This window comes from Anaerococcus marasmi, assembly GCF_900290195.1.
Taxonomy (GTDB): domain Bacteria; phylum Bacillota; class Clostridia; order Tissierellales; family Peptoniphilaceae; genus Anaerococcus; species Anaerococcus marasmi.
In genome coordinates, this window is the sequence record NZ_OLMF01000004.1 from 1,275,293 (window position 1) to 1,332,963 (window position 57,671).

Annotated in this window: 54 protein-coding genes (2 of these 54 running past the window's edge); 15 read left to right on the forward strand and 39 right to left on the reverse strand. The window is 35.9% G+C overall.

Annotated elements, in window-relative coordinates; all coding sequences use genetic code 11:
* The 15 genes from C7D97_RS06690 to C7D97_RS06760 form a co-directional block, all read right to left on the reverse strand.
* Positions 1-742, reverse strand: the 5' portion of a protein-coding gene (locus tag C7D97_RS06690; protein WP_105301301.1) for a glycoside hydrolase family 125 protein. The gene continues 539 nt to the left of window position 1, outside the view; the window shows 742 of its 1,281 coding nt (coding positions 1-742); the start codon lies at positions 740-742; its stop codon lies beyond the left edge, outside the window.
* Entirely contained in the window at positions 742-3,363 is a 2,622-nt protein-coding gene (locus tag C7D97_RS06695; RefSeq protein WP_105301302.1) for an alpha-mannosidase, read from the reverse strand. The genes C7D97_RS06690 and C7D97_RS06695 overlap by 1 nt, the downstream gene beginning before the upstream one ends.
* Entirely contained in the window at positions 3,360-4,655 is a 1,296-nt protein-coding gene (locus C7D97_RS06700) for a beta-N-acetylglucosaminidase domain-containing protein (RefSeq protein WP_105301303.1), read from the reverse strand. The genes C7D97_RS06695 and C7D97_RS06700 overlap by 4 nt, the downstream gene beginning before the upstream one ends.
* A 152-nt stretch (positions 4,656-4,807) precedes the next feature.
* Positions 4,808-6,241 (reverse strand): ABC transporter substrate-binding protein, encoded by a 1,434-nt coding sequence (locus tag C7D97_RS06705; RefSeq protein WP_105301304.1) that lies wholly within the window; start codon positions 6,239-6,241, stop codon positions 4,808-4,810.
* A gap of 19 nt (positions 6,242-6,260) precedes the next feature.
* Complete coding sequence (locus tag C7D97_RS06710) at positions 6,261-7,814, reverse strand: ABC transporter substrate-binding protein (protein WP_105301305.1); 1,554 nt, start codon at positions 7,812-7,814, stop codon at positions 6,261-6,263.
* 21 nt (positions 7,815-7,835) lie between these two features.
* Complete coding sequence (locus tag C7D97_RS06715; protein WP_105301306.1) at positions 7,836-8,759, reverse strand: carbohydrate ABC transporter permease; 924 nt, start codon at positions 8,757-8,759, stop codon at positions 7,836-7,838.
* Positions 8,760-8,767: 8 nt separating this feature from the next.
* A complete protein-coding gene (locus tag C7D97_RS06720) occupies positions 8,768-9,769 on the reverse strand; it encodes an ABC transporter permease (RefSeq protein WP_240308894.1) in 1,002 nt (333 codons plus the stop codon).
* Between the two features lie 11 nt (positions 9,770-9,780).
* A complete protein-coding gene (locus tag C7D97_RS06725) occupies positions 9,781-10,422 on the reverse strand; it encodes a hypothetical protein (RefSeq protein ID WP_105301307.1) in 642 nt (213 codons plus the stop codon).
* On the reverse strand, positions 10,422-11,513 hold the full coding sequence (locus C7D97_RS06730; protein ID WP_105301308.1) for an ABC transporter ATP-binding protein: 1,092 nt from the start codon (positions 11,511-11,513) through the stop codon (positions 10,422-10,424). Before C7D97_RS06730 ends, C7D97_RS06725 begins: the two co-directional genes overlap by 1 nt.
* Positions 11,514-11,697: 184 nt before the next feature.
* Complete coding sequence (locus C7D97_RS06735) at positions 11,698-12,642, reverse strand: type I phosphomannose isomerase catalytic subunit (protein ID WP_105301309.1); 945 nt, start codon at positions 12,640-12,642, stop codon at positions 11,698-11,700.
* Positions 12,643-12,952: 310 nt separating this feature from the next.
* Positions 12,953-14,281, reverse strand: coding sequence for a C1 family peptidase (locus C7D97_RS06740; protein WP_105301310.1), 1,329 nt, complete (start codon positions 14,279-14,281; stop codon positions 12,953-12,955).
* Positions 14,282-14,337: 56 nt separating this feature from the next.
* Positions 14,338-15,204, reverse strand: coding sequence for a D-alanyl-D-alanine carboxypeptidase family protein (locus C7D97_RS06745; protein WP_105301311.1), 867 nt, complete (start codon positions 15,202-15,204; stop codon positions 14,338-14,340).
* A 109-nt stretch (positions 15,205-15,313) separates the two neighbouring features.
* The gene (locus C7D97_RS06750) at positions 15,314-15,712 is read right to left on the reverse strand and encodes an FMN-binding protein (RefSeq protein WP_105301312.1); all 399 of its coding nucleotides are present in this window, start codon (positions 15,710-15,712) and stop codon (positions 15,314-15,316) included.
* 146 nt (positions 15,713-15,858) lie between these two features.
* Complete coding sequence (radA, locus tag C7D97_RS06755; protein ID WP_105301313.1) at positions 15,859-17,229, reverse strand: DNA repair protein RadA; 1,371 nt, start codon at positions 17,227-17,229, stop codon at positions 15,859-15,861.
* Positions 17,229-18,527 carry a glutamate--cysteine ligase gene (locus tag C7D97_RS06760; protein WP_105301314.1) on the reverse strand — a complete coding sequence of 433 codons (1,299 nt, stop codon included), beginning with the start codon at positions 18,525-18,527 and terminating at the stop codon, positions 17,229-17,231. The genes radA and C7D97_RS06760 overlap by 1 nt, the downstream gene beginning before the upstream one ends.
* Before the next feature lie 75 nt (positions 18,528-18,602).
* On the opposite strand from C7D97_RS06760, the gene C7D97_RS06765 reads away from it, so the two are divergent.
* Positions 18,603-19,052 carry a methylated-DNA--[protein]-cysteine S-methyltransferase gene (locus tag C7D97_RS06765; protein ID WP_105301865.1) on the forward strand — a complete coding sequence of 150 codons (450 nt, stop codon included), beginning with the start codon at positions 18,603-18,605 and terminating at the stop codon, positions 19,050-19,052.
* Between the two features lie 40 nt (positions 19,053-19,092).
* On the opposite strand, the gene C7D97_RS06770 is transcribed toward C7D97_RS06765, so the two are convergent.
* From C7D97_RS06770 to C7D97_RS06830, 13 genes are all read right to left on the reverse strand, one after another.
* Positions 19,093-20,178 (reverse strand): ABC transporter ATP-binding protein, encoded by a 1,086-nt coding sequence (locus tag C7D97_RS06770; RefSeq protein WP_105301315.1) that lies wholly within the window; start codon positions 20,176-20,178, stop codon positions 19,093-19,095.
* Positions 20,179-20,187: 9 nt separating this feature from the next.
* Positions 20,188-21,081, reverse strand: a complete 894-nt coding sequence (locus C7D97_RS06775; protein WP_105301316.1) for a sugar ABC transporter permease — start codon at positions 21,079-21,081, stop codon at positions 20,188-20,190.
* A 1-nt stretch (position 21,082) separates the two neighbouring features.
* The gene (locus tag C7D97_RS06780) at positions 21,083-23,113 is read right to left on the reverse strand and encodes a carbohydrate ABC transporter permease (protein ID WP_105301317.1); all 2,031 of its coding nucleotides are present in this window, start codon (positions 23,111-23,113) and stop codon (positions 21,083-21,085) included.
* 3 nt (positions 23,114-23,116) lie between these two features.
* A complete protein-coding gene (locus C7D97_RS06785) occupies positions 23,117-23,533 on the reverse strand; it encodes a hypothetical protein (protein WP_105301866.1) in 417 nt (138 codons plus the stop codon).
* A gap of 99 nt (positions 23,534-23,632) precedes the next feature.
* Complete coding sequence (locus C7D97_RS06790) at positions 23,633-24,958, reverse strand: sugar ABC transporter substrate-binding protein (protein WP_105301318.1); 1,326 nt, start codon at positions 24,956-24,958, stop codon at positions 23,633-23,635.
* Between the two features lie 544 nt (positions 24,959-25,502).
* Positions 25,503-26,828 (reverse strand): sugar ABC transporter substrate-binding protein, encoded by a 1,326-nt coding sequence (locus C7D97_RS06795; RefSeq protein ID WP_105301319.1) that lies wholly within the window; start codon positions 26,826-26,828, stop codon positions 25,503-25,505.
* Positions 26,829-27,019: 191 nt separating this feature from the next.
* On the reverse strand, positions 27,020-29,464 hold the full coding sequence (locus C7D97_RS06800; protein WP_105301320.1) for an ATP-dependent Clp protease ATP-binding subunit: 2,445 nt from the start codon (positions 29,462-29,464) through the stop codon (positions 27,020-27,022).
* A complete protein-coding gene (locus tag C7D97_RS06805) occupies positions 29,464-30,432 on the reverse strand; it encodes an ATP--guanido phosphotransferase (protein WP_105301321.1) in 969 nt (322 codons plus the stop codon). The genes C7D97_RS06800 and C7D97_RS06805 overlap by 1 nt, the downstream gene beginning before the upstream one ends.
* Positions 30,429-31,010, reverse strand: coding sequence for a transcriptional regulator (locus tag C7D97_RS06810; protein WP_105301322.1), 582 nt, complete (start codon positions 31,008-31,010; stop codon positions 30,429-30,431). The genes C7D97_RS06805 and C7D97_RS06810 overlap by 4 nt, the downstream gene beginning before the upstream one ends.
* The gene (locus tag C7D97_RS06815) at positions 31,000-31,479 is read right to left on the reverse strand and encodes a CtsR family transcriptional regulator (protein ID WP_105301323.1); all 480 of its coding nucleotides are present in this window, start codon (positions 31,477-31,479) and stop codon (positions 31,000-31,002) included. Before C7D97_RS06815 ends, C7D97_RS06810 begins: the two co-directional genes overlap by 11 nt.
* Positions 31,480-31,689: 210 nt before the next feature.
* A complete protein-coding gene (locus C7D97_RS06820; RefSeq protein WP_105301324.1) occupies positions 31,690-32,406 on the reverse strand; it encodes a zinc metallopeptidase in 717 nt (238 codons plus the stop codon).
* 264 nt (positions 32,407-32,670) lie between these two features.
* Positions 32,671-33,324 carry a potassium channel family protein gene (locus C7D97_RS06825; RefSeq protein ID WP_105301325.1) on the reverse strand — a complete coding sequence of 218 codons (654 nt, stop codon included), beginning with the start codon at positions 33,322-33,324 and terminating at the stop codon, positions 32,671-32,673.
* An 8-nt stretch (positions 33,325-33,332) separates the two neighbouring features.
* Complete coding sequence (locus C7D97_RS06830; RefSeq protein WP_105301326.1) at positions 33,333-34,682, reverse strand: TrkH family potassium uptake protein; 1,350 nt, start codon at positions 34,680-34,682, stop codon at positions 33,333-33,335.
* 141 nt (positions 34,683-34,823) lie between these two features.
* Between C7D97_RS06830 and C7D97_RS06835 the strand changes: the two genes are divergently transcribed.
* The 6 genes from C7D97_RS06835 (at position 34,824) to C7D97_RS06860 (ending at position 41,389) form a co-directional block, all read left to right on the forward strand.
* On the forward strand, positions 34,824-35,372 hold the full coding sequence (locus C7D97_RS06835; protein ID WP_105301327.1) for a LemA family protein: 549 nt from the start codon (positions 34,824-34,826) through the stop codon (positions 35,370-35,372).
* Between the two features lie 7 nt (positions 35,373-35,379).
* On the forward strand, positions 35,380-37,083 hold the full coding sequence (locus tag C7D97_RS06840; RefSeq protein WP_105301328.1) for a DUF2207 family protein: 1,704 nt from the start codon (positions 35,380-35,382) through the stop codon (positions 37,081-37,083).
* A gap of 690 nt (positions 37,084-37,773) precedes the next feature.
* Entirely contained in the window at positions 37,774-38,997 is a 1,224-nt protein-coding gene (locus C7D97_RS06845; protein ID WP_105300322.1) for an IS110 family RNA-guided transposase, read from the forward strand.
* 181 nt (positions 38,998-39,178) lie between these two features.
* Positions 39,179-39,562, forward strand: coding sequence for an aspartate 1-decarboxylase (gene panD / locus C7D97_RS06850; RefSeq protein WP_105301329.1), 384 nt, complete (start codon positions 39,179-39,181; stop codon positions 39,560-39,562).
* A 52-nt stretch (positions 39,563-39,614) separates the two neighbouring features.
* Positions 39,615-40,454 carry a pantoate--beta-alanine ligase gene (panC, locus tag C7D97_RS06855; protein ID WP_105301330.1) on the forward strand — a complete coding sequence of 280 codons (840 nt, stop codon included), beginning with the start codon at positions 39,615-39,617 and terminating at the stop codon, positions 40,452-40,454.
* A 5-nt stretch (positions 40,455-40,459) separates the two neighbouring features.
* On the forward strand, positions 40,460-41,389 hold the full coding sequence (locus tag C7D97_RS06860) for a bile acid:sodium symporter family protein (RefSeq protein ID WP_105301331.1): 930 nt from the start codon (positions 40,460-40,462) through the stop codon (positions 41,387-41,389).
* A 51-nt stretch (positions 41,390-41,440) separates the two neighbouring features.
* On the opposite strand, the gene C7D97_RS06865 is transcribed toward C7D97_RS06860, so the two are convergent.
* The gene (locus tag C7D97_RS06865; protein ID WP_105301332.1) at positions 41,441-42,850 is read right to left on the reverse strand and encodes a sucrose-specific PTS transporter subunit IIBC; all 1,410 of its coding nucleotides are present in this window, start codon (positions 42,848-42,850) and stop codon (positions 41,441-41,443) included.
* 128 nt (positions 42,851-42,978) lie between these two features.
* Between C7D97_RS06865 and C7D97_RS06870 the strand changes: the two genes are divergently transcribed.
* The 4 genes from C7D97_RS06870 to C7D97_RS06885 all read left to right on the forward strand — a co-directional run bounded on the left by C7D97_RS06870 (position 42,979) and on the right by C7D97_RS06885 (position 48,394).
* Positions 42,979-43,947 carry a LacI family DNA-binding transcriptional regulator gene (locus C7D97_RS06870; protein WP_105301333.1) on the forward strand — a complete coding sequence of 323 codons (969 nt, stop codon included), beginning with the start codon at positions 42,979-42,981 and terminating at the stop codon, positions 43,945-43,947.
* 61 nt (positions 43,948-44,008) lie between these two features.
* The gene (locus C7D97_RS06875; protein ID WP_105301334.1) at positions 44,009-44,512 is read left to right on the forward strand and encodes an LURP-one-related/scramblase family protein; all 504 of its coding nucleotides are present in this window, start codon (positions 44,009-44,011) and stop codon (positions 44,510-44,512) included.
* A gap of 9 nt (positions 44,513-44,521) precedes the next feature.
* Positions 44,522-45,544, forward strand: a complete 1,023-nt coding sequence (locus tag C7D97_RS06880) for a M42 family metallopeptidase (protein WP_105301335.1) — start codon at positions 44,522-44,524, stop codon at positions 45,542-45,544.
* Between the two features lie 177 nt (positions 45,545-45,721).
* Positions 45,722-48,394, forward strand: coding sequence for a cation-translocating P-type ATPase (locus C7D97_RS06885; RefSeq protein ID WP_105301336.1), 2,673 nt, complete (start codon positions 45,722-45,724; stop codon positions 48,392-48,394).
* A gap of 178 nt (positions 48,395-48,572) precedes the next feature.
* On the opposite strand, the gene C7D97_RS06890 is transcribed toward C7D97_RS06885, so the two are convergent.
* The 3 genes from C7D97_RS06890 to C7D97_RS10815 all read right to left on the reverse strand — a co-directional run bounded on the left by C7D97_RS06890 (position 48,573) and on the right by C7D97_RS10815 (position 50,083).
* Complete coding sequence (locus C7D97_RS06890; RefSeq protein ID WP_105301337.1) at positions 48,573-49,079, reverse strand: hypothetical protein; 507 nt, start codon at positions 49,077-49,079, stop codon at positions 48,573-48,575.
* Between the two features lie 111 nt (positions 49,080-49,190).
* Complete coding sequence (locus C7D97_RS06895; protein ID WP_105301338.1) at positions 49,191-49,484, reverse strand: hypothetical protein; 294 nt, start codon at positions 49,482-49,484, stop codon at positions 49,191-49,193.
* A 257-nt stretch (positions 49,485-49,741) separates the two neighbouring features.
* Positions 49,742-50,083 carry an ATP-binding protein gene (locus C7D97_RS10815; RefSeq protein WP_105301340.1) on the reverse strand — a complete coding sequence of 114 codons (342 nt, stop codon included), beginning with the start codon at positions 50,081-50,083 and terminating at the stop codon, positions 49,742-49,744.
* Between the two features lie 111 nt (positions 50,084-50,194).
* Between C7D97_RS10815 and C7D97_RS06910 the strand changes: the two genes are divergently transcribed.
* Positions 50,195-51,136 (forward strand): IS30 family transposase, encoded by a 942-nt coding sequence (locus C7D97_RS06910; RefSeq protein WP_105300740.1) that lies wholly within the window; start codon positions 50,195-50,197, stop codon positions 51,134-51,136.
* On the opposite strand, the gene C7D97_RS06915 is transcribed toward C7D97_RS06910, so the two are convergent.
* The 6 genes from C7D97_RS06915 to C7D97_RS06940 all read right to left on the reverse strand — a co-directional run bounded on the left by C7D97_RS06915 (position 51,119) and on the right by C7D97_RS06940 (position 55,791).
* A complete protein-coding gene (locus C7D97_RS06915; RefSeq protein WP_105301341.1) occupies positions 51,119-51,841 on the reverse strand; it encodes a histidine kinase dimerization/phospho-acceptor domain-containing protein in 723 nt (240 codons plus the stop codon). The genes C7D97_RS06910 and C7D97_RS06915 overlap by 18 nt on opposite strands.
* Positions 51,826-52,479 carry a response regulator transcription factor gene (locus C7D97_RS06920; protein ID WP_105301342.1) on the reverse strand — a complete coding sequence of 218 codons (654 nt, stop codon included), beginning with the start codon at positions 52,477-52,479 and terminating at the stop codon, positions 51,826-51,828. Before C7D97_RS06920 ends, C7D97_RS06915 begins: the two co-directional genes overlap by 16 nt.
* A gap of 212 nt (positions 52,480-52,691) precedes the next feature.
* The gene (locus C7D97_RS06925) at positions 52,692-53,642 is read right to left on the reverse strand and encodes a magnesium transporter CorA family protein (protein WP_105301867.1); all 951 of its coding nucleotides are present in this window, start codon (positions 53,640-53,642) and stop codon (positions 52,692-52,694) included.
* Positions 53,643-53,731: 89 nt separating this feature from the next.
* Positions 53,732-54,655, reverse strand: coding sequence for a 2-dehydropantoate 2-reductase (locus tag C7D97_RS06930; protein ID WP_105301343.1), 924 nt, complete (start codon positions 54,653-54,655; stop codon positions 53,732-53,734).
* Positions 54,656-54,698: 43 nt separating this feature from the next.
* Positions 54,699-55,259 (reverse strand): chromate transporter, encoded by a 561-nt coding sequence (locus C7D97_RS06935; protein ID WP_105301344.1) that lies wholly within the window; start codon positions 55,257-55,259, stop codon positions 54,699-54,701.
* Complete coding sequence (locus tag C7D97_RS06940; RefSeq protein ID WP_105301345.1) at positions 55,252-55,791, reverse strand: chromate transporter; 540 nt, start codon at positions 55,789-55,791, stop codon at positions 55,252-55,254. Before C7D97_RS06940 ends, C7D97_RS06935 begins: the two co-directional genes overlap by 8 nt.
* 94 nt (positions 55,792-55,885) lie before the next feature.
* On the opposite strand from C7D97_RS06940, the gene C7D97_RS06945 reads away from it, so the two are divergent.
* The 3 genes from C7D97_RS06945 to C7D97_RS06950 are packed head-to-tail and all read left to right on the forward strand — an operon-like array spanning position 55,886 to position 57,105.
* Positions 55,886-56,251: a hypothetical protein gene (locus C7D97_RS06945; RefSeq protein WP_105301346.1), complete on the forward strand. Its 366-nt coding sequence runs from the start codon at positions 55,886-55,888 to the stop codon at positions 56,249-56,251.
* Between the two features lie 45 nt (positions 56,252-56,296).
* The gene (locus tag C7D97_RS10840) at positions 56,297-56,434 is read left to right on the forward strand and encodes a sunset domain-containing protein (RefSeq protein WP_476692330.1); all 138 of its coding nucleotides are present in this window, start codon (positions 56,297-56,299) and stop codon (positions 56,432-56,434) included.
* 14 nt (positions 56,435-56,448) lie between these two features.
* Complete coding sequence (locus C7D97_RS06950) at positions 56,449-57,105, forward strand: HAD family hydrolase (RefSeq protein ID WP_105301347.1); 657 nt, start codon at positions 56,449-56,451, stop codon at positions 57,103-57,105.
* 25 nt (positions 57,106-57,130) lie between these two features.
* Here C7D97_RS06950 and C7D97_RS06955 read toward each other — a convergent pair whose 3' ends face one another.
* Positions 57,131-57,671: the 3' portion of an MATE family efflux transporter gene (locus C7D97_RS06955; RefSeq protein ID WP_105301348.1), read on the reverse strand. The gene runs 824 nt beyond the window's last position; the window shows 541 of its 1,365 coding nt (coding positions 825-1,365); its start codon lies off the right edge, out of view — the gene reads right to left on this strand; it ends in the stop codon at positions 57,131-57,133.

Below are 57,671 nucleotides of genomic sequence, written 5' to 3' on the forward strand. Positions count from 1 at the left end.
GCCTAATTTCTGCATGTCTTAGGGCTTTGGCAAGTCTTTTCAAAGCTACAGTAGCAAAGGCATTGGCAGGAATAAGGTATTGGTATAGGCAGGAGTCATCACTAGGCCTAAAACCTGTCCAACTCATTCCTGTAAAGCCTGTCTCAGTTCCTCTCTTGCCATTTCTTAGGGAATCTGAAGGAGCCCAAGGGTCAGGTCTTTCGAATTCATAGGACGAATTTTCATGATTTTGCTCAAGCTTAATAAGATCAAGGATTTTTTCTAAAACTTCTAAAAATTTTTCGTCGAAAATCGTCTTATCACGAGTTTTCTCATAGTACATATAAGCTACTTCCATGACATAACAAAGCGAATCTAGCTCGTACTTTCTCTCCCAAACCCAAGGAGAATCAAAGTCTGTTATGTCCTTATCGCTCCAACTCCTTCCGCTAGCACTTTGGTTAAATGCATTGGCGTAGAGATCCTTGTCTAGACAAAATATTTGTCTCTTTAGAACTTTCCTAATAAGTTCATCCGCCTCTTTGCTATCTACATAAAAGAGGGGTCTGATTTGTCCACTAGAATCTCTTAGCCACATGGCCTCTATGTCTCCAGTTATTACGAAGACATCTCCCCTTTCGGTTTCTTTCATAGTCGTTGTGAAAGTGTTGTTGATTGCCTTTTCGAAAATTTTCTTTATATCTGGGCTAAGATCATCACTTTCCTTAACCTTACTGGTCAACTCTTTTACAATTTCTTTCATTAAAGCTCCAATCTAAATGTTTTAATTTCAAAAGGAGGAATTTCTCCAAAAGGTCCGTCTTTTATCTTCTTTCTCGCCAAAATGTCATATTCATCCGCGGAAATATCAATAGCTTTAGAATAAGGACTAGGATTAAATATTCTAAGGAAGGCTTCTCCCTCTTCATTTCTAAAAATCGTAGAAAATAGATTATCTCCCAAATCTATTTTAGGGATTGTCAAAGATATATCTTTATCATTCTTATCCGAAAGATTTAGGCTAAAGAAGTCTACTCTAGCCTTAAGGATATCTCTCCTATTTCTATCAATATCTTCCTTAAAACTATCAAAATAAAAGTCAAACTCCATATCCCTTAGCTCGTCTTTTATAAGCTGGGCATCTGGAGTAGAAAAATATCCCCAATCTCCAAGCTCTCCGACTGACCTAAAAAGTGTTATGAAAAGACCCTCATCTTCTACCATTTCATATTCCGCAGGACCAAGGGCTGATACTCCAAAACCTCTCTTATCATTATCCATAACTTGAACATATCTGTTGAAATTTTGTGAATAATCTGGGTTCTTCCATGTTTCTGGAGCATAGGCATCTCTTTTGACACATTCAAAGATAGACTCAGCAAACACCTTATCAGTTTTTAAATCATGACCGAAAAGCACTCTCATCCTGTGATCTTTGCTTACATTTTTAAGCCTTATCTTAATTTCTATAGGAGCTTTCTTATCGAAGATTTTTATCTCCTTTTCGATTATCATATCGACATAGGTCTTACTCCTATTAGCCTTTCTTCTTGTGATATCATTAAGGCGAATTTGCTCATCCTTTAGCTTATCCTCCGCTCCTTCTGGCAGGGAGAATTTTTCCTTAAGCCTAATGATAGTCTTATCATTTTCCCTGATGATTTTTTTATCTATCAATTTTCCTCCAACAATCCTTAGCTTGTCAGAAGACTGTCTATAAATATATTCATTTCCTATATCGCCTGTATCTTCTATGGTGAGGACGTCTTTGTAAGTTATTTGATTTGTCTTATCGTAAATATCAAGGCTTGCCTTATCTTTAATTTCTATCCTATAATAAGCATTTTCGACTATGTTTTCTTCTATTTCTTTAGATTCAAAGGAAGATTGTCCCTCTACTAACCTTAGAATTTTCTTCTCAAAAGAGTCAAGTTCTAGGCTGAAACGGATTTTGATTTTATTGGCAAAGTAAGGTTTTCTAAACTTATCATTAGGAAGTTCATAGGAAAATCCAGTCCCCAAATATGTGATTTCAGCGGGAATTTCCTCGCCTTTTTCGTCAACTAGCTTGTAGCTTTTTATCTCTTTTTCAGATAAGCTATCGTAAACTTCTGGGAAATCTATGCCGAAAAACTTCCTATCAACTTCTATTTCTCTTTCAACTTCCTTAAGTTTCCTGTAAGGAAGGGTATTTATGACACAGATACTATTTTTCTTGATATTTTGGGTGTTTTCTCTGATTTTTTCCCTAGCTAAATCTTCGAGATAGTCGACTCCTTCACTTACACTCTTAAAGCGTCTGAGATTGCCATCGTGAACCGAATCTACAGAGCAAGCGCATATGCTGTCGTGGGGATGATTTTTGATTAGATTTTTATAGAAATAATCGATCTTTTCCCTAGGATAGTCTTTACTTTCGACAAAAAGAGTAAACAGTGGTTGGATGATCTCTTCAAGTCTCATCTCCAAAGTCTTGTTGTATTTTTTTAGATAATATCTAGAAGATGAAGTAGAATTCAAAGTCCACCAACCATCAGTCGTTTGACTTCTAAGCTCGCCTTTTATGGTGTCGATATCTTTAACTTCTTTTTTTACACTTTCAAAATAAAGGTCTAAGTTTGAGTGAACAAATTCATAATCTTCATAAAGCTCGTTTGCCTTTTTTATGATTTGCCCAATGTTTTTTTGAACTGGAGAGTGGTCGCAACCGTTCATCAAGAGCAATTGATTAGTTGAGGCGTACCTTTCCATATCTTCAATCTTCTGATCCATATAAGCTTTAAGCTCACGCTCATCTTCAGGAATGTCTAGTCCATTGCTATACCAGTTAGCAAAAAGAATCCCCAAGACCTCGTCACCATTAGGAGCCTTCCAATAAATCTCTGAGTTTTTGGAAGTGAAATCGTCTATAACCACATTGTCAAAGCCTGTAGCCTTGACACCTCTTCCAAAGTAGGCGACTTTAATTCCAGCTTTTTGAAGAATTTGGCTAGCTTGACCAATATTGCCAAATGTATCTGGGAAATAGCCAATCATCGAAGGCTTTCCCCACTTTTCTATGCTTTCTATTCCTAGACTTAAATTTTTGATATTAGATTCGCCGCTTGTGAGAAAGGCATCTTGCAAGATATACCAAGGACCTAGCTTTAGCTTACCGGCCTCGATTAATTCCTCGATTATCTTTCTATTTTCTGGCTTCACTTCAAGATAGTCTTCTATAGGAAGATAATGGCCATCAAGCCAATAATACTTAAAATCAGGATCCTCGAAGGCTTCTATCACCCCATCCATTAGATCGATTAGGCGCATATGGTGCTTTTCATAAGGCATGTACCATTCTCTATCCCAGTGGGTATGGCTTACTACGTGGATGGTCTTTTTCATTTTTCTACATCCTCCATGAGTTCTTCGTAGATTTTCTCCAAGACTCTAGAAGTTTTGACCTTCCTATCTTCTATAGTATCTAGTCTAAATTCTTTATAGATTTTTACCTTACAATCGCTACATTTATCATAGAAGCTTGAAGCTTTCTTAAAATCTTTGTCTATTGCTGCCTTAACAGCTTCTGATAGATATGATAGGCAGGTGAAAAATGGCTTTACCTCATCGTACAATTTATCATTGCTGTAGTTTTTAAAGTATGAATCTATAGCTCCTATCTTCTTATCAAGCAAGCTTTTTACTTCTTCGAAGTCCTTATCCCTATAAGCTAGGGCAATTTCCCCATCTTCCTTATATTTCTTATCATCAAATCTATCATAAACTCCTGAGGCAAAGAAGGAATCAGCTATTACGAAAAGATCTGACGCTACTTTTTCGTCAATGTAGGCTAGGGCTCTTTTGAAAGATTCAACAGGGACAAACCCTTCTGGATCTTTGGCAAATTCTCCTATTTGATAGACAGATATCTTGCTTAACTCTGCCTGATTCATTGGGTTTGATAGGATTGACTTATAGTTTGTCTCACTTGAATCATAAAACTCAAATATTTCCATAAATATTCTATCTCTTAAATAATCATTGACCGGCCAGTTAAGCCATATATTAGCTTCCTTTTGGGAAAGCTCTGTAAATTTTTCTTGAGAAGCCTTTGTAATAGGTACAACTACGTCATAGCCTGTCCACAAGATTTCTAATCTATCAAGACCGGAAAAGAGCTTAAAGTATTCTTCCCCCTTCTCATCAATCCAGGCACTATTATACCAAGGATGGACAAATAAAAGTTTGCCATTTTCATAAGTATCCAATTTCTTTAAGATATCCTTCACTAATCTTAAATGAAATTCTCTTTGCTCGTAGGCTAAGTCTCTGTCTATATCGTCCATGCAAAGGGCAAAGGAAGTCACACCAGCTTCATGAAGGCTATCGTACTTTTTAAATAACTTATCGATTTCTTCTTCATATAGATTAAAATCTATCAAATTTTGTCCTGGATGAATGGCCCAAACAAAATCGACTCCCTCGTTTTTTGAAAGACTGGCAAGCTTACTTATCTCAGCTAATTTATCCTCTGGATAAGGTTCTCTCCATTTTACATTATGGTAAGGGTCATCCTTTGGTGCATAGACATATTGGTTCATATCTATATCGGATAGAAATTTAATCATAGACATTCTTTCTTCAAAGCTCCAAGGAATCCCGTAGAATCCTTCTATAACACCTCTTTTTTCTAGCATATTAACTCCTAAATCTTTTCATATTCTCTAAAAATACTTCCAATAAATGAAATAATTTTCACTATAATTTGCAAAAGTAAAGACCTATGCCTAAACATAAGTCTTTATTATTTCTACTTCCTATCCCAATTGTCTAATTGAGCTTGGACTTCTTATATCAACTTATCAATTCCAGCAGTATTAAGCTTATCTAAGAATTCTTGATAATAGTCCTCGTCGAAGGCACCTGTTTTGAGATTTTTCTCGTATTCGAAAATTGTCTGTTCAACATTTCCTGCCTCGCTTTCAACGCTTTTCCTATCAAAGTTGAAACCTAGTATAGGAGAAGGCTCTAAATTCTCTAAAAACTTATCTAGTTTTTTCTTAGCTTCTGGCGTGTCAGAATCTTCAGATGTAGTAAGTGGTGTCATATTTTCTGAGGCAAGGAATGTAAAGGCTGGTACGTCATATTTAGTATCTTCGTATTTTTCAACCTTTCCATCTACTAAATCGTAGTGCTTACCTTCTATTCCATAGGTTAGATATCTCATAAGCTCCTTATCGCTATACATTCTGTTTAGAAAATCCATAGCCAATTCTTTGTGCTCAGATTGGGAGTTGATAGCGGCAAGAGAACCAGTAGCTTTTTGATTTGTTACTATTGTTTTGTTACCTGCTGGGGAGGATATGACTTCGCACTTGAAGGAGTTAGACCAAATCCCATCTGAATCTGGCCCTCCTTCAGCCTTGGTTACTAGCCACCTATCTCCTTCCTCACCATCTCCCGCATTCATCTGAGGAGCTGATGGGTTAATGTAACCCTTGTCCATGTAGTCTTTTAGAACGTCTAATTGTTTCTTAAGCTCTGGGTCAGCCCAGCTGTTGTAGGCAATGAGCTTTCCATTTTCTTCTTTTACTGCAACTCCTGGTGTCGCTTCAGACTGTGGAGTTGGTGTTTGGAGGAGGAAATCACTTACTATGTTGAAAGGGTAATCGACGCTTGCTTCATTTTCCTTTACCTCTTTAAGATAAGGTTCAAGGTCTTTTATAGTCTTTACACTATCTATATCGATCTTGTATTTGTCTACATAAGCTTTATTCCAAACAAAATAGTTGCCTGGAACGACATTTTTGGCAGCTGCTGGAGCTCCGTATAATCTTCCTTCGATAGAAGCTCCCTTTAATACATCTTCTGAAAGAGAATCTTTTATAGCTTGACCTTTTTCATCTATAAGTTCTGTTATGTCGGCAAAAGCTCCCTTTTCTACTAAGTTTTTGTAAGGACCTGACCAGTTAGCTGTAAAGGCTATATCCCAGTCATCTCCTGCATTTGACGCGAGTTGAAGTCTTTGTTCATATTCGCCCCAATCGAAGAATTGTAGGTTTATATGATAACCTGCATCTAGGCTATCTAGATATTTATTAATAGCTTCTACAACCTCTCCTGTATCTTCTTGGGGAGTTCCCACATCATAATATGTTATGGTAGGAATTTCTTCTGAATCTTTTTTGACTTCTTCTTTCTTATCTGAAGCCTGACAACTAGAAAGACTTAGGCTAAGTCCAACTAGGAGTGTGCTTATGCCAATTTTTTTTAGTAAGTTCATCTCTCCTGCTTTCTTCTAATTACTTATCAGCGCCTTCCCAATTATCTAATTGTGCTTGTACTTCTTCTATTACCTTTTCGATTCCTGCTGTATTTAGTTTGTCTAGGAATTCTTGATAGTAGCTTTCGTCAAAGGCACCTGTCTTAAGGTTGATGGTGTATTCGCTTTGTGTTTGTTGAACATTTGCTATTTCTGTTGCGATTTTTGATTCGTCTAGGGTAAATCCTAATACTGGAGATGCTACTAGTTTGTCTTCAAATTCTTTTGCTTCCTTATCGAATTCTTCATCGCCAATTCCAGGAGCTCCATCTAGTGGAGTTCTGTTGAATGCACATAGGAAGGTAAATGATGGTACATCGTAATCATTATCTATTCCATCGGAATCCTTATTGTGTTTTACAACTTTTCCGTCTTTGTATTCGAAGTTTTTGCCTTCAACACCGTAAGATAGCATATCTTGTAGGTTTTTATCTGTGAACATTCTGTTGATAAAGTCCATAGCAAGTTCTGCCTTATCAGTTTGTGAGTTAATAGAAATCATCTTTCCTGTAGCCTTATCGTTAGATATAAGAACCTTATCTCCAATGATATTTGATACTACTTCGTTACGTGGTGCAACTGACCATATAGCTGCAGAACCTGGCTCTCCTTCACCTTCAGTAAGTAGAACTTCATTTTCTGGCATTACTGTTCCTGGCTCAACTTGTGGAGCTGATGGTGAGATGTAGCCTTTGTCCATATAGTCTTTCATCTTCATGATTTGTTCTTTATAAAGATCATCTGCATATAGGTTGTAAGCTTTGAGCTTGCCATCTTCTTCTCTTACAGCAACTCCATCTGTAACTTGATATACAGGTTCTGGCATAGCGAACAAGAAGTCCTTAGATACACCAAATGGATATTGTACGCCTTCTTTTTCTTTTATTTCTTCAAAGATAGGCTCTAATTGGTCTATATTTTGGATATTCTTGTAGTCGATATTGTATTTATCAACCATGCTCTTTGTCCATACGAATTGGTTAGCTGCAACAACTCCTGGATATGCTGCAGGGATTCCGTAAACTTTACCATCTACACTAACACCTTTTAGCATATCAGGATTGATTAAATCAACAAATTCCTTGCCTTCCATTAGGTCTGTTAGATCCATCAAGGCATTTTGTGATACTAGGGTTTTGTAAGGTCCTGCCCAGCTTGCAGTAAAGGCTAGGTCCCAATCTTCTCCTGTTGATGAAGCAAGTTGGAGTCTTTGTTCATAATCTCCCCAATCATAGAAGACTAGATTTAGGTGGTAACCCGCTTCTTTTTCATCTAGGTATTCGTTAATCTTACTTACTGTCTCTTCAGTTCCTGCTTGTGGAGTTCCTATGTTAAGATAAGTTAGGGTAGGAACTTCATCATCTTTAGCATTCTTGTCTTTCTTATCGTCTTTGTTTTCTTTGTTTTCTGCGTTTTCGCTAGTTTCGGTTTTGTTTTTCTCTTCTACATTTCCGTCATTGTTTCCGCAAGCTGAAATGCCTAGAGCAAGCATTAGAGCCATTGATGTGTAAGCAAATTTTTTAACTAAATTCATTTTTCCCTCCTTATTAATGAATTATTCCTTAACTGCTCCCAATGTTAGGCCACTTATGAAGTATCTTTGGAAGAATGGATATGTTATTGCAATTGGCGCAGTTGTTATAACTACTATAGCCATTCTCAAAGTCTCCTGTGGCAAAGTTTTCATCGCCTGATTCGCTACACCTCCTATTTGGCTACCTCTTGATGCGAGGAAAGCCGTTGAATTTTGTATTCTAATTAAGAGATATTGGACAGGTATTTTATCTAAGTCATCTATGTATAGCATAGCGTTATACCAATCGTTCCAATACCCTAATGTTAAGAATAGTCCAATTGTTGCAAGTACCGGCAAGGATAGGGGAAGCACTACTTTGAAAAATATTTGAAATTCATTAGCTCCATCAATCGTTGCAGCCTCTATCAAGGCTTTTGGTATACTTGTTTGAAAAAACGTCCTCATTATTATGATATTAAAGGTTCCTAGAAGTAAGGGTAAGATAAGCGCCCACACCGAATTTCTAAGACCTAAAAATTGTGTCATTACTAGATAACTTGCTACAAGTCCTCCGGAAAACAACATTGGTATAGTTGAGACTTTTGTGAAAAATCCCTTAAATTCAAAGTCATCTCTGGATAGGGCGTAGGCATACAGAGTAGTAAGGATTAGGGCAAGTATTACACCAACCACTGTTATAAATATCGATACCTTGTAGGCTTGAACTATTGATGAACCCGAGCTAAAAATTAGCTTATAGGCATCGAAGCTAATTTTTTCCGGAAACAAACTATAACCATTTGTAGCAAGCGTTGACTCATCCGTAATTGATATAATAAATACAAAGAGGAAAGGCAAAATCGCTGATATAGTAAGTAGTATCAGATATAAATTTAATCCTATGTTAGCTCCCTTACTTACTTCTAAGGGATCAAAATGCTTTTTCTTATTTACTTTTTGCATATATCCTCCTAGAAAAGTGATCTTTGTGGATCGTATTTTTTGACAATCTTATTGGCACCGATGATTAGGACTGCTCCAACTGCTGATTGGAGAAGGGATACGGCTGATGATAGGCCTATGTCTCCGTTTTTCATAAGAGCCCTAAATACATAAGTATCGATTACATTTGTCACTGAATACAAAGGTCCTGAATCTCTTGGTACTTGGTAGAACAAACCGAAATCTGCCCTAAATATATTAGCAAGACTCATTATAAATAAAACAGTTACAACAGGTTTTAGCATTGGTATGGTGATGTATTTTATCTGCTCCCACTTGCTTGCCCCATCCATTACAGCTGCCTCGTAATAGGTCTTATCTATTCCTGATAGGGCCGATAGATAAACTACAGTGTTATAACCTAGGCCCTTCCAAGCATTAATGATTACCAAAAATACAGGCCACCAAGTCTTGGTTGTGTACCAATTCTTACTTCTTCCACCGAATTTCATAATAAGTGCATTTATCAAGCCCTTATCTGGTGATAGAAAGGCAAATACCGCATAAGAAATTACAACCCAAGACAAGAAATATGGCAGAAAGAGCGAAGTTTGATAGAACTTCGCAGCTTTCCTGTTTAAAAGCTCATGTAGGGCTATGGCGGTAAACATAGCAAGAACTATATTCACAACTATAAAGCAGGCATTGTACAAGATCGTATTTCTTATGATAGTCCAAGCGTCATTACTTTGAAAGAAGAATTTGAAGTTATCAAATCCAATCCATTCGCTATGAAAGAGATTATAGAAGAAATTCTTAGAAAAGACCTTGTAGTCCTTAAAGGGAATGATCACCCCAAACATAGGCAAATAGCTCATTATAGCAAACCAGATAAAGCCTGGCAGGCAAAAGGCCATAAGAGGTAGATTTTTCTTAAATCTTTGGCTAAATGGTTTTTTGGCTTTTTTCTTTCTTCTTTTTAATTCCTTTTGGTCAATTACTTTTACTTGACCCTGATTTTTATTTTCCATTTTAACCTTCCTTATAAGTTCTTGACTTTAGTCTCATTTATGAAAGTTCCCAAAAATCCCATTATAATTACAAAGACATAAGTCCAAAGGATATTTGTAATAAGTAAACTTTCTATAACTTCCCAGACAAAGCCGATAATAATTGCATATATTGGGAATCTAAATGTTAGTAAGCTTGAATTCTTGATAGTCTTTATAAATCCAATTTCTTCTCTAAAAGCCCTTTGTAATATTGTATAGAAAATTATATTTCTAAATATTAAGCTTAAAAATATCCTAAATACAAAGAGGATTAACGCATCACTTTCTAAAATTCTTAAGGCATCAGAGAAATAAAAGTAGAGACTAAATATCAAAGCATAAGTCAAATACTTTTTGATGAAACTTTCTCCAAAAACATCTTTAAAATAAGGCCTATAATAGGACTTGTAATCAACAAAAACTGACTTTACAGCTACAAACTCCCTTTCCAAAGCAATGGCCAAAAGACCAATTAAGGGAGTAAACAATAAAATATATCTTATTAGACTTCCCTCGATTAGGAGATTTACCAAAATTAAGGGTAAAATTATCAAGCTTGTATATACTATAGACAAAAGAACGAAGAGTATAAGCTCCCCGACCTTGCCCAAAGATTTTGATAGAGCTTGCATTATACAATTCTCATTGATGTATCTTTATCGAATAAATGGATTTCATCTAAGTTGATATCTAGATTTATATCGTCGTCTTTATCGATTCCTTTAAATTTACCTTGGACCTTTACTGCTATCTGACTTGCAGCTTCTTCCGCTCTAGCATAAAGAATCGATTCATCACCAAGCATTTCTATATTTTCTATCCTTGCCTTGATTGATCTTGCGCTTTCGCCTTCAGTATTCACAGAAAAAGACTCTGGTCTTATACCAACAATTATTTCCTTTCCTTCGTATGCTTTTAAAGCTTCTTTTTGTTCATCAGTTACTGGAATATCGTCATTACCAACTTGAATCTTGGAATTTATTACCTTACCATTGAAAAAGTTCATTGGAGGAGATCCAATAAAGTTTGCTACGAAAATATTAGCTGGAGTATCGTAGATTTCTTCCGGAGTTCCAACTTGTTGCATGTAGCCATCTTTCATTACTACAATCCTTGAAGCCATTGACATAGCCTCAGTCTGATCATGGGTTACGTAGATAGTTGTAGTATCAAGCTGGTCATGGATTTTGGATATTTCTGTTCTCATCTGAACCCTAAGCTTAGCATCTAAGTTAGATAGAGGCTCATCCATAAGGAAGATATCAGCTTCCCTTACTATAGCACGTCCTAGGGCAACTCTTTGTCTTTGACCTCCGGATAAGGCTGCTGGTTTTCTATCCAAAAGATTAGTCAACTCGAGCATTTCTGCTGCTCTTTCTACTTTTTTCTTAATCTCATTCTTATCTACCTTTTGAAGCTTAAGACCAAAGGCCATGTTATCAAAAACTGTCATGTGTGGATAGAGGGCGTAGTTTTGAAATACCATGGCGATATTTCTATTCTTAGGGCTAACCTCATTCATAAGCTCGCCGTCGATGTATAAATTCCCCTCAGATATTTCCTCAAGACCTGCTATCATTCTAAGTGTTGTAGACTTTCCACAACCAGATGGTCCGACAAAAACAATAAATTCTTTATCTTCAATTTCTAAATTGAAATCAAATACTGCTTGAACTCCATTAGGATAAATTTTATCTATGTGCTCTAATTTTAAATTTGCCATTATTACTCCTTACATATGATTTATGAAAAGGATTTACTATTATGTAAATTCGCTTATCGCTAATATTATTTTATAATATTTGCATAAAAAAAGCAAGGAAATAGGTAAATAAACACATTTTCAGTATATTTATCCACTCCTTGCACCTTTTGAAAATATTTTCATTTTATGTCATGCAAATGTTTTATTCGCTTACTGTTGAGGCTTCTACAAGACTTAAATCTCCCTTAAAGTCAAATTTCTTCACATCATTTGTTAGGATAAAAAAGTCTCCCTTCTCGATCTCATAGGACTTATCCTCTATAATAATCTCGCCACTTCCATCAACTACACTATAAAGAAGATAAGGTTTTTCCCTTTCAAATTCACTTATTCCTTCTATCTTATATTCATTAACTTCAAAGTATCTATTACGAGTCAGGATTCTCCCCTTAAGGCCGTCCCTTTCGAATTCTTCGATTTTTTCCTTGTTTTTGTTTATTTTAATAGCCTTTTTGGACTCTTCTAAGTGGAGGTCTCTAAGTTTCCCGTCATCATCTTTTCTATCATAGTCATAGAGCCTGTAGGTTATATCGCTTGCTTGTTGGATTTCTAGGATTAGTGAGCCCTTCTTTATGGCATGGACTGTGCCTGCCTCTACGAAAAAGAAATCGCCCTTCCTCGCTGGAACTTCCCTTAAAAGCTCATCCCACTTTCTCTCATCAATGAGTCTTATAGCTTCCTTTTTATCATCTACCTTAAGGCCGTAGATAATTGAGGCAGGCTCTTCATTTAGGATGTACCAACATTCTGTCTTTCCCCTAGAATCTTCAAGCTCTTTTGCCATAACGTCATCTGGGTGAACTTGGATTGATAGGTCAGTATTGGCATCTATAATCTTAACAAGAAGTGGAAAGGTCGCCTCTTTTGGATTTCCGAAAAGGTCTTTGTGCTTTTGGTAGACTTCTTCTAGGCTTTTTCCCTTAAACTCTCCATTAGTGATAACAGAGCTCATATCTCCCATATCAGAGATAGCCCAGTACTCACCTGTCTTATCTGATGGAATATCGTAAGAATAGATTTCTCTAAGTCTCTTTCCTCCCCAGATTTTCTCTCTGAATTTTCCTTCTAGGAATAAAATTTTCTCCATAAAATCTCCTCTTTCGTTTTCTTTCTCTTATCTTATAATAAATTTTAGGAAAAGTGAAATCTAAGCTCAAAAAAGGACCAAATGCCCTCTCAGACTGTTGAATAAGGTACAAAATCCAAAAGGAAGCGTTCCATTCGGAAGAAATTTCAAGAAATTCAAATCGAAATAAACGCCCGTAAATCGCATTGTTCGGGCCTTAGCGAGTTTGCGATTTACAGTATTATGAGATTTAGAATTCCTAAATTTCTGTAGTTGGATAAGCGTTTTTGGATTTTGTCTACGCTCTGAAAGGAGCGAAAGGCCCTCTTATTTATCTTGCAAGAGATCCCATTGGGTCCCATGGTTTTAGGTGGATTGGGTCTTTGTCCCAGGCTTTTCTCTGATCTTCTGTTAGATATTTCTTATCTACTGCGATTTGATACATATATTCATCAAACCAAGCATTGCTCATTACTAGATAGCCCTTGTTTCCTGCCCTATCTCCCCAAGAGTTTTCTATCTTCCATCTTACTGGTTTTCCGTCTTCGTCTAGGTCAACTCCTGTAAATACCATGGCGTGAGTCATCAAGCTTTCTGAGTAGTCAAGTCTTTCTTCCTTAGTCATCTCAAAGTCTAAGTCGAAGATTTCTTTGATATTAAAGGCCTTGGTATCGAGGATTCCTTCTTCTCTGATGAAGCTTTGGCCTACATCGCAGCCCATCCATACAGGAAAACCGTCTTTAAGTTGCTTGATAGCCGCTTTCTTTAATTCATCTATAGGAAGATTTAGGTATTTAACTTCCTTTCCTTCTACGACATTACCCAGATAATCTACCGTAAAAGTTTCGTTAAATGGCTTATCTTCGGTAGGTGCATTGATTAGAGAAATGTAGTCATCTATATCCATCTTCACATATTTGTCGAAAAACTCCTTAGGAGTAAGGTCTTTCTCCTTTATATAATTATCGTCCTTATCTCTCGCCTCAAAGTCGATTTTCTTTGGAGGAGTTCCTAAAACTACACTTAGGGCCTTGTAAATATGTTCGTTAAAGCCCTCCTTCATAGCTTCTAAGTCTTCTAGGCTCTTTCCTTCTCTGTGGGCATTTCTTAAATCTTTAGCAAAAGATCTTAGCATTTTTGTAAGATATGCATCCATCTCTCTTGTAGCAGATGAGGATTTCACTTCAGGCATGGCATATTTTGGAACAACTCCGTATTTCTTAACCAAATTTACAAACATATCCCATTGTCCCCCATCTCCCAGAGGATCAGCAAGGATGTGTTTCACAAGTCTTCCTTGAAGATCACAGTCTACAGTTTTAATAATAGATTCTAGGAAATAATTGCTCTTTTCTAGCTTATCAAAAAATAGAGGATAGGCTTGGGAAAGCTCGAAAGTTTCGAGATTGTAATCCTTGATAATCCTATATCTCATGGTGTTTAGGGCAGAGAACATCCAGCAACGACCAGATTGCTTTTGGTCTGTTATCTCTCCTTGCTTAAGTTCAATCGAAAAGGAGTGGCGCATGTCCTTGATCACATCAGGATCAATTGCAGCTTCTGTAATTCCATTTCTTGTAACTGCACTTTGGGCAATCACATTTGCCCTGTCAGCATAAAATTTTTCGTCTAAGTCTTTAAATTTATCTTTGTTAATCATTTTTTCACCTCAATATTATTTTACCGAAAAAGATATGAATTGATAGTTATTATTAATTAGATCCTGTCTAGATATTCTAAGGTTTCTCTGATATGGGCATCTGGAAGGTCATCAATATCGGAAAAAGAAACTCCCATTACTACTATTATATATTCCTTGCCATCTTTTTCGGCAAGAGTCGCCCAGCAAAGGCCTGCATCGTCCGTAGTTCCACTCTTTCCTCCGATAATCTCAAAACCATTTTCTTCATAATCCTTAAGGTGAGAAAAAATAGTGCTTTCTATGTAGACTCCATCTGGATGTTCATTTGTCGCTTGCGATAGGTAGTCTCTCTTAGTAAAAATCGCCCTGAAATTACCATCTTCTAGGCCATATTTGATAAGCATAGCACAATCTTTAGCCGACTGAAAGTTTCTCTTATCATCCATACCATCGGCATTGGCGTAGGTAGTATTTTCTAGATTAAGCTCTCCTGCCTTCTCGTTCATAAGGTCTACAAAAGAATCTATGCTTCCTGCCACATTAATCGCAAGGGAATCTGCTGCTTCTGCTCCAGATGCGAGTATTGTCCCATACATAAGGTCTCGGTAGGTCGTTGTTTCATTGGCAAGAAAACCTGCCATAGATGCATTTTCACTTACAGCTCTCATATAGGAATCATAATCGATTGGAGCAAGCTCTCCCAGGTCAGAAACATGGTCGAGGCTTACAAGAAGGGTCATGATTTTGGTAAGAGAAGCCATAGGAAGAGGCTTATTTTCATTTTTTCCGTAGACTTTTTTATCATCTGTAAGATTATATATATAAACAGCCTTGCTTTTAGAATCTTCTATATCAAATTTCGAATTCTTTTTTGAAAAATGTAAGCATCCAATAAGAAAAACTAGACCAAGACCTATCAAAATCCCATATTTTTTCTTCACTTATCTCTCCTTATTCGATTTAATCAGCTTTTAAATATTAGAAAAGCCCCAAAGGCTAATCTTATTTTTAAAGACTAGACTTTAGGACTTGATTTTCTTTGTGCTTATATTATTTTGCAGCTTTGATTGCTTCGTCTACTGCTGTTTTTAGAGCTTCGCTTGATACTGTTGCTCCAGATACGTTATCTACACCTTCAGTTCCGTTGTTCTTTTTGATTTCTTCAACTAATTGTGGAATTGCGTCTGCTCCAATTCCTTCTGTTTCTGTGTGGTCAACTTGGATGTCTTTGATTGTGTCTCCATCCATAGTTACTTTAACTTTGATGTCTCCACCGTAACCTGCTGCTGTAGCTTCACCAACTTTTTCACCTGTTTCAGTTGTTGCAGCTTCTTCTGTAGTTGCTTCCTTAGAAGCATCCTCTGGTTTAGCATCGTTAGCATTGTTTCCACAAGCTGTAAGAGCAAGTGCTAGTGCTGCGATTGCTGCGTATGATTTTATGTTTTTCATATAATTCTCCTTTTATTTTTCCTTTGTCCTCTGATTATACTACACACGTTTTCAATTTGCAAATTCCTAAACTTTCCTAGAATTTTCTTTAAATTTTTAAGATAAATTTATAACATTTTAAAGTTCTATCTTAATTAGCTAAAGGGTTAAGCTTTTACTAGAACTTGGTCAATGACTTGTTTGATATTTGCTAATTGATAAATCTTTAAGTCCTTGAAGTCTTTGCTATCGATTGAGTTTTTGGCTACGAAGGCTTCCTTATAGCCTAATCTTTCAATTTCTTTTAGCCTTTGTTTGATTTGAGGAACCTTCTTAAGCTCTCCTGTAAGTCCTACTTCTGCTATGAAGACGCTCTTGTCAGAAACTGGTACCTTCATCAAGGATGAAGCAATGGATACCATTATAGCTAGATTTACTGAAGGCTCGCTTAGCTTGATGCCTCCAGTTGTCTTTATAATTACATTGTAGTCATAAAGATTTAGGCCTGCTCTTTCTTGAAGAATTGAGATTAAGGTGTTTAGGTCATCTCTTCTTAGGGAATCTCCTATCCTTTGTGGGTAGGGCATGAAGGATTTTGATACTAGAGATTCTATCTCAACTTCTAGTAGCCTAGAGCCTTCTTTTGTTACAGAAATAGCTGATCCTTCTATATCTTCGCTTCTTTCTGTGATAAAATACTCACTAGGATTTGTGATTTCATTTAGACCGTCTTCATCCATAGAAAATAGGCCGATTTCTCCAGTTCTACCGAACCTGTTTTTAGTCGAAGTTAAAATCCTTAGGTCTTCCTCGCTTTCTCCATCAAGGACTAAGACCGTATCTACCAAGTGCTCCAATGTCCTAAGACCTGCCATCTCGCCTTTTTTGGTCATATGGCCTATCATTATAACAGCCCTTTTTCTTTCGCTATCTTTTGCAATGTCAACCGCCTTGTTGGCGACCTCTATAGTTTGGGTTGGGCTTCCTTGTTTGTTATCAAGTTCTGCCAGGCTAAAGGTTTGGATAGAGTCTAGAAAAACTATGTCGGCATCCACATTTTTTATTTCCTTTATAGCAAGGTCCATTGAGTTTGTCGAAAGAATCCAGATATTTTCAGAAAGGTCAGACATAATCCTGTCTGCACGTGACTTGATTTGGCTCTCGCTCTCTTCTCCTGAAATATATATTACCTTAAGGCCCTTATCTGCGTAGGACTTTGAAAGTTGAAGGAGGAGGGTGGATTTTCCTGCGCCTGGTCTTGCTGTAAGAATCGAAACTGAATCTCTCACAAGCCCTCCTCCCACAGCCCTATCAAACTCGCTATAGGTTGATTTTATCCTTTCAGACTCATCTATAGCGATCGACTTAAGCTTTTTGGCATTTTTATCTTCTACTACTATGTTTTGCTTAGTAGCTTTTTTATCAACAATAACCTCATGCATGCTCCCCCACTTACCGCATTCTGGGCATTGACCAGCCCAAACTCCTTGGGTATGGCCGCAGGATGCACATTCATAGGCTTTTTTTGCTTTCGCCATTACATCTTCCTTAGAGATTCATTGGCAGAAAAGAATCTTATGGCTTCTGTCGGATCTTTCTTGTATAGGCTTTCATAGATATCTCTAGGGCTCTTTTCTTCTTCAAGGATTTCCCTTAAAGGATTTAGATAATGAGCCTCATCCTCTAGAGATCTTTCTGCCATATCTACAAATTCTAAGGCCCATTTATAGATTTCCTTATCCTTGTAGGTCGCATGAAGGCCGTATCTTTCAGTCCTACTTCTAAGATTTGTAAGTGACCTATAATCCATATCGGCAAAAATCTCATAGAGTCTATCAAGATTTTCTTCATCATAGAAGAGTCCCTTGATTAAGGCTAAAGCTGCAAAGTTATATGGATAAGGCACTTCATCTGGCATCCTAATTTCTATATATTTCTTAGCTCTTACATCTGGAAATACGATAGATAGGGCATGGAAAATCATCTCATCGCTTGAGTCTTTATCCATCACTTCTGAAAACTTAAGCCTTCCCTTGTAATGATCTTCCCCATCTTCATGGACGAATATTATGTCTGTATTTAGGATTTGTTCTGCATATTTTTCATAAGAGAAGTCATCATCAAAGGCAAATGGATAGACTCCAGTTCTTTGCCTATCACAATTATCCCAAATCATCTGACGGAGATTTCTCTTATCGTAAACTTCTCCTTCGAAAATATAGGCATTATCGAAGATCGAATAGAGGAAAGGAGAAAGGGCGCTTGCCACAAAGTATTTTTTCCTGAAATCTTCTTCATTTGCGTAGTCTATGGCGCATTGAAGGCTTGCCGTTCCCTTCATCATATTGTGGGCGTAGGCTCCCCCATTAATTCTAAAATATTCGTACATATAGTCATATCTTTTCTTTGGGATGATTTTGATATCTTCTATCTTGCTTTTTGGATGATAGCCAACACTCGCTAAAACTTGCCCTTTCTTTTCAAAAACTGGGACAAGCTCTCCCATAGCTTTTTTATAATCCTCGTATAAGTCATCAATATTTTTACGAGACTTAAGAGCGATTTCAAATTGGCTGGCTGGCTCTACAGAAATATCAAAGCCTTCCTTGCTCAAGCCCAAAATCTTTCCATCTTCTTCATGTTTTTCGTAGGAATCTTTAGAGATCTCCTCCATTGACTCTTCTATACCATCTTCTCCATAATAAGACACAGTCTCAAGGCTTGTGCCATCAACTACAAAATGTTCTGACTCAAAGCCTATAGCAAAGTCCTTTGGATCTTTTTCTCCACTTTTTATATAATTAACGATTTTTTGTATTTTTTCTTTATAATTCATATTAAACCTTCTTCATTTAGCTTTCTATCATTATACGCCTCTAGCTACTTTATCCCAAAGACATATAATTATCTTATGAAATACGCATTTTACAAAAGTAGGATTGGGATTTTGAAATTCTCCTACGATAAAAAAATCGAATCTATAAGTTTAGTGGAAAAAGCGAATAATTTATCCGAAAGGACACCAGCTACTGATAAGGTATTTGGACAAATCGAGGAATACCTTAGGGGAGAGAGGAAGGAATTTACAATTTATGATCTCCTAGAGATTATGGGGACTGACTTTCAAAAAGAAGTAATAAAAGAGCTTAGAAACATACCCTACGGAGAAAAAACGACCTACAAGAAAGTCGCAGAGAATATAAATAGAAAAAAGGCGACAAGAGCTGTAGCTAATGCAATAGGAAAAAATCCCTTCTTTATAATTTATCCCTGCCATAGGGTACAAAGGTCTGACGGTAAGCTTGGAGGCTTTGCCTATGGAGTAGAAGTAAAAAGATTTCTCCTAAAGCTTGAAAGTTAGACAAGGAAAAAACCCTCAGTCCGAGGGCTCTTTCTTGATTCTAGTTGATTCTTTCTGTTGTCTCACCATCAAAGAAGTGTAGGGCTTCTGGGTCTAGGGTAAAGTCGTGATCTTCTCCTATAGCATAGTCTAAGTATCCAGGTTGGCTTATGGTTAGTCCAGTTCCATCCTTAAGTTTTGTATAAAGGAGTTGCTCCTTACCCAAAGACTCTATAACTTCTATGTTAGCACTTACAGAGTTGTAGTCTCTTTTTTCTGCTATAAATCTTTCAGATCTTATTCCAAGATGAATAACTTTTCCTTCGTAAGTCTTGATTTTATCAAGGTCTTCATCACTAGGTCTTACCTTGATCTCTCCTGAGTCATTTACAAAAAGACCATCTTTGATCTTTCCCTTTATTATATTCATTGTAGGAGAGCCTATAAATCCTGCTACGAAGAGGTTGTTTGGTTTTTGATAGAACTCATTTGGAGCTCCAACTTGTTGGATAACTCCCTTATCTAGGAGGACTATCTTTGTAGCCATAGTCATAGCCTCAGTTTGGTCGTGAGTTACGTAGATACTTGTAGTATCTAATTGATTGTGGATTCTTACAATCTCTACTCTCATGTGCTCACGAAGCTTAGCATCAAGGTTAGATAATGGCTCATCCATGAGGAAGACTTCTGGGTTTCTTGCAATAGCTCTTCCTAGAGCAACCCTTTGCCTTTGACCTCCGGATATGTCAGATGGTCTTGAGTAAAGATAATCTTCTAATTGGAGAATCTTTGCTACATCTTGTATCCTTTGATCGATTACTTCTTTTCTTTCCTTTTTCATATTTAATGAAAAAGCCATATTATCATAAACTGTCATGTGTGGATAGAGGGCATATGATTGGAAAACCATAGCAATGTCCCTATCTTTTGGCTCGACTGTATTCATGATCTTGTCGTTAAAACGTAGGGTTCCTTCTGTAATTGAGTTAAGTCCTGCAATCATCCTAAGAAGAGTTGACTTACCGCAACCAGACGGACCTAATATTACACAAAAATCATTGTCATCTATTTCTAGATTTATATTTCTAATCGTGAAGTTCTCACGACCTTCGTATTTCTTTCCTATATTATCTAAAATTACTTTCATTTTTAACTCCTATCCCTTAACTGCACCTGATGAAAGCCCGCTTACTAATTCATCTTGTAAAGCTAAGAACAATAACATTACAGGAACAGCAGATAAGAATCCTCCTGCAGCAAAGGCTGGCTGATTCATATTTCTAACATCTGATATTAGTGTAAACAGTCCTGTCGCAAGTGTGTACTCTCCTGGATTTGTCAGTAATATTTTTGGCATCATATAATCTAAGAATGGTCCAATAAAACATTGGAGAGCAATTATTGCAAGCATCGGACGGGCAAGTGGCATTATTATTAGTCTATAAACTTGCATATTTGAACAACCGTCAATCTTTGCAGCCTCGTCAAGCTCTGGAGAGATTGTATCAAGATAACCCTTTAGGATAAAGGTATTTGTAGCGATTGCTCCACCTGAATATATGAGAACTAGCATGGCCGATCTTGAAAATACTGGAATGATTCCACTTACTATGGAGTGAATCGCATAGTAGGCAGTAATACCTGCGAAGGCCGGAATTATCTGAACTAACATTATTGTTATAAGACTTGCTCTTTTTCCCTTAAATCTAAATCTTGAGTAGGCATAACCTGTAAAAGATACGAAGATTAGGGTAAGCAATGTTGTCGCTATTGCTATCTTTAGGGTGTTTAGTACCCATTTTAGAAACTGGGTTTCCTTAAACAAATATCTGAAGTTATCAAGGGAGAAGACGTAGTCTCCTGACATTGATATATATTGACCTTGGTTTCCATTAAAGGATGATATAACCATTATTGCCAATGGAACTAAGATGAAAGCTGCCCAGATTAACAAGATTATATAGGTAATTGTTAGTAGGGTCTTTCCGCCAGCAGATAAGGGTTGAAGATCTGATAGATATAAATCACTATTTTTCTTTTTCTTAAACATATTAATACTCCTTAAAAGCTGAAGAGTTCTTATATCCAAAGTATGAAATAACTATTAGAATTATGGATATAAATACTGTTATCGCAGCACCTATAGCTTGATACTGACTCTCCATCGTTAGCTTGTAGATGTAGGAGATCAAAATATCTGAAGATCCCGCAAGGTTACCATAAACTTCTGGGTTGAATGGTCCACCTTGGTTGTACAAGTAAATGATTGAGAAGTTGTTAAAGTTAAAGGTGTATTGGTTAATAAGCATTGGAGCTATTTGGAAAAGAACTAAAGGAATTGTAATCTTAAAGGTTCTTTGAATTCCTGTTGCTCCGTCAATACTTGCCGCTTCATATAAGTCTTTTGGTATAGCTTGGAGTACTCCTGTAGTAAGTAAGAAGATATAAGAATGTCCTAGCCATCCTTGAAGCAAGATTAGGGTAGCCCTGGTCTGGAAGGTGTTGTTTTTTATATCCAAACTTATGTTAAACAAAGAGTTTAGTGCTTCTGCTATTACCCCACCACGACTTGTCATTATTGAAAAGAACATGATTGTGATAAAGGCAGGTATAGCCCAAGGCAAAAGATAAACCGTTCTAAAGAACTTCTTTCCCTTAATTCTCTCATTGTTTACTAGTAAAGCAAATATAAAGCCTAATACAATTGCAAGTGTTGATGCAAGCAAGGTCCAAACCACAGTCCATCCGAAGATGTGCCAGAAGGCTTGTCCTGCAATACCTTGACCCTTGGCTATGGTCAAGTAGTTGTTTAGGCCAACCCAAGTGAACTTGTTTTGATTTTGTGGATCCATATTAGTAAAGGAAATCATTATAGCTGTAAGTATTGGAACTATTACTATAAATACAATTACTATTAGAGCTGGTGCTGTAATTAAAAATGGGAATCCATCAGTCCTTAACATCTTCTTAGTCTCAAAGAAGTTGTTAGGTCTGATACCCTTCATTTCATTTTTCTCAGTTGTCCTAACATCCTTAAAGGATAGGATGTAGATTAGGGCAGCAATTGCTACAAAAACTATAGATAAGATACCTTCAATCATAAAGAGTATTGATCTATCAAGTCTCTTTCCGCCTTGGGCAAGAGAGATAAGTCCTGCTATACCCTCACCTTGGTAGTTTCCAAAACCTAGGGCGTAAGGTATTGCTATTAGATAGATAAATAAAGTGCCTAGTAAAAATAATAAGCCCTTTTGCCATTGGCCATTTAGGATTTGGCCAAGACCTGGGATTGGGAAGGTAAGTATTGATCTGTAAGCAGAAGTCTTTTCCACCTCTACTGGGGTTCTCCTCCTAGCTTCAGCCTCATCTGCCTCGAGGATTTTCATCTCCTTCTTGTAGTCTTTGTCTATCTTGTATTTGATTGATTCTATTTCTTCTTTAAGAGAAACTTCTGGATTTCTATAATCAAGCCTCTTGTTTTGGTCTTTGAACTTTTGTTTGAGCTGTTCTTTCTCACTCTTGAAGGCCTTCTTTGAAATTCTTCCCTCTTTAAAAGAATCCTCTAAGCTCTTATTATCCGATTCGAATTTTTCTTTAAGAACAATTCTATCTTCTTCGATTAGCTTTTTGGCTCTTTCTACTTCTTCGCTAGTCAATTTCTCTAGCTTATTGCTAGCTCTTTCTAGTTGACTTTTAAGAAGCAAATCATGTTCAATAATCTTTGGTATTTGCTCATATTCTAACTTACATAACTTATAATCAAGCTCGCTATCGTAGGATAGGTCCTTGTTTTTCTCATAAAAGTCCAGACAGAAATTTGCCATAAACTTTCTATAATACAAGTCCCTCAAGTATTTCTGGTCGAGTTTGTAATTTGGATCTTTTTTGGCAGCTTCATCAGCCTGAGCCAAAAGTTTTTTCTTTTCTTCTTCGTATTTTTTTAGCTTTTGATTATAAGGATGGTTTTTGGCGTCTACTTTACTTCCGCCATTTTCTTCTGCCTTAATAGAGTCTATTATATACTCGTTCTTTCTAGGACGAATCTCACCAATATCATCTATAAGGTTTCTTTCGTATGTCATCGCCTACACCCTTTCTTCCCTTCCTATAATAAATAATAAAATAAAATTTAAAATAATGACTATATAATAAAATATAGATCCGATTCTAAATTGTAAAATCAACTGAACGATTTCTATTAGGGTCATTCCTCCAAAAAATAACTTATAAGAGAAATTGACTCCGTACTTTTTTACTGTAAAAAATGTATAAAGGGAAATTACTACAGGACTTAAGACTCTGATAAATAAATTAAAAACAACAGAATTGATATATTCATCAAAACCAAGACCTGGATTATTTTTGAGAATTTCTCTATAAACTTCGATATCTTTAGCCATCATCAAGGCTTCTATAGAAGAAGCTAAGATAATTAAGGCTGATACTATTAAAATCTTTAAGAGAAATTTCTCTCTTTTTTTCTCTAATTCTTCTCTTTTCATAATAGTGAAAGAAAGGCCTAGGCCAAGAAAACCTATATTGATCATTAAAATTAAATCAGGTTTCTCTTAGCTTTCTTGGCCTTTCTCTTATCCTATTAACTATTTGCTAAAGTTTGCCATCATTGAGTCGAATGAAGCCTTTAGTTGGTTGTAAGCTTCTTCTTCGTTAGCTGGTTTAACTGAGTTCCAAGAAAGAATTGCATTCTTGTAAGTATCCCAAACGTCTCCCCATTCCTTAAATAATGGTCTTGCTGGAGCAGTCTCGTAAGATTTGATTGTAGCTTCGATGATTGCCTTATCAGAATCAGGTAAGTCTGATGCTTGGTAATCTTCGTTCTTTACATTTTCAAGAATCTTTCCTGTAGACTTGTATAAATCTATTGCAAATTCAGGATTTACAACTTGTTTAATCATTTCGTTAGCTATTGCTTTCTTGTTAGCATCTTCTTCGATTCTAGCATTTATAGCAAGTCCCCAACCACCTTGCCAGTGATTTAGAGCTTTTCCAGCTATAGTAATGTTGTCAATTGGATAAACTTCAAGGTTTCCTTCACCTGCTTGTTCAGAAATTGGAGCAGCATCCCATGCACCACCAATTCTAGCAACTCCGCCTTTGCCTTCTTTGAAGGTATCGTCTATATATCCCCAACCTGCATCTGGGTCGAATAGTTGTGTGCCAGCATCGTTGTGTTTCTTCCAATATTCAAACAAAGCTTTAATTGTAGCTTGTTTTTCAGGCTCAAGGTCTTTCCAATCTTTAGTTAAGTCTGAGTATAAGTTTCCTTCCTCATCTTTACCTAGAAGCTCGATATTTGATGAGTTTGTTGCAGCAACTCCGTACCAAGCATCAAAGATTGGAAGAAGAACTGTTGACTCATCTGCTACGTCATTAAGCTCGATTGGTTTAGATAGGTCAACTCCCTTTTCTTCAGCATTTTTCTTGTTTACGTAATTAATAAGAGTTTCGATATTATATGGGAAAGCAAAGTATTCACCATCTATATTGAAGTTTCCACCGATTCCCTTATCGAAGTCATCCCAGCCACCGATTTCATCAGCAAGAGTCTTAGAGTCGATTGCTCCAAGGATGTCGTTGTTTACAAGTCCAACAAGTCTATCTGCTGGTATTGCAAAAAGGTCAGCAACATCTTCGTTGTTGGCATCTGTTTGATCTAGGATATCCAAGTGGTCGAAAGCTCCTACTTCTTTAAGTTCGATTTCTGCATTAGGATATTTTTCCTTAACCCTCTCAGCTGCTTTCTCATAATGATCCATCCATTCTTTTTCAACTTGAACGGAAATCTTGCCTGAAACATCACCTGGATCACTAGGAGCTTCTTCACCTTTATCCGCTCCCTTACCGCCACATGCAGCAAGTACTACTGATAGCGATAAAGCCATCAACATCTTTAATTTATTTTTCATAAAATCCTCCCTTATTTTCACCTTTAGTGAAAACGTTATTTGATTCTGTATATACATTATACATTACTTTGAAAATAAATGGAAGTAGTCAGATATTATCTTTCTAAGTTATTGTTAATTTTTATACAGTTTTTGAGTATTGAATTTCTAGCTTTTAATAGAAATAGTTTAGCTCTTATTAGTAAATTCAGATGCCAGATTTATAAAGTTATCAGGTATAAATATAGAAATATTGAGTATAAAGCTTGATTTCATCTCATTATTTAGGAGAAAATATATAAGAAACAAATTTTTAATATTGAAATAAAGAATGCTATAAATAGACTTTACAAGATAAAGATCATCTAAAAATAATACAAATATGCAAGTTTTATAAATTCTTAAAATCAAAAAAGGAAAAGGAATTCCAAGGAAAATTTAGATTATTTTTTGTGTGAATTTTCACATAAGCTCTGTCAATGTATTTAACTTAAAAAAACTCCCAAGGCCATAATGAAATAGACCTTGAGAGTATTATTACAATCTTACTTTTAAGATTTAACTATTAGTTAAAATTTGCCATCATAGATTCAAATGAAGCTTTTAGAGCCTTGTAAGCATCTTCTTCATTTTGTGGATTTACTGAGTTCCAAGAAAGAACTGCATTTGAGTAGGTATCCCAAACATCTCCCCACTCTTTAAACAGTGGTCTTGATGGAGCCTTCTTGTATGAGTCAATAGTAGCCTTAATTATATCCTTGTCGATTTGATCAAGATTTGAATTTTGATATTCTTCTGCTGATACATTTTCAAGAATTTTTCCTGAATACTTGTATAGGTCTTCAGCGTATTCTGGATTAATTAACTCCTTGATCATAGCTTCAGCTAGGGCTTTCTTCTCCGCATCTTCTTCTAGTCTAGCGTTTATAGCAAGTCCCCAACCACTTTGCCAGTGGGCTAGTGCCTTTCCAGCTAGGGTAAGTTTTTCCATAGGATAAATCGCAAGGTTTCCAACTCCAGCTTGTTTTAATATGGCTTGTGCATCCCAAGCTCCGCCAAGTCTTGCTACTCCACCATTTCCTGGCTTAAATGTTTCATCTACATAACCCCAGCCTGCATCCGGGTCGAAGAGTTGAGTGTGAGCCTCATTGTGTTTTTTCCAATATTCATATAGACCCTTGATGGTTGCTTTTTGCGATTCATCAAGCTCATCCCATTCTTTCGTCATATCAGAGAAAAATGCTCCATCCTCATTTTTTCCTAAAAGTTCGATATTTGATGAGTTTGTCGCTGCTACTCCATACCAAGCGTCAAAGGCAGGAAATAGGACAGTTGATTCATCCTTGACATCATTGATCTCTATATCCTTTTCTAAATCAATTCCTTTTTCCTTTGCATTTTGAGTATTCACATAGGTAATTAGAGTTTCGATATTGTAAGGAAAGGCAAAGTATTCCCCATCCACTTTGAACTCTCCGCCCAAGCCACTATCGAAATCATCCCAACCACCAATCTCTCCAGCAAGTTTTTGAGAATCTATGGCTCCTAAAACTTCATTTCCTACAAGACCTGCTAGTCTATCAGCTGGTATACAAAATAGGTCCGCTACGTCTTCATTGTTAGCATCTGTAGAGTCAATTATTTCTATATGCTCCAAACCGCCTATTGTTCTAAGCTCGATTTCGGCATTAGGAAATTCTTTCTTAACTCTTTCCGCCGCAGCCTCATAATGCTTCATCCAATCTTCTTCTAATTGGACAGAAATTTTGATATTTGCTTCCTTGTCCACATCTTTAGCTGACCTGCCCTCTTCTTTATCTGCCTTATTCCCACAAGCTGTAAGAACTAAAGCAGCCGAGAAAGCAAATAACTTTCCAATAATCTTTTTCATTTTCCCTCCCTTTGTTAGATTTTAAATGACAAAATACTTTTCCTAGAAAAGACTGATGTAAATAGATATTTCCAAAAAAATTCATCAAATAAAATCTTTATGATATATTTCTATTATAGAGCATATTAAAGGAAAATGAAAATATTAATGTTCTTAATAAAAAACCATTCCCCTAAAGGAATGGCTATATCTTATTCTGTTACTTTTTCAAGCTCTTTTTTCTTCTCTCTTCTTCTTTTCTCTTTGCTTATATTTCTAAAGACTAAGCTATCTTTCCTAACTGAAATTCTGATTGTTTCGTCTCTTTTTAGTTTTCCATCTAGGATGTCTTCTGCTAGTCTATCGTCGATCATTTTTGTTATGTGACGTTCTAATGGTCTTGCTCCGTATTCTGGATCGAAGCCTTCTTTGGCTAGAAGTTTTACAACCTTTTGGTCATAGACTATATCTAGGTCGATTTCGTTTAGTCTTTGTCTAGTTTTTTCAAGCATTAGGCCTGAGATTTCTCCTATTTCAGCTTCTCCTAATGGCTTAAACATTATGACTTGGTCAAGTCTGTTTAGAAATTCTGGTGCAAAGGAATCTTTGATAGCTTTTTCTATGATTTCTGATGTTCTTTCTTCTTCTGCTTCTTTTTGATCACCAAGCTCAAATCCTATGCTCTTACTTGTAGATAGGCTTCTGACACCAATATTACTTGTCATGATTATGATTGTGTTTTTAAAGTCTACCGTTCTTCCTTGGCCATCTGTTAGTCTTCCGTCATCTAGTATTTGGAGGAGAAGATTGAAGACATCTGGATGGGCCTTTTCTATCTCATCAAAAAGTATTACGGAGTAAGGATTTGTCCTTACAGCTTCTGTCAATTGTCCACCTTCTTCATATCCTACATATCCTGGAGGAGAACCTACTAGTCTTGATACGGCGAATTTTTCCATATATTCACTCATATCCATCCTTATAAGTTTATCCTCTGAACCAAAGAGATTTTGTGCGAGTGTTTTGGCAAGATAGGTCTTTCCAACTCCTGTTGGTCCTACAAAGATAAAGGATCCTATTGGTTTTTTAGGGTCTTTTAGGCCAACCCTTGCTCTTTTGATTGACCTAGCTACTGAATCTATAGCATCTTTTTGACCAATTACTGATAGTTTTAACTCCTCGTCTAAGTTGGCGTATTTTTCCATCTCATCTTCTGTGAGTTTTTCTACTGGAACCTTGGACCAATTTGCCACAACGCTTGCTATATCATCGTAGGATATAAAGAGCCTGTCCTTATTTTCCTTCTCTTTTTCTTTTTCAATTTCTAGGTCGAATTTCGCTTGATTTATCTTATCCCTAAGCTCTGCTGCCCTTTCGAAGTCTTGGTCTCTTACGGCTTTTTCTTTTTCCTTGTTAAGTTTTTCTAGCTTATCTTCACTAGGTTCTGAGTCGTCTTCTTTTTGGAAGGCAGCTATCCTAATCTTAGAGCTTGCTTCATCGATTAAATCTATAGCCTTATCTGGAAGGTAACGGTCAGATATATATCTATCAGATAAATCTACCGCAGCTTCTACGGCCTCATCTGTGATTTCTACCCCGTGATGGTCTTCATATTTATCCTTTAGTCCTTGGATAATCTTTCTAGCATCTTCAAGGCTTGGCTCATCAACTTGAATTGGCTGCATACGACGACTAAGGGCAGAGTCTTTTTCAACATGCTTTCTGTACTCATCTATTGTGGTTGCTCCCACGATTTGGATTTCTCCCTTGGCTAGGATTGGCTTTAGGATATTTGCTGCATCCATAGAACCTTCAGAGGCTCCTGCTCCTAAGACCATGTGGAATTCATCTATAAAGAGGATTACATCGTCCCTTTTTCCAATTTCTTCAAAGAGTTTTTTAAGTCTATCTTCAAAGTCTCCCCTGTATTTACTTCCTGCTATCATGCTAGCAAGGTCAAGGCTTAGGATCCTCTTATCCTTTATAATCTTTGGTACATCACCTGCCACAATTCTTTGGGCAAGGCCTTCTGCTATGGCAGTCTTACCCACTCCTGGAGCTCCTATTAGGATTGGATTGTTTTTTCTCCTTCTCATTAGGATTTGTACAAGTCTTTCTATTTCTGTATCTCTTCCTATTACAGGGTCGATTTTGCCATTTTCTGCTAGTTCATTTAGGTCATTTGTATATTTTGTCACATTTTCAGAAAATTTCGAAGATGACCCCTTTGTTTTGTATACTTCCTTTAGCATATCGTCTAAGTTTTTCCCTATGACCTTCTTATCAAGGCCTGATAGGAGAAACATGAGATTGGTGAATGAATCATCATCATTTATCAAAGCTTGAAGGATATCTTCTTCGTTAACTACAGAGCTTTTTCTCGCTATAGCGATTTCTCTAGCCTTCTCAAATATCATCCTTACTTTCTTTGAAAATTCTGTAGCAGGTCTTTGAGAATTGCCCCTGCCTATGTTATTTATTACTATGGACCTAAAAAGGTCGTAATTAGCCCCGCTTTTTTCCAAGGCCTTGTTCGCAATAGAGCCTGTCTTCATGAGAGCAAGAAGCAAGTGCTCGCTTCCTATATAGTCGTGGTTTAAGGAATAAGACTCTCTTCTTGCCTGGGAGGTAAGCCTATTTAGTCTGTTATTTTCCATTATCGCTCCTTAATATATTCCTTAAGAAATAGGTATCTATCTTCATCCCTATTTCCCTTATACTTATTCTTAGAAAGATTAAATATTAGATAGTCGAGCTCCTCGTTTGTAAAGTTTGTATCAAAGTCTAAAATATTGTATTTCTTTAGACCATATATATCTTTACTCATAAGCTCTAGGCTCTTGTCTAAGCCCAAGTTTATATTATTTTCCATAATATTTATATAATCTTCTATTTCTTCATCTTTTATACTATTTAAAACTTGATAGTCTCTTCTAAATCTTCTCTCATTTCTTACAAGAGTGTCCAAAGCCTTCTCGAATTTCTCAATCGCTTCGTCCATGTCCTTCCAGTAATTTCCAATATTTTTGATTATATAAATGTCGTCTGCATATCTCTTGTAGTATTTTGGAAGGAATTTATCAATATAGATTCTTTCGTGAAGGAGACTTTGTTTTAGGCCAAAATAGGCCTTGTCATCATCTACCATAGCAAAAAGAAAGGCCTTTACGAAAACTTCTACTCCATTTCCCGTATTTCGCCCATCCTGAGTTAGGTAGCCAAACTCTTGGGAGAAGGCAAAGTCTAGGATTTCGTCAAGCTTTTCTTCTATCAGATAGGCCTTCTTGTAGGCAGATTTTAAATCAAGATTAAAATCTTTTATATTTATCGCCAAATGGTCTCTATCGTTAATCGTAAGTATATAGTCATCTTCTATGACAAGACCTATTTCAGAAAGTTTGTTTGGCGAATCTTCTGATAGGACAAAGGAGTTTATCAAATCTTCTAGCTCATCTTCGCCTAAATCTTCCAGAAGAATTAGTTTGTCCCCATATATTTTCCTAAAGATTTCTATAACTTCCTTGCTTGCTTCAAGCGTCATGCTAGCTGGAAAGTCAAAACCTTCAAGATTTCTTCTAAGAGAGAAATTTGAAGAAAGTATTATATCTTTGCTGTATTCTATCAATTTCTCACCTGCATATTCAATTCATCTATTTGCTCTTTTATGCTTTGAGCTTGTTCATAATCTTCTATTTCAACTGAAACTTGAAGTTTTTCTTGAAGATTTTTAATCTTTGTAGCTATATCTTTAAAGTTTCTCTCTTTTCTAGGAAATTTTCCCTCATAGGTCCTTAGGTTGTTGTAGGTCCTTAAAGTCTTCGTTGTAAGTTTATCATTAAGTTTATAACAATCAGGACAAGCAAATACACCATGCTTTATGTTTGATGAAAGATTGCCACAAGTTGGGCAAGCCTCATCTCCTAGGTTGTTTAGGAGACCATAAGAGTAATTATTTTCTTTAAACCTATAATCATAATAGGAATCTATGACCTCTTCAAGGCTTGGCAAAAACTCCTCTATCAAATTTTCTATGTTTTTTCTATTGAGATTTTCTCCTCCCTCTTTGATATTGCCATTTTCATCGACTGAGACATCAGTGAATTTCATAAGACAATCATTACAAAGATGGAAGTTCTTCTCTTCTCCATTTATTATAGTTTTGACTGTAACAGTCGCTTCATTATCGCATTTATCACATTTCATATTGATTACTCCTCGCCATAAGACTTAAGAGAATATTTCTTATAATATCACTTCTTACGGCATTTCTATCTTTAACTTCACTTATTTTTGAAAGAGCCTTATCGCTTGTGGCGTATCTTGCCATCAAATACTCGTTTTCTGTAAAGTATTCTCTCCTCAACAAGTCTTTAAAAAGGCTTTCGGCATTGTTTTGGCTCATACTCTTCTTAAGATTTTTGGTCAAATAAGAAATATAAGAATCTTCATCCACAACGGTTATAATTTTAATAAATCCATTGCCACCACGTTTGCTTTCTATAAGGTACCCATTATATGGGGTAAATCTTGTAGAAAGAACATAGTTTATCTGACTAGGTGCACAATCAAAACGTGTCGCCAAGTCATTCCTGCCGATCTCAAGCATTCCGTCAACAGAATCTTCTAACATCATTTTTAGAAATCTCTCGATTTCTGAAGTAAGACCTGCCATAATTCACCACTCTTTCTATATATTAATCTAAGTCAAATGATTGACTATCTCTGACCTTCTTCTTTAAAAATAAAGAATCTTAATGATTCCTAGTAAAATTGTACTATTTAGCAAGATGATTGCAAGTAGCTTACCTTAGCTTAAATCTAATAAAATATTAAGAAAACTCCCGCACAAAGATTAACATCCTCGCGGGAGCCACTTAGTATACTAATCTCTCCTATTATTCCTGTTTCCATAAAGAAGAAATAATCTCAACAATTGTAGGGCTGTGGATAGGGTCGCTGCTACATAGGTAAAGGCTGCCGCTTTTAGCATGGCTTTTGCTCCATCAAGCTCCTCGCCGTAAAGCATACCGCTTTCGTCTATTACTCTTATGGCCCTCCTCGATGCGTCAAACTCTACCGGAAGAGTCACTAACTGAAATATTAGGGCAAGTGAGAAAAGTATTAGTCCTAGATCTAAAAGCTTCTGTTGAGATAGAAAAATCCCCAATAGTATAACTGGAAAGGCAAGCTTTGATCCGAAGTTTACCGCAGGCACTAGCCAAGACTTAATCCTTAAAGGAGTATAGCCTTCCTTGTATTGGATGACGTGACCGCACTCGTGGGCTGCTACAGCAATAGATGCTATAGATGTATCGGTAAAGGAGTCCCCAGATAGGGCGACTTCCTTTGTAGCAGGATTGAAGTAATCAGATAAGCTTCCTCCAATCTTTTTTATAGAAATATCATTGTATGAATTTGTATCGAGTATATATTTCGCTGCTTGGTAGCCTGTTATATTCTTTTTTGATTTGATTTTACTATATTTGTTAAAGGCTTTTTGTATATTAGCCTGGGCAATCATTGATATTATGACACCTATTATTACTAAAAAATAGGTTTTGTCAAAATACATTGAGCCAAAGTAATATGGATTGTACATATTTTATCTCCTTCTTTTTTCTTATTATACCCAAATTGGAATTTTGGACACAGAAAAAGGGCTCCTAGAGCCCTCCTCCTTTATAGAAAAGAATAAGTTAGTCCTAGTTTTCTAAGGGAAAACTATAAGGAATTAATAATGAAAAACCTAGCTATTTAATAGCTGATTTTATTATAACATCATTTTCCTATTTGTGCAAACTTTTTCTTAAATTTATTTTTACAGCTATAATCACGCCTTTTAACGTTCTTTACGTTTTCCTTCCTAGGAATTTTCCTCGAGGGTTTTAGCGTTTTCATTATCTCCTATTAGGATTAGGACGTCACCTTTTCTAATATCGGTACTTGGATCTATATCCATTAGCATCTGGCCATCTCTTTCGAAGCCGACTACATTCATCTTGTAAGTCTTTCTAAAGTCAAGCTCTATAAGAGACTTACCTATCCAATCCTCATGGGCCTTAATTTCTATTAGGGAGAAGTCATTGGAAAACTGAACAAGCTCCAAGAGATTGGATCCTGCAAGAGACCTTGCAAGTCTTTCTCCTGTATCAAGTTCTGGGTAAACAATTTGATCAGCCCCTATCTTCTTTAAAATTCTCGCATGAGATTGGCTAGTAGCCTTGGCTATCACCTTGTCTACCCCGCTATCTTTACATATCAAGGTAGCCTCTATTGATGCCTCGATATCTGTTCCTGTTGCAATTATTGCCACGTCGTAGTTGTTTATCCCCAAAGACTTCATAGCGACTTCCTCTGTGATATCCCCTTGGGCAGCACTTGAGACAAAGTTTGCGATTTTTTCTACCTTCTTATAATTAGAATCTACTGCTGTTACATAGACTCCCTTCTCGAAAAGCTTGGTAGCAACAGCGTAACCAAATCTTCCGAGACCTAAAACTATAACATTTTTTTCCATAATTTCTCCTAACCTATACTAATAAAACATTCTGGATATCTGATCAACTTCTCATCAGACTTTAGACCAAAGGCAAGGGCCATAGTCATTGGACCAATCCTACCTAAATACATACAAAAACCTATTAATATCTTAGCAATTTTTGAAAGATTTGCTGTAATCCCCCTAGTAGCTCCTACCGTCGCAAGGGCAGATACAACTTCATATAGGGTATCTATCAAGTCAAAGTCATCTGTAATAGTAATAATGAAAGTTACCATCAATACTAAGGCAAGGGAAATCATAAAGATAGATAGGGCTTTTTTGATAGTCTCATCTCCTATGTGCTTATTAAACACAACCGGTTCCTTCTGCCTTTTGATTATAGAATATGTCGCAAGAACTAAAACTCCAAAGGTCGTAGTCTTGATACCTCCTGCAGTAGATCCAGGAGATCCTCCTATAAACATAAGACCTATCAGTAAAAGCGAGGTCGAATCTTTAATATTTGAAAGATTAACCGAATAAAATCCAGCTGTCCTCGCTGAGACTGATTGGAAGAAGGACTCTATTATAGATCCCTTAAGGCCTTCTCCGACAAGGACACCCTTTTGGATTGACTCTAAAAGTAAGAAGCCCAAGGCTCCAAACAAGATCAATACTGCATTTATAACCAAAACAAGCTTTGAGTGAGTTGAGACTTGCTTAAACTTTCTCCTATAGAAAAACTCGCTTGTAACCATAAAGCCAAGTCCACCTATAATAATCAAAAGCATGAGGGTGGTATTTACCAAAAGATCTTTCCTTAATGGATAGATAGAATCTCCCATTATATCAAAGCCTGCATTGCAAAAAGCTGATATAGAGTGGAAAATCGAATACCAAATCCCCTTTCCCAATCCATAGGTCGGGATAAATCTTATAGAAAGAAATAGGGCTCCCAAAGCTTCTACTACGAGGGTAAAGACCAGTACATATCTAAAGAGCCTTACCATGCCTTCCATACTCTCCACATTGAGCTGCTCTTTTAGTATTTGCCTAGACTTTATACCAATTTTCTTCCTTAAAATTAAAGGAATTAGTGAAGCCAGGGTCATAATTCCCAGCCCACCGATTTGAATCAAAATGATAATTACAACCTGGCCAAGAGTATTCCAATATATTCCAGTATTTACCGGAGTCAGCCCCGTAACACAAGAAGCACTTGCCGCAACAAAAAACGAATTGATAAGTCCAGTACTCTTACCTGTTTGAGTTACATAGGGAGTAGATAGGATAAGTCCTCCCAGACTTATCAAAATCAAAAATCCCATGGACAAAACAAAGGCAGGATTTTCTGTAGCCTTATCGAAAGTTCTTTTCAAAATATTTTTTTCCATGATAACCTTCCTTACACAATCAAAGGGGCTGACATCTAGATTTGCCCTCCCCTAACTTAAGAGGATTTTACATCTTGACCTATTTTTTGTCAACGATTCGATGGTAAGTTTGCTGGGTATAAAATACTAAAGGAGGAAAATATGACCCTATTAATAATTTTAATTATTCTAGTCTTTGTAATAGTCATATATTCAGTTACAACTTACAATACTTTTGTAAGGCTTAATGAGATGGTAGAAAACTCCATGGCTCAAATAGCAACTGGACTTCAAGCTAGGTGGGACAGCCTAAACAACTTGATTGATATGACCAAGGACTACAGCCAATTTGAAATAGAAGCCCTAGAGAAAATTACAAAAAACAGGACAGACATAAACAGAACTTCCGATGCAAAGGAAGTTGAAAGCGAAAACAGAGAATTTGAAAAAGCCCTCTCTTCCTTCTATGCAGTCGCAGAAAATTATCCAAGTCTTAAAACAAGTGATCTCTACAAGGAGACTATGGCTACTATGACAAAACACGAAGAAACTCTTAGACATTTGAGAATGGTCTATAATGACACCGTGACTAAGCTTAACAGAAAAATAAAATCTTTTCCTGCAAATATCCTTGCTAATATTTTTTCCGTAAATACTAAAGATTATTTCGAAAATACAAGCGAATCATCTTCTATACCAAAATTTAAATAGGAGCCTTATGAAAATTAAAAAACTAAGCAAATATCTTCTAGCCCTTATACTTTTTCTACTTCCTAGAATCTCTCTTGCCGATAGTTTCGATTCACTAGATATGGACGTTACCATCGATAAGAATGGTGTAGGAAGTGTAGAAGAAGTTTGGCAAATAGTTGAAGACGAAAGAGATTACACCGAAAGATACAAACTTATAGAAAATTTGAGAGGAATAAAGATAGAGGACTTTTCCCTAACTTCTTCCCTAGGCAAGGACTTTAGTGAGATGAATCCCTGGGACTCAGACCTATCTTTTGAAGAAAAAGCCTACAAATATGGAAGAATCGATAGGAATGACGAGACGGAACTTATTTGGGGTATATCCCGCCGATACGCAATTAACACCTACAAGCTATCTTACAAGATAAATCCTCTAATAATAGGCCTCGAAGATAGTGATATGCTCTTTTTCCAATTTGTCGGAGAAAACTTTGACCACAAGCCAGGAAGGGTCAATATCAATATCAAAGGCTTTGAGCCCTTCGATCAAAATGTAAAGATGTGGGGCTTTGGCCTGGTTGGAGATATCCATAATACCAATGGAAATATAGTCCTTAAATCTACTGGAGAAGTTGACTATGCTACAGTCATGCTAAAATTTCCTAAAGGCTATTTCAATACATCCTATAAAGAAGATAAAACTTTCGACGATTATGCCAATATGGCAGTTAAGGGATCAAAATGGGAAGAGCGAGAAGGAGAGGCTAATACCGACCCAACTCCTTGGTATGTCAAAGTAATCCTCCCTCTCATTCTCCTTTTAGGCTTAGGATCAATATTTCTTGGAGTTAGGGCGAAGAAGCTTCATTTTGATGAGAATAATATTACAAATGATGAGGCACTCAAAAAGGCCAAGACCTTCAAAGACCAGTACTTTAGGGATATCCCCTATGATTCCCATATAGAAGATACCTATCTATTGGCAGAAAAGGCCTATCCTTATGAGGTTAATCAAGGAAATTACATGAATGCCTTTATCCTAAAATGGATTTACGATAAAAATATCGAAATCAAAGCTAGAAAGGAAAAGGATAAAAATGCCAAGATAAGAATTATCAATAGACCTACTGATATGGGTAAGATGGAGGAGGCCTTCTTTGATATAATCGAAAAGTCACAAGAATATTCCAAAGACGGTCTTGTCTCAAACAAAAATATAGGGAAATATTTCAAGAAAAATAAGGAAATCACAGAAGACTTCTATGAAGACTTCTTACCTAGGTCAAGGGATGGCCTAAAGGCAGGAGAATACTTAAAAGATATAAGATTTGAGAAGAAATTCGCTAGGACTAAAAGAGAAGGATCCGAGCTTGAAGTTACTCCTAAAGGAATTAATCTTTATGAAAATCTAATTAAGTTTAGAAATTACCTAGAAGATTATTCCTTGATAGAAGAAAGAGATGCTAATGAAGTTCATATTTGGGACTACTTCCTAATATATGCAGCAATTTACGGCATAAGTGGTAAGGTCTTTAAAAACCTAGAGAAAACTTATCCAAACTATAGCAACAACTCAGTCTTTAACTACTATATGATTACAAATTCAAGAAACTACTCCACTATGACCCAAGCCAATATAACAAGCTTTACATCAGCAGGAGCTGGCGGAAGCACATCCTTTGGCGGCGGAGGCGGAAGCTTCGGTGGAGGTGGCGGCGGAGGTCGCTAGAATAAGAAAAAACAAATCCTTAAGCAAAGTTACTTTATGCTTGAGGATTTGTTTTTTTCTTAAATAATAGCATATATAATTTCACGGGAGGATGGATTTATAAAAAGTAGCCCTTCTTCATATAATTAGATAAATTCTTTGGATTTCCTGGCAATCTATAGGATTAACCATCTCCTCTATCTAGGATAGATTGGCAATTTAGCCAACAATTAAGAATAATTTCTACTAAGAAATCCCTATAAATTAAGATCCGGAACTTGTTTATAATCTTAGGCTCATAACTTTAATTTATATACTTGTTAAATTAATAACTCGGCCTTATAATATAAACTTAGAGATAGTATTTCTTTTGGAAACTATACTCTATAACACCATTATTTTTTATTTTAAAAACGAGCTTATATACTTAGCTAATAAGACTCAAATAATTTGTTACTTAAAGGCTATCGATTTTAGTACCATAAATAGTGTAAGAAAGAAATTAATTTCTATCTTGCACTATTTTTGTATAATGAAGATGTAGTATGACGACCGTCTTTTAGGGTTTAAACATCCGCCAATAAAACTGTCATCTATCTCTTCATTATTCATATTCGGTTAAGCAGGTTGGGCAAAAAGTCCGTGTCACGAGCTAAAATGAGTGTAATGGTGCAGGTAGGAACTACAAATTAAAAGAAAGAGGGTAATAAAATGATATCTATAGGAATAGATATAGCAAAAGAGAAGTTTACAGTCTGTGCACTAGAACAAGGTAGCAAAATCATTTGGAAGCCTTTTGATGTCCATCTTAAGAAAACAAAAGTAGAAGAATTTTTAAAGAAACTAGATTCATTAAACGAAGAAGTAAAAATAATCATGGAAGCAACAGGTAAATACCATCTTCCAATCCTCTATGAATTAAAAGACAAAGGATACTTTGTAACTGTGGTAAACCCTTTGAAAATGAAACAGTTTTGTCGAGTACTTAACTTTAGAAAAGCAAAAAATGATAATATAGATGCCATACAAATAGCAGAATATGGCTTGATGTACTGGAAAGAATTACAAGAATACAAAATAGATTCAGAAAATTTCAGAGTCCTAAAAGAATTAAACAGATCCTATCAGCACTATATGGACTTAAGAATAAATCAAATGAACTTCATAGACCAAACAATAAGTCAAACATTTCCAGGAATAAAGAAATTAATTCCACACGCGTCAGGAGACTTTTCAAAAGATAAACTATTAGACTTCTTAGAAAGATGGTGGCATAAAAACCTAGTATTAGAAAAAACAGAAGAAAAATTCATAGAAGATTTTAAAAACTGGGCAAAAGAAAAGAGATACCATCCTAATGCTGATAAAGCTAAATCCATATACAAGCTCGCAGAGGAAAGTATCTCAACTCAACCTTCTAATAGCTCATATATAAAGACTAGCATACAAGAAGGAATAGAATTGATAAAACATATAAATCAAATTCTACATACTATTTTATCACAAATGATAGAAATTGCCGAGCCCCTAGAAGAATATCAAGAAGCAAAAAAATTCTCAGGAATATCAGATAAATTAGCAGTACAAATCACAGCAGAGTTTGGAGACTTATCAAAATTCAAAAATAAAAAAAGTTTAATATCTTTTGTAGGAATAGATTCACCACCATATGAATCAGGGAATTTTAAAGCAGACCAGAGAAAAATAACAAAAAGAGGCAATGCAATACTAAGAAAAGTAGGTTACCAAGCTATGAAATGTATGATGAGTGCAAAAGATCCTGAAAATGAAATATATCTGTATATGGTAAAAAAAGAAAACGATGGAAAAGCGAAAAAAGTATGTAAATTTGCAGGATTAAATAAATTCTTAAGAATATACTATGCAAAAGTTATGGCATCAAAACAAGAAAAGAAGTTGTTAAAAGTAGCCTAGAATTAAGAATGCAATAGTAAAAAAACAAGCCGATAGTAACCGGTTTATTTGGTATGCTCAAATTTAAACTCTAATTAACAAGGAGAAATACAAAATTAATTTGCTTTTCTCCTTGACTTTTGTTAGCAGGTTTTATTGTTAAAAAATAAACTATTGATAGCCTTATTTTTAAGGAGAATGTATGAATATAGAAATGTTAGAAGGAAAAATCCATAGGGCTACAGTCACCGAGGCCAATCTCGATTACGTAGGCTCTATAACAGTTGATGTTTCTTTGCTAGAAGAATCTGGCATAAGAGAATATCAAAAAGTGCAAGTTGTCGATGTTAATAATGGAAATAGGATAGAAACCTACACCATAGCGGGAGAAAAGAATAGCGGAGTAATCTGCCTAAATGGAGCAGCTGCAAGACTTTTTTCTACTGGTGATAAGGTAATTATCATGGCTTATGCTTCTTATAGCGAAGATGAGCTTAAAGATTACAAACCAAAAGTTGTCTTTGTAGATGATGATAATAAGATTACCAAGATATCTAATTACGAAAAATACGGAACTTTATCATAAATAAAAACAAGTGGTGTTTGGAGCTATCTCTAATAAAATTAGAGGAGAATTTATGAAAATTATCAAAAGTATTGATGAACTAAGAGAAAATCTTAAGAAAGCAAAAATCGAGGGCAAATCTATAGGTCTTGTACCTACTATGGGCTATTTACATGAAGGACACGCTAGTCTTATAAGAAGGGCTAGGAAAGACAATGATATAGTAGTTGTATCTGATTTTGTAAACCCTATCCAATTCGGACCAAATGAGGACTTACTTACCTATCCAAGAGACTTAGAGGCTGATAGCAAAATATGCGAAGAAATCGGAGTAGATTATATTTTTGCACCAGAAGCAAGCGAAATGTATCAAGATAGAAAAGTCTTTGTAGATATAGAGGATATGTCTGATCACTTGTGTGGAGCAAAACGTCCTGGCCATTTTAGAGGAGTCCTTACAGTTTGTAACAAATTGTTTAATATTACTGGAGCTGATAGAGCCTATTTTGGACAAAAAGATGCCCAACAGGTCGCAATAATCAAAAAACTCGTAAGTGACCTAAACATGCCTATAGAAATAATCCCTTGCCCTATAATTAGGGAAGAAGACGGACTTGCCCTTTCATCTAGAAACACCTACTTATCAAAAGAAGAAAGAAAAGCTGCCCTTTGCCTATCTAAGGCCATATTTGCTGGAGAAAAACTAGCTAAGGAAGGCGGAAGTGTAGAAAAAGTAATAGGAAAAATGAAAGAAATAATCGATAGCGAAGAGCTTTCAAAAATAGATTACATTAGTGTAGTCGATCTTAAAACCATGGAAGATGCGAGTGATTTTAACGGAGATAGGCTAGTAGCTATAGCTGTCTATATAGGAAAAACTCGTCTAATAGATAACTTTATCTACAGGGGTTAAATATTGTGGAAAAAATATCTTCACTTTCAAGAAAAATCACCCAAAATATAGGCCTAATAATTATAGTTTTTTCTGTAATAGCCTACTTTCTTCCAGATTATTTTTCTTGGATGACAAACTATACCACCATCTTCCTAGCCCTTGCCATGTTTGGTATGGGAACTAGTATTGGCGGAGATTCCTTTAAGGAAATTCTCAAACATCCCAAGGAAGTAATGATAGGCTCTCTCGCCCAATTTACTATTATGCCTCTTATAGCCTACCTACTTGCAGTAGTTTTCGGCTTAAATAAGGACATAGCCCTTGGAGTAATACTCGTTGGGTCCTGTCCTGGAGGAACTGCTTCAAATGTGATAACCCATATAGCAAATGGAGACGTATCCTTATCTGTATCGATGACGATTCTCTCCACGCTCCTTGCCCCTCTTGTAACTCCCCTCCTAGTCTACTTACTAGCTGGTAAATGGGTCGAAGTCTCAATATTTGCAATGTTCAAATCAGTTGTTACAGTAATCCTTCTGCCTGTACTTCTTGGAATTTTCGCCAAAAAAATAAGCCCTAAGGGCGTAGAAAAGTCAAAGGACATCTTCCCTTTGATATCATCTTTGGCAATTATACTAATAATATCAGGTATTATCGGAGCTAACTCAGAAAAAATAAGACAATCAGGTCTTATAGTCCTACTCATAGTTATGATCCACAACGCCCTAGGCCTTGCTGGAGGACTCTTTATAGGAAAACTTTCAAAGATGGACTACGACAAAGAAACAGCCCTAGCTATAGAAGTCGGCATGCAAAATAGCGGACTCGCCATACAACTTGCAACAGCAAATTTCGCCCTAAATCCACTAGCAACCCTACCTGGTGCAATATTTTCAATATGGCATAATATATCCGGGTCAATTTTTGCATCAATCAGAAGAAAACATAAATAATAAGCATGAAAAAAGACGAGAGTTAATCATTATTCCCGTCTTTTTCTCGTTTTACTTTTCTTTAAGCATCTTATCTGAGTATCCTATAGTATAAGTTAGGGCAAAACTTACTCCTCCTGCTATTAGAAGCATTAGGATATACATTAAGAGGTTATCTAGATATAAGAGCATACCTGGAATAACTGTTACTGCCATTCCTGTTCCTTCTATCTTAAAGATTGAAGCGAAAAATCCTCCTGCTGCTCCACCGACCATGCCCATGACAAATGGTTTGACAAATCTTAGGTTGATACCGAAAATCGCTGGCTCTGTGATACCTAAGGCTGCTGATAGGGCTGATGGGTAGGCGATTTGTTTGATCTTTGTATCCTTGGTCTTGATAGCTACTGCAAGAACTGCTCCTGCTTGACCTGCTGTCGCTGCTGATAAAAGAGCATTGAAGGCATTTCTTCCGTTATCTGCTAGGAGTTGTACTTCTAGGAAGTTAAAGATGTGGTGGATTCCTGTAACTACTATTAGTTGTTGGAGTCCTCCGATTAGGATTCCTGCTATACCAAAAGGAAGTCCTAGGGCCCACTTAGTTGCCTCGAGCACTACGACTTCTAGTTGGTGGAAGACTGGTCCAATTGCAAATAGGGAAAGCACACTCATTATAGCCAAAACTAAGAAAGGAGTTAGAAGTAAGTCTAAGCTATCTGGTATTACTTTTCTAAGACTTCTCTCAAGTTTTGCTCCAATTAGGCCTGAAATAAAGGCAGGAAGTACTGTTCCTTGGTAGCCTACAACTGGTATAAATCCAAACATTATTATTGGACTTGCGTCTCCACTTGCTACTTGGTAGGCATTAGGTAGGTTTGGATGAACTAGCATAAGGCCTAGGACGATTCCTATGACAGGGCTTCCTCCAAATACCTTAAAGGCTGACCAAGCCACTAGGGCTGGCAAGAAAGCGAAGGCTGTATCTGTTAGAATTTGTGTCCACATCAAGAAGTTTTGGGAAATATCGTCTGGCGTCATAGAGAAAACTCTAAGAACTTCCTCCTGGGTGAAAAGTCCCCTTAGTCCCATGAAAAGTCCTGTAGCTACTAGGACTGGAATAATAGGAACAAAGACATCACCAAAGGTCTTTATAGCACGTTTTAGTGGGTTCTTTTGGTTTTTCGCCTTATTTTCTACTGCCTTATCGTGAATTTTAGAAAAGTCATCTGGTAAATCTTTCTCTAGAGATTCGTAGGCATCGTAAACTTTGTTTACTGTTCCAGTGCCAAAGATGATTTGAAGCTGGCCTTCATTAAACATTGCACCCTTGGCTCCTTCAAGGTCATTGGCCATGTCCATATTGATTTTGTCCTTATCGTAGACTTCGATTCTAAGTCTGGTTGCACAATGTGCGACTGAGGAAATGTTTTCTCTTCCTCCAGCGGCCCTTATGGCTCCTTCTGCTGCTTTTTTGTAATCCATAATTTCTCCTTTAAATAATTACAAACAATTGGGAACGGTTCCGTTAATATAATTATAGCAAAAACGTTTACTTTGTCAAATGATTTTTATTATTTTTATTTATTTGATATTATATGAGTGGAGGATTTATGGCAAATATTAAAGACATCGCTGAGCTAACAGGATTTTCAAAATCTACAATCTCCAGATATTTAAACAATGGTTCAGTAAGCGATAAGACAAAAAAGAAAATTAAAGAAGCAATAGACGAGCTTGGTTATGTTCCAAATTCTTATGCGAGAAATCTCAAAAAGACCAAGACCAATACCATAGGTGTAATCATCCCAAACTTTATAGGCTATACAAAAAACACCGCCCTAAATGCTATTAACATTTACCTAAAGGATACCAACTATTCCATGCTCCTATCTTCTTCCAATGACGATATGGACGAAGAAGTAAGGATCATCGAAGAGATGGCAGGTCTTAATGTGGAAGGAATAATCCTTTTCGCCTCAAATATAAGCAAAAGACACAAGGAAATTATAAAAAATCTAACCATCCCCCTTGTAATCTTCGGCCAAAAGCTTGAAGGCTTTACTTCAATTATTGCCAACGATTATGAAGCAGGAAGACTCATGGCAAGCTATATCAAGACCCTTTCTCACAAAGAAATTTCTTATTTCGATGTAGGTAAATACGATCAAGCCGTAGGAGATAGGTTTTTAGGATTAAGTGAGGGACTTAAGGATACAAATATAAAAATCAACCACCACCACTTCGACTTTACCAAAAAGACAGCCTACGAGAAGGCAAAAGAGATTCTAGATAAGGAAAAATCAAGCTTTTATATAGGAGCTACCGATAATATAGCCTTCGGTATCATAGAGGCCCTTAGGGAAAAGAAAATTAGAATTCCAGATGATATTTCTGTGGCAGGTTTTGGCAATTACGAAATATCTTCTATAATAAACCCTGCCCTCACTACAGTTGACTTCCCTTACGAAAAACTTGGGACAGATGCTATCAAAAGTCTCATCAATCAAATCGAGGGAAATGAGAAGGATGTAATAGAACCCGCAGAAGCAAGACTTATCTTGAGGGATTCTACTAAGTGACTTTGTTTCCCCTAAAATTAGCCGTATCGTTTTGGGTATAATAAAAAGAAAAGGAATTTTTATGAAAAAATACTATTTCAAAGAGAAATTTTTTAAAATTACAGACCACTACCCCATCCTTGATGATAAAGGAAGAAAGGCCTTCTTTGTAGATCAGAAGTTTAAGTTTCTAGGATATGAGGCGACTGTTTCCGATGCAAATGATGTAGAGATTTTTACTATAAACAAGAAACTCATCTCCTTTCTTCCAGTCTATCAGGTTGATTTCAAGGATTCTAAGAAGAAAATGACTATAAAATCTAATATTTCTATCTTCAGAAAATCAATTGATGTCATAAGCGAAGAGGGCAAAATTAATGTTAAGGGAAACTTGTGGGATTATGAATTTAAGGCCTACTTTAAGGGTGATTTGATAGGAGAAGTTAGTAAGAAAATCCTATCCTTCACCGACCAATACCAACTTAAGGTCTACGAGGAGGATTTTACAGAAGAGCTCATAGCCCTTTGCCTATCCTTGAACAACATCAAGGACACTGAAGAGGAATCAACTAGGAATAATGATTAAGGAGAAAACATGGAAATATCAACAATAACAAAATATATAGAAGAACTCACCAATACACCATCACCAACTGGCTTTACAAAACTTGCCGAGAAGTATCTCATGGACGAATTTAAAAACTTAGGCTACAAGCCTTACCAAACTAACAAGGGCAATGTAGTCGTTCCTATAGTAGAAGGAAAAGAGAATGGTCTCTTGCTCTCTGCCCACGTAGATACCTTGGGCCTTATGGTAAGAAGTGTAAAGTCTAACGGTAGGCTTAAGGTAACAAGCCTTGGGGGCTATCCTTTTAACTACGCAGAAGGAGAAAATGTAACCATCCACACAAGATCCGGCAAAACTTATACAGGAGTCTTCAGACTAAATGAACCTGCAGTCCACGGCTCATCCGACCCAAAGGAAGCCAAAAGAGATGATAGTACAATGGAGGTTGTAGTAGATGCTATAACAAAATCTGCCGAAGAGACCAAGGCCCTAGGTATTACTAACGGAGACTTCATCTCCCTTGATCCAAGATTTAGAATTGATAATGGCTTCGTCAAATCTCGTCATCTAGACGATAAGGCAAGTGCAGGAGTCCTCTTAGCCCTTGCTAAGGAAATCAAAGAAAAGAATATCAAGATAAATAGACCTCTTTATATGACCTTTACCATCTATGAGGAAGTAGGCCACGGAGCAGCAAGCGGTCACCCAAAGGGAATTAGAGATATGGTAGCTGTCGATATGGGAGTTGTCTATGACGATCTCGCCTGTGATGAGACCATGGTTTCAATCTGTGCCAAGGACTCTTCTGGCCCATACAATTATGATTTGACCAATGAGTTAGTAGACCTTGCCAAAAGTCTTGATATAGACTACGGCCTAGACATCTATCCTTACTACGGATCTGATGCCTCCGCTGCAGTGGCAAGTGATAATGACTTCCGTCACGCCCTAGTAGGAAGTGGAGTTGCAGCAAGCCACGGCTATGAGAGAACTCACGAAAAAGGATTAATATCTCTTTACAATTTGCTCTTACACTTTGTACAAAAATAGTCTTGTAATAAAGGCAATTTGTTATATAATATAAGTAAGCAAAAGGGAGTAGCCCAATTATTCAATCGTCAAAACGGAATTTTCCCGGTTGGATAAACCCCAGAAGGTGGCAAGACTTTTGGCATGGATTTGCCAAAAGTTTTTTTTATACCTTTTGTTAATATTAATGGAGGAATTATGGACTATAAAGGAAGTTTAAATGAAGTAATCAAAAAACATAATAGTGACCCAAACCGTGGTCTTACTTCCGATGAGGCAAGTAAAAGACTCGATAAGTATGGTAAAAACATTATCGAATCTTCTAACAAGAAATCTCTTGCCAAGAAAATCATCGAGCAAGTAGCAGATCCTATGGTAATCCTTCTTGTAATAGCTGCGATTGTGTCAGCCTTTACTGGAGATACTGTAGAAGCTGTTATAATTATTGCAATAGTAGTAATCAACGCTATTATGTCCATCATCCAAGAAGGTCGTGCAGAAGACTCTGTAGCAGCCCTTCAAAAGATGAGCTCACCAGAAGCTACCATCATCCGTGATGGATCTAGGAAAAAACTAAAGGCCGAAGAGCTTGTACCAGGAGATGTTGTAATCATTGAAACTGGAGATATCATCCCAGCTGACATGAGACTTCTCGAATCAAGCAACCTACAAATAGACGAATCGTCCCTTACAGGAGAATCTGTCGCAGTAGAAAAGGACTTTAGTAAGGAATTTAACGAAGATGTTGGAATCGGAGATAGAGATAACTACGCCTTTTCATCATCTATAGTAACTTACGGCCACGGCAAGGGACTAGTCACAGCCACAGGCCACGAAACAGAAATCGGTAAAATCGCAACAAGTCTAGAAAACGTAGAATCAAAAGATACTCCCCTACAAAAGCAACTTAAAAAGCTATCTAAGCTCCTTGCTATCTTGGTAGTAATAGTTTCTATACTAGTATTTGTAGTAGGATATTTTAGATCTGAAATGGGTCTATTAGATAACTTCATGGTTGCAGTATCACTTGCTGTAGCTGCTATACCAGAAGGCTTAACCGCAGTTGTAACCATCGTTCTATCAATCGGAATGAACAGAATGGCAGAAAGAAAGGCAATAGTTAAAAACCTCCTTTCAGTAGAAACCCTAGGTTCAACCACTGTAATCTGTTCAGATAAGACAGGAACTCTTACACAAAACGAGATGACCATCACCAAAATCTACACAGATGGTAAGGAGTTCGAGGTAGAAGGTTCAGGCTACGAGCCAAAGGGAGATGTAAGAGATGAGGATGGAGAAGTTGTTGAAAATCACGATCAAATCAAACTTCTCATGACTATAGCAAGTCTTTGTAACGATGCCAACCTAATAAGAGAAGACGACACCTACAAGATTACTGGTGACCCTACAGAAGGCGCTATGCTTACACTTTCTGAAAAATGGAACATCAACCAAGAAAACCTAAACGAAAACCACCCAAGACTTGAGGAAATCCCATTCGATTCCACAAGAAAGATGATGACAACCTTCCATGAAATGGACGGCAAAAATTATGGATACACAAAAGGTGCTCCAGATGTAGTAATAGACAAATGTTCAAAGACTCTAGTAAATGGAGAAATCGTAGACTTTACAGATGATTTAAAGAAAAAAGCACTCGAAGTTAATACAAGTCTTGCAAGTCAAGCTCTTCGTGTTATGGCATATGCCTTTAAACCAATGGAAAGTCTTGATACAGAAATAACTAGTGAAAATATAGAACACGATATGGTATTTGTCGGTCTAACTGGCATGATCGACCCACCAAGGCCAGAAGCTAAGGCTGCTGTTAAGGAATGCCACGCTTCAGGAATCGATGTAATAATGATTACAGGAGACTATTTCGAAACAGCCCTTGCCATAGCTAAGGACTTAGGCATAGCAACAAGCCGTGACCAAGCTATGCAAGGAAGCGAACTTAACAACAAGACAGAGGCAGAAATTAGAGAAATAGTAAAGACTAAGAGAATCTTTGCCAGAGTTTCTCCTGAAAACAAGGTTCAACTTGTAAAGGCCCTAGGCCAAAATGGAGAAATAGTAGCCATGACAGGTGACGGAGTAAACGATGCTCCAGCTATCAAGAATGCCGATATCGGTATATCAATGGGAATTACAGGAACAGATGTTGCAAAAGATACTGCAGATATGATTCTTGTAGATGATAACTTCGCAACTATAGTAAACGCAGTAGAAGAAGGAAGAGTAATATTTTCTAACATCAAGAAGTTCGTCTCCTTCCTCCTATCTTGTAACATAGCAGAAGTACTTATAGTATTCTTGTCAATACTTTTCGGCCTTCCAAGCCCACTTACCCCAATCCAACTATTGTGGCTTAACCTTGTAACAGATGCCTTCCCAGCCCTAGCCCTTGGAGTTGAGCCAGCAGAGCCAGGCATCATGGAAGAAGATCCAAGAGATCCAAGCGAGTCAATAATATCTGGAAAGACAAAGACAAATCTTATCTCTCAATCAATATTTATAACAATAGCGGTACTCGGTGCTTACCTAGTAGGACTTAAGTGGATCTTCCCTAATTCAATTGAGGGAGCACACACAATGGTATTTGCAACACTTATAACAAGCGAGCTTCTAAGAGCCTTCTCAGTAAGATCAGAGAAGTTCACCTTAAAGGAATTAGGATTCGCCTCAAATTCACAACTAATCAAGGCAACCATCCTATCATTTGCCCTACTACTAGTGGTAATGTATGTACCAGTCCTAAGAGATCTTTTCGAAGTAGTATCTCTAAGCTGGGAATGGATACCAGTTCTAATACTTTCCCTAATCCCACTTGTCCTAGGTGAGATTTCAAAAGTTGTTAGAAGAAAATAATAAATAATTTGAAGGTGATGAGCAGAATAGATTTAACTATTCTACACCATCACCTTTTTGTTTTACTCTCTTTCGTTCGCTCAACTCACTTAAGTGGACATATAAAAATAGCTAGAAATCTACATTTCTAGCTATTTACCATATTACAACTTTAAATATATTTTTGGTTTATCCTATATTACCATTCACCTCTACAATTATACGCAGCCACAGCTACCTCTCCAGCTGTAGTCACGATATTTGCTTTAGATGCTGATTTCCCTGCTACTTTCAAAATAATCTTAGCTGCTTCATACCATGCCTTAGATTTTACCTTACCTACAAAAGCGTCAAATAAGTTACCATTTAATAAATCTATATACACTCCAAAATAGTCTTTTGCTATACATACAGCAAAATCTTTAGCGCTTCTATTTTGTCGTTCAAAATACAAATCAAGTAGTAATTTTGCATTTTCATCGCCTTGATTAGCTCTGTCTTCTAATAATGAGCTATTTGTTATATAATAATTTCCATCTTTATCTAAGTATCCAACTTCTTCAAAGTAAAATTTTAATTCTGAAGCTAACTCATAAACTTCAGAATCACTATCATTCTCATCTACCCCTGAAGCCATTGCTACAGTTGGTACAATACTCCCTAGTGTCATAAATAACGCTAATATAAATGACATTAATTTTTTCATAATACTATCCTCTCTTAAATGATAAAAATTGTAATATGGATTTTACATTTTCATTGTATACTTAACTAATCAATTTTTAGTAAATTTTATTTAAGAGTAAGAATATTAACGTCATTTCTTTCTTTTAAAAACTACTATAAATGGCGCAAAAATAAATGCTATAAGCATCTTACTTTGAGGCATAAGCAATCTATCTGATGCTTTATTAACTATGTGTTCGCTTAGTTTTATTCCTGATATAGGATATAATAAGTAGCAAATAATCAAATATATTGTTATTAGTAAGTAATATCCTTCAAAAGGGCTGACTTTAAAATATTCCTTCATCAAAAAATAATATCCTATAAGAGGAACTAATCCTGTTATTAGATAAAGTAATATTTCTGTTAAGCTGTGTTTTTTCATAATGTCCTCCTAGTTTTTCTTATTTTAGCAAATCATAGTCAATTTTTAGTAAATTAAGTTTTCTATTTGATAATATAGTTAGAAATAAAAAATACAACAAAATTAATAGTCTGCTATAAGATGGAATCCCTACTATAATGAATTTATCTAAGATTATCAGTACAAAAGCTTCGTACCAATTATAAAAATTCATCTTACCAGAAGATACATTAAAAATTCCATGACCTATAAATACAATAGTTAAAATATAAAATAATCTAATCATCGGAATCCTCCATTGGTATAATCATTTTTGCAATAGCACCTCGGTTTTTATTTATCAATTCTAATTCGCCTGAAATTTTTTCAAGGTAAGTTTTTACATAATACAAACCTATTCCATATCCTTTACCTGAAGTTCTTGCTACATTGCTTGTCACAAACAAGTCTGTACTTTCACCAATAATATCTTCATCAAAACCACTTCCATCATCTATAACAGAAATTTCTAACCTATCTTTTGCTTTTATTTCTACTTTTATCTTATCTTTCCTATGTTCGTAGGCGTTATTTAGAAGGTGAATTAGACACTCATTTATATTTGACGTGTTTGCGTATATAACTTTTTTATTGTTACTTGGATAGTAAAATTAAGCTAGACACTTTTAAATGAAATAAAAAGCCATTTATGATACACTTAAATTACACAAAAAACATTAAGGAGTATCAAAATGGCTTACAATCATCTTACCATAAAAGAGTTAATTTGGATAGAGCAATATTATAAATCTGGAGAAAAAGTTGCAAATATAGCAAAATATTTGTCAAGAGCAAGACAAACCATATACAATGTAATAAATTGGCTAAAAAAAGGCTCAACCATACAAGAATACTACGACAGCTACAAGAAAAATAAATCAAAATGTGGAGCAAAGATTAAACAATTAAGTGATGAAGAATATGACTATGTTCTTGATAAAGTAAATAAAGGATGGACCCCAGATGTCATAATTGGAAGAGGAGAAATTAAGCTTTCAATGAGCTCTAGAACACTATACAGGCGTTTTAAAGACGGTAGTTTAGATAAAAAACTATTACCAATGAAAGGTAAACGAAAAAAGAATGGAAGTGTTGAAAAAAGAGGAAAGCAAGCCTTTAAAAGAAGTATTCATAGTAGGAATAAATCATATCCTAATTTCAAAAATGAATTTGGGCATTTTGAAGGGGACACCATAGTAGGAAAGAATCATAAAAGTTGTGTAATAACTTTAGTAGAACGAGTATCAAAAGCAATAATAACTTTAAAACCAGAAAATAGGACAGCAAAAGCAATAGAAAATAGGCTAAATAGTTGGTTAGATCAAATTCCTAAACACCTTGTAAAATCAATAACATTTGACTGCGGAAAAGAATTTTCAAACTGGAAAAGTGTATGCAATAAGCATGATATATCAATATTCTTCGCAGATCCAGGCTGCCCAAGTCAAAGGGGGTTAAATGAAAATTCGAATGGTTTATTAAGAAAAGATGGATTACCAAAACAAACTGACTTTAGGCTAAAAAGTGAGACGGATATTGTTTCTGTAGCTAGCTACAGAAACAATATCCCAAGAAAGTCTTTGAACTACAAAACACCGTTAGAAGAATTTATGAATTTAGTGTATTCTGTCTAGGTTAATTTGACAATTGAAATTATCAATTTGTTTTGCAATTTCTATTTCTTCTTCTAACATATCAGAATAAATAATAATGCTTTTCTCTAGTGATTTTACTATATCGTCTAGCTTTATTTTTTTAATCTTATTTTCTTCTAATTGACTTTTTGCAATTTTCATAATTTTATCTATATATGTAGATATTTTTTCACTTTCTTCAAAAATCCTGTCCATTCTAATGAGATTTTTATCAGAAATCTCCTCATTTGATTTTTTAATCAAAGATACATTAGTATTTATTACCGTTAGAGGTGTTTTCATATCATGGCTTATATAGGAAATTCCTTTAACGAGGTCCTTATCTTTTTTTATTATCTCCTGGGTTTTATTATTCAAGGCATCTGATATTTTCTTAAATTCGTACGTTTTATATTCTTCTTTGTAAGAATTTTCATTTATAGAATAAATTAATTTATCTACTTCATTAAAAATATATGAATCTATATTTTTGTAAAAGACATAGGCAAAATATACTAGGTAGATAAGAGACAAGCCAACCATAATATCTGTTTGAGATTTTAAACTTTTAAGTATAAATTTTTGGCTTCTCTCAAATTCCATTAGTAGCTTTAATCCTATGTAACTTAGAAAAAATGCTAATGAAAATTTTACCATACTATCCATTAACTCAGATAGTATTAACTCTTTTAATCTTCTTTCCATCTGTAGCCGACCTTCCACTTATTTTCGATAGGATCATCTGCATTTAACTCTAATAATTTTTTTCTTATATTGTAAATATGTGAAACAACAACCCTTTCACTAGCATCAAAAGAGCAAAAAGTGTTTACTAGTATTTTTTCTTTTGTCAAAAATATACCTTTGTTATCATACAAGAACTTTAAAATGCAGGCTTCTGTTGATGTTATTTGTACTGAATCACTTTCCTTAGATATAATAAATCTATCAAAATCAAATTTTGTATTTTTGTAAGAAATTTCTTGATCTAATCTTTTTATCCTAGCCTTCACTCTGGCTAATAGTATATCCATATCAAAAGGTTTCGTTATATAATCATCTGCTCCTAACCCAAAGCCTTTCATAATATCTTCTTTAGTATTTTTTGCTGTAAGTATTATTATCGGTGTTTTTATATCAGCTCTTATATTTTTTAAAAAATCATAACCACTATATTTGCCAAGCATAAGATCTAATATTATTAAATCATACGAATTAAGAATTATATAATCATCAATTTGTTCTAAAGCTGTGAAGTAGTCTACTTCGTAACCACTACTTTCAAGTACATCTTTTAAAGTCGATACTAAACTCTTGTTATCTTCTATAATTAGAATTTTCATTTAACCACCCACCTATTGATTTCTTTCTTATATTATAAGGTATAATAGTCAAATTTCAGTCAATTAATTTATAAACATCACAAATTCTATTCTCCTAGTTTTAGCTTTACACTTTAAAAATATATTACTCTTCTACTAATCTCCATTAAAACATCAAGTAAAATAGAAAAAAGCGGAATATGACTGTAGTTAATGTCTTTTCCGCTTTTATCTTACTTATCAAGTCTTCTAAAAATAATAAATCCTAAAATAATGCTAGTTAGGGATAGGATTATGACATATATATAACCAAAGTTCCATTCAAGCTCTGGCATATTATCAAAGTTCATCCCGTACCAACCTGTTATAATTGTAATCGGCGTAAAAATCGCAGTAATCACAGTAAGGACCTTCATGGTATTGTTCATCGAAAGGTCCATCTTGGATGTATAGGAATCCTTGACGTTGTTTATATAATCATTGAGATAGGTGATGTTTGATGAATATCTTTCCACCCTAAAGGTTATTGATTTAAGGTGCTTGATATCATCTTCGTCAAAAATATCATTCTCATTTTCCGTAAGAAGCTCCAAGGTATCTATAAGCCTCTCATAAGAAGTGTAGAGATTTAGGGCCTTATGCCTATTGTCTGTGATGATATCTATACTACTTGTAAGCTTTTTATTTTTTATAATCCTATCTTCGACAGCTGCCGTTTGGTTTTTAATATCTTCAAAAACCCTAGTATGATTGCTAATAAGGGCTGCTATGAAAAATTTAAGGAGCCTTCCTGGAGATCTCGCAGCTGATTTTTTATTAAGCATTCGTCTAAAGGCAACTGAAGTAGAAGCATCCCTATCGTAGAGGTCTACGATTATAAGCCTATTATTTTCTATATAGAAGCCAACTAGGTCTGATGTATCGAGATTACCCTTTATATCGAGCATCTCAAGAATTGCAAAAGTATACTTATCCTCAACCGCCATATAGGTCTTAGTAGAAATATCAGAAACTAACAAATCAATAATCGCATTATCGAGCTTATAGGTCTTCGCAAAATCAATAAAACTATCCTTGCCCAAATACATAAGGTAAAAATCATCATCTTCTATAACATCATAAAAACTTTTTATATCACTTTTCTCAAAACCATTATCCGTATCAAATTTATAAATATAGTCCATTTTATCTCCTTCTCCTAGGAATAGTTCATCTACTACTATACCGATAATGTCTCCCAAACAAAAAGAAGCCCTCACGGACTTCTGAATATTTATTTCGCTCCTCTAATATCTTCCTTGGCGTGGATTAATTGAGTTACTATCTTGTTATATGGAGTAGCGATTTTGTGATTCTTTCCCTTTTCCACTACTGCTCCATTTATAAAGTCTATTTCTGTTTTTCTATTTCTTTCTATGAGGTCCTGATACATTGAAGGGTGGTGGTCTTTGGCTTCTTCGGCTGATTTGTAAATGTATTCTAGCATCTCTTTTCTATCAAGATCAATTCCTTCAGCACGACCTACTTCTGTAAATTCCTTTACTAGCTCACTTATAATATCCTTGGAGGTAGATGAATCGAAGAATTCTCCAATAGTGCATTCCATAAGTGAGGTCATGGAATTCATTGTTCCATTTACCATAACCTTTCTCCATATGGCAAACATTACATCACTATCGTATTTGGCACCAAGACCTGCCTTAGCTAAGAGATCCGCAATCTTTCTACCATTCTCCTCATCGTCTCCAATATTTTGGACATCTATTGTGCCTTTGCCTGTAATTTCTATTTGACCAGGACCTGTAAGTCCTGCAGCCCATATGGTAACTCCCATATTGATTTGGCTCTTATCAACGAATTTTTCTAGAATTTTCTCATGGCCCATACCGTTTAGGAGGCAAAGAATTTGAGTCTTATCTCCAATAATTCCCTCTATAGCTTCCATCATAGATTCTAAGGCCATTGATTTGGTCATTACTACTATTAGGTCGGCTTTTTCTTTCGCCTCTTCCGGTCTCATAGTCTTTATTTTTATTGTATCTTCTACTTTACAAGAAACTTTGAGTCCATTTTCATTAATTTTATCTATATGATCTTGCCAGTAATCTAGTAAAATAACTTGGCTCTCTGTATTTTTTTCTATATGATAGCCTATGGTTGATCCCATAGCGCCACTTCCTGCTATATAAACTAACATTTTCTTATCCTTTCTCTTACCTTCTACTTATACCCAGCCTAACTTAGAGTTTTAGGAAAATTCCAAGCAGAGCTCCTATTATGATTACGACGATAGGATTTAATTTCTTAAATTTCATTAATAAGCCTAAAAATACCAAAAATATTCCTAAAGGAATTGGCCTTACTATATTTATTATATTTCCACTTTGCCTAAAGGCTTCTAAGTTAAATAAAGTTACAAATAATACCGAGCTCATAGCTCCTAGTATTAGGCCCGCTGTAGCAGGTCTTAAGGTTACGAAGGCATCCTTTACGACTTTAGAATTTTTGAACTTATCCATAGCTCTTGCTATAAATAGAATAATTATCACAGGTCCAGTTATTAGTGAAATCGTAGCTAAAACTCCTCCTAGATAGCCCTGGGCATTAATTCCTGCGTAGGTAGACATATTAATTCCAATCGCCCCAGGCGTTGATTCAGATACAGCAATCATATCTAGTAGCTCTTCATTAGAAAAGTAGCCAAACTTCTCCCCTATTTCATAAAGGAAGGGAATGGTTGCCATTCCTCCACCTACTGCAAAAAGTCCAATCTTAAAAAACTCCCACATCAATCTAAGCATTTTTCTTTCCCCTTCCTAAAAGTATTCCGAAAACTCCAACCGTAATCACGACTACAATTGGCGAAATAGACAAAAATCCTATAGCTACAAAGGTCAAAATAAATACCATAAATTTAAGTCCTGTATTGGCATCTTTTTTTATCATCTTAAGAACAGAATAAAAAACCAAGGCACAAACCGCAACTCTTATGCCAGCAAAGGCATGTTGGATTATGGCTAGATGACTAAAACTTTGTAGGAATTTTGCTATAATAGAAATTATAATTATAGATGGACTAATAAAGCCTAGGCTTGCTACAATGCCTCCGATGTTTCCACCTACCTTGTAACCACAAAAGGTCGAGGTGTTAATGGCAATAATTCCTGGACTGGATTGGCCAATTGCATAATAATCTAATATTTCCTCATGGCTTGCCCGGCCCTTCTTATCGACTACTTCTCTTTCCAAAATAGGAAGCATGGCGTAGCCCCCACCGAAGGTAAAAAGTCCCATCTTAAAAAATGTCAAATAAAGTTCTAATAAAGTATTCATAATATCTCCTTATAGCTAATTATATAGTAATTCTAGCTAAGAGGCAAAGCCTTTCATATGGTATAATGGATATATAAGCTGAAGGAGGATATTTATGAAAAAGAAAAACTTGCTCGCTCTCTTCTTATCTCTAGGAGTTTTGGGCTTTGTATCTAGCAGTCTTGCAGATAATAACCCTGAAGACTTACCTATCATTTACTACGAGGATTACGACCTAGACGAAGCTATCGGACTTTCAAATGATGATAAAAAAGATTCTTCTAGTCCAGAAGGAGACGATACAAAAGATTCCGATTTAGAAAAAGCAACAGATTCTATTGAAGATGAAATTTCTAAAGAAGAAAAGGACGAAAGTCCATCTGAATCTACTGGTGATTCTGATTCTGGACAAAGTTCTAAGGATAATTTCCCATATCCTGCTGGAGATAGACCAATTGAAAATCAAAAAACTAGACCTTAAACTAGTAGAAAGAAAAACTATACAGCAGATTCTACAGAGGGTCCGATCAAGGGCAATAGACAAACAGGAGTCTATCACACCAGGGGTCAGAGGGACTATAATAAGATTTCTGTGGAAAATGTAACCTGGTTTTACTCAGAAGAAGAAGCCATCAGCAAAGGTTACAGACACGCACAAAGATAGACGAAAGGATACAAATGTACGGACTAATATTTGACATTGATGGAACGATTCTCGATTCTATGCATATATGGATCAAACCCCTCGAAGATATCTTTAAGAAGTATGGTTATGACTTAAATAAAATCCCAAAAGAGAAAAAAGGCCATATAGAGGCCCTTCCTTTCTATGATATGTGTGATTTTCTATCGAAAAATATAGCAAGGGATATGACTAAGGATGAAGTTATTGATTATTTTGAAAAAACTATAGATAATGCCTATGCAAATGATCTCTTGCCTAAAGATGGAGCAGTAGATTTCCTAAAAGACCTAAAGAAAAAGGGCTACACACTTTCTGTAGCATCTTCTACCGACTACAAATATCTAGAAAAAGCCCTAAAGAGACTAGAAGTATTCGACCTCTTCGACTTTTTGGCAACACCAGATACTACAGGATTTAATAAGTCGGAGAAAGACTTCTGGGAATATTCGATCAAAAAACACGGAAAATCCCCAGAAGACCTAATCCTTTTCGACGACGCTCTCTACGCCATAAAGGCAGCAAAGGAAGAAGGAATCAAGACAGTCGGCATAAAGGACTTTCCTTGGAATGAGAAGGAGTGGGACTATATCAAGAAAGAATCCGATTCCTATGTAAATAATATTTCTGAATTTGAAATCGAAAATTTCTAATATTCAATCAAAAGAGCCAGTTTATTTATATTCCTGGCTCTTTATAATGTCCATTTTTTAATTTCTTAACCTTCCTAGCTAGGAAAATTATAGAAAAAATCCCCTTAAAGTTTGAGCTTAGGCTCATGGCGATCCATACTCCATGAACTCCCAAAAATGGCATAAGGATTAGGGCGATCGGGATTCTCAATGTATTCATCACAAGACCTATTACTGCTGGAGTCCTGGTATCTGAAAGACCATTGAAGGCCCCAGCAAGACCGATCTCAGTTGCCATCATAAGCTGGCTTAGAGAAATAATCAATAGATAATCAGCTCCTAAGCTTATGGCCTCATTATCTCCTGGAGTAAAAAGACTAAAGAGATTGTATCTAAAGAAAAATAGGACAAGACTTGCTATAAGGCCGATGCTTGCCACAAGCTTAAAGCTTACCTTTATTATATCTATTACCCTATCGATCTTCTTTGCCCCGTAGTTTTGTCCGACAAGAGCCTGGATTCCTACTTGTATTCCCTCTGTCGTATTCCAAGAAATCGACTCAAGTTGAGCTCCGATTGAGGCTACT

What these genes read in the sequence shown, in the direction of transcription:
- C7D97_RS06865 (WP_105301332.1), bottom strand. Translation starts at nt 42,850, where the DNA reads ATGGATTACAAAAAAGCAGCAGAAGGAGCCATAAGGGCCGCTGGAGGA.
- C7D97_RS06830 (WP_105301326.1), bottom strand. Translation starts at nt 34,682, where the DNA reads ATGGAAAAAAATATTTTGAAAAGAACTTTCGATAAGGCTACAGAAAAT.
- C7D97_RS06725 (WP_105301307.1), bottom strand. Translation starts at nt 10,422, where the DNA reads ATGCAAGCTCTATCAAAATCTTTGGGCAAGGTCGGGGAGCTTATACTC.
- C7D97_RS06845 (WP_105300322.1), top strand. Translation starts at nt 37,774, where the DNA reads ATGATATCTATAGGAATAGATATAGCAAAAGAGAAGTTTACAGTCTGT.
- C7D97_RS06840 (WP_105301328.1), top strand. Translation starts at nt 35,380, where the DNA reads ATGAAAATTAAAAAACTAAGCAAATATCTTCTAGCCCTTATACTTTTT.
- C7D97_RS06760 (WP_105301314.1), bottom strand. Translation starts at nt 18,527, where the DNA reads ATGAATTATAAAGAAAAAATACAAAAAATCGTTAATTATATAAAAAGT.
- C7D97_RS06785 (WP_105301866.1), bottom strand. Translation starts at nt 23,533, where the DNA reads ATGAAAAGAGAAGAATTAGAGAAAAAAAGAGAGAAATTTCTCTTAAAG.
- C7D97_RS06740 (WP_105301310.1), bottom strand. Translation starts at nt 14,281, where the DNA reads ATGATTAACAAAGATAAATTTAAAGACTTAGACGAAAAATTTTATGCT.
- C7D97_RS06715 (WP_105301306.1), bottom strand. Translation starts at nt 8,759, where the DNA reads ATGCAAAAAGTAAATAAGAAAAAGCATTTTGATCCCTTAGAAGTAAGT.
- C7D97_RS06935 (WP_105301344.1), bottom strand. Translation starts at nt 55,259, where the DNA reads ATGCTTAGATTGATGTGGGAGTTTTTTAAGATTGGACTTTTTGCAGTA.
- C7D97_RS06820 (WP_105301324.1), bottom strand. Translation starts at nt 32,406, where the DNA reads ATGTACAATCCATATTACTTTGGCTCAATGTATTTTGACAAAACCTAT.
- C7D97_RS06710 (WP_105301305.1), bottom strand. Translation starts at nt 7,814, where the DNA reads ATGAATTTAGTTAAAAAATTTGCTTACACATCAATGGCTCTAATGCTT.
- C7D97_RS06825 (WP_105301325.1), bottom strand. Translation starts at nt 33,324, where the DNA reads ATGGAAAAAAATGTTATAGTTTTAGGTCTCGGAAGATTTGGTTACGCT.
- C7D97_RS06780 (WP_105301317.1), bottom strand. Translation starts at nt 23,113, where the DNA reads ATGACATACGAAAGAAACCTTATAGATGATATTGGTGAGATTCGTCCT.
- C7D97_RS06800 (WP_105301320.1), bottom strand. Translation starts at nt 29,464, where the DNA reads ATGGAAAATAACAGACTAAATAGGCTTACCTCCCAGGCAAGAAGAGAG.
- C7D97_RS06945 (WP_105301346.1), top strand. Translation starts at nt 55,886, where the DNA reads ATGAAAAAGAAAAACTTGCTCGCTCTCTTCTTATCTCTAGGAGTTTTG.
- C7D97_RS06880 (WP_105301335.1), top strand. Translation starts at nt 44,522, where the DNA reads ATGGAAATATCAACAATAACAAAATATATAGAAGAACTCACCAATACA.
- C7D97_RS06875 (WP_105301334.1), top strand. Translation starts at nt 44,009, where the DNA reads ATGAAAAAATACTATTTCAAAGAGAAATTTTTTAAAATTACAGACCAC.
- C7D97_RS06790 (WP_105301318.1), bottom strand. Translation starts at nt 24,958, where the DNA reads ATGAAAAATAAATTAAAGATGTTGATGGCTTTATCGCTATCAGTAGTA.
- C7D97_RS06920 (WP_105301342.1), bottom strand. Translation starts at nt 52,479, where the DNA reads ATGAAAATTCTAATTATAGAAGATAACAAGAGTTTAGTATCGACTTTA.
- C7D97_RS06730 (WP_105301308.1), bottom strand. Translation starts at nt 11,513, where the DNA reads ATGGCAAATTTAAAATTAGAGCACATAGATAAAATTTATCCTAATGGA.
- C7D97_RS06700 (WP_105301303.1), bottom strand. Translation starts at nt 4,655, where the DNA reads ATGCTAGAAAAAAGAGGTGTTATAGAAGGATTCTACGGGATTCCTTGG.
- C7D97_RS06910 (WP_105300740.1), top strand. Translation starts at nt 50,195, where the DNA reads ATGGCTTACAATCATCTTACCATAAAAGAGTTAATTTGGATAGAGCAA.
- C7D97_RS06895 (WP_105301338.1), bottom strand. Translation starts at nt 49,484, where the DNA reads ATGAAAAAACACAGCTTAACAGAAATATTACTTTATCTAATAACAGGA.
- C7D97_RS06870 (WP_105301333.1), top strand. Translation starts at nt 42,979, where the DNA reads ATGGCAAATATTAAAGACATCGCTGAGCTAACAGGATTTTCAAAATCT.
- C7D97_RS06695 (WP_105301302.1), bottom strand. Translation starts at nt 3,363, where the DNA reads ATGAAAAAGACCATCCACGTAGTAAGCCATACCCACTGGGATAGAGAA.
- panC (WP_105301330.1), top strand. Translation starts at nt 39,615, where the DNA reads ATGAAAATTATCAAAAGTATTGATGAACTAAGAGAAAATCTTAAGAAA.
- C7D97_RS06890 (WP_105301337.1), bottom strand. Translation starts at nt 49,079, where the DNA reads ATGAAAAAATTAATGTCATTTATATTAGCGTTATTTATGACACTAGGG.
- C7D97_RS06950 (WP_105301347.1), top strand. Translation starts at nt 56,449, where the DNA reads ATGTACGGACTAATATTTGACATTGATGGAACGATTCTCGATTCTATG.
- panD (WP_105301329.1), top strand. Translation starts at nt 39,179, where the DNA reads ATGAATATAGAAATGTTAGAAGGAAAAATCCATAGGGCTACAGTCACC.
- C7D97_RS06775 (WP_105301316.1), bottom strand. Translation starts at nt 21,081, where the DNA reads ATGTTTAAGAAAAAGAAAAATAGTGATTTATATCTATCAGATCTTCAA.
- C7D97_RS06810 (WP_105301322.1), bottom strand. Translation starts at nt 31,010, where the DNA reads ATGAAATGTGATAAATGCGATAATGAAGCGACTGTTACAGTCAAAACT.
- C7D97_RS06940 (WP_105301345.1), bottom strand. Translation starts at nt 55,791, where the DNA reads ATGAATACTTTATTAGAACTTTATTTGACATTTTTTAAGATGGGACTT.
- C7D97_RS06885 (WP_105301336.1), top strand. Translation starts at nt 45,722, where the DNA reads ATGGACTATAAAGGAAGTTTAAATGAAGTAATCAAAAAACATAATAGT.
- radA (WP_105301313.1), bottom strand. Translation starts at nt 17,229, where the DNA reads ATGGCGAAAGCAAAAAAAGCCTATGAATGTGCATCCTGCGGCCATACC.
- C7D97_RS06835 (WP_105301327.1), top strand. Translation starts at nt 34,824, where the DNA reads ATGACCCTATTAATAATTTTAATTATTCTAGTCTTTGTAATAGTCATA.
- C7D97_RS06750 (WP_105301312.1), bottom strand. Translation starts at nt 15,712, where the DNA reads ATGAAAAACATAAAATCATACGCAGCAATCGCAGCACTAGCACTTGCT.
- C7D97_RS06930 (WP_105301343.1), bottom strand. Translation starts at nt 54,655, where the DNA reads ATGTTAGTTTATATAGCAGGAAGTGGCGCTATGGGATCAACCATAGGC.
- C7D97_RS06925 (WP_105301867.1), bottom strand. Translation starts at nt 53,642, where the DNA reads ATGGACTATATTTATAAATTTGATACGGATAATGGTTTTGAGAAAAGT.
- C7D97_RS06815 (WP_105301323.1), bottom strand. Translation starts at nt 31,479, where the DNA reads ATGGCAGGTCTTACTTCAGAAATCGAGAGATTTCTAAAAATGATGTTA.
- C7D97_RS06705 (WP_105301304.1), bottom strand. Translation starts at nt 6,241, where the DNA reads ATGAACTTACTAAAAAAAATTGGCATAAGCACACTCCTAGTTGGACTT.
- C7D97_RS06765 (WP_105301865.1), top strand. Translation starts at nt 18,603, where the DNA reads ATGAAATACGCATTTTACAAAAGTAGGATTGGGATTTTGAAATTCTCC.
- C7D97_RS06720 (WP_240308894.1), bottom strand. Translation starts at nt 9,769, where the DNA reads ATGGAAAATAAAAATCAGGGTCAAGTAAAAGTAATTGACCAAAAGGAA.
- C7D97_RS06770 (WP_105301315.1), bottom strand. Translation starts at nt 20,178, where the DNA reads ATGAAAGTAATTTTAGATAATATAGGAAAGAAATACGAAGGTCGTGAG.
- C7D97_RS06795 (WP_105301319.1), bottom strand. Translation starts at nt 26,828, where the DNA reads ATGAAAAAGATTATTGGAAAGTTATTTGCTTTCTCGGCTGCTTTAGTT.
- C7D97_RS06735 (WP_105301309.1), bottom strand. Translation starts at nt 12,642, where the DNA reads ATGGAGAAAATTTTATTCCTAGAAGGAAAATTCAGAGAGAAAATCTGG.
- C7D97_RS06915 (WP_105301341.1), bottom strand. Translation starts at nt 51,841, where the DNA reads ATGGAAAGAAGATTAAAAGAGTTAATACTATCTGAGTTAATGGATAGT.